This is a genomic window from Peptostreptococcus sp., from assembly GCF_036639115.1.
Lineage (GTDB): Bacteria > Bacillota > Clostridia > Peptostreptococcales > Peptostreptococcaceae > Peptostreptococcus.
The window spans coordinates 70,652-128,322 of the sequence record NZ_JAVWJH010000004.1 but is presented as its reverse complement, the minus strand read 5'-3'; the positions used below and the strand labels follow the sequence as shown (position 1 = coordinate 128,322).

Annotated in this window: 48 protein-coding genes and 1 riboswitch (2 of these 49 running past the window's edge); of the genes, 6 read left to right on the top strand and 42 right to left on the bottom strand. The window is 30.6% G+C overall.

Annotation, left to right across the window (positions count from 1 at the left end; translation table 11 throughout):
* The 3 genes in view from RR561_RS06335 to ribD are tightly spaced (at most 52 nt apart) and all read right to left on the bottom strand, a layout consistent with a single transcriptional unit that may run on beyond the window.
* Nucleotides 1–1,149 carry the 5' portion of a bifunctional 3,4-dihydroxy-2-butanone-4-phosphate synthase/GTP cyclohydrolase II gene (locus RR561_RS06335; RefSeq protein WP_332506711.1) on the bottom strand. The gene continues 63 nt to the left of window position 1, outside the view, so only the first 1,149 of its 1,212 coding nucleotides appear in the window; it begins with the start codon at nucleotides 1,147–1,149; its stop codon lies off the left edge, out of view.
* Between the two features lie 52 nt (nucleotides 1,150–1,201).
* Complete coding sequence (gene ribE, locus RR561_RS06330; RefSeq protein WP_332506710.1) at nucleotides 1,202–1,849, bottom strand: riboflavin synthase; 648 nt, start codon at nucleotides 1,847–1,849, stop codon at nucleotides 1,202–1,204.
* Nucleotides 1,850–2,980, bottom strand: coding sequence for a bifunctional diaminohydroxyphosphoribosylaminopyrimidine deaminase/5-amino-6-(5-phosphoribosylamino)uracil reductase RibD (gene ribD / locus RR561_RS06325; protein WP_332506709.1), 1,131 nt, complete (start codon nucleotides 2,978–2,980; stop codon nucleotides 1,850–1,852).
* A 300-nt stretch (nucleotides 2,981–3,280) separates the two neighbouring features.
* Nucleotides 3,281–3,395: riboswitch (FMN riboswitch) on the bottom strand.
* Between the two features lie 564 nt (nucleotides 3,396–3,959).
* Between ribD and tpx the strand changes: the two genes are divergently transcribed.
* Nucleotides 3,960–4,469 carry a thiol peroxidase gene (tpx, locus tag RR561_RS06320; protein ID WP_332506708.1) on the top strand — a complete coding sequence of 170 codons (510 nt, stop codon included), beginning with the start codon at nucleotides 3,960–3,962 and terminating at the stop codon, nucleotides 4,467–4,469.
* 157 nt (nucleotides 4,470–4,626) lie between these two features.
* Here tpx and RR561_RS06315 read toward each other — a convergent pair whose 3' ends face one another.
* The 4 genes from RR561_RS06315 to murJ all read right to left on the bottom strand — a co-directional run bounded on the left by RR561_RS06315 (nucleotide 4,627) and on the right by murJ (nucleotide 10,409).
* A complete protein-coding gene (locus RR561_RS06315) occupies nucleotides 4,627–6,420 on the bottom strand; it encodes a hypothetical protein (RefSeq protein ID WP_332506707.1) in 1,794 nt (597 codons plus the stop codon).
* Between the two features lie 10 nt (nucleotides 6,421–6,430).
* Nucleotides 6,431–7,225, bottom strand: coding sequence for an ABC transporter ATP-binding protein (locus tag RR561_RS06310; RefSeq protein ID WP_332506706.1), 795 nt, complete (start codon nucleotides 7,223–7,225; stop codon nucleotides 6,431–6,433).
* A gap of 169 nt (nucleotides 7,226–7,394) precedes the next feature.
* A complete protein-coding gene (locus RR561_RS06305; RefSeq protein WP_332506705.1) occupies nucleotides 7,395–8,582 on the bottom strand; it encodes a 5-formyltetrahydrofolate cyclo-ligase in 1,188 nt (395 codons plus the stop codon).
* Nucleotides 8,583–8,891: 309 nt separating this feature from the next.
* Nucleotides 8,892–10,409, bottom strand: coding sequence for a murein biosynthesis integral membrane protein MurJ (murJ, locus tag RR561_RS06300; protein WP_332506704.1), 1,518 nt, complete (start codon nucleotides 10,407–10,409; stop codon nucleotides 8,892–8,894).
* A 218-nt stretch (nucleotides 10,410–10,627) separates the two neighbouring features.
* On the opposite strand from murJ, the gene RR561_RS06295 reads away from it, so the two are divergent.
* The 3 genes from RR561_RS06295 (at nucleotide 10,628) to RR561_RS06285 (ending at nucleotide 16,258) form a co-directional block, all read left to right on the top strand.
* Nucleotides 10,628–11,536, top strand: a complete 909-nt coding sequence (locus RR561_RS06295; RefSeq protein WP_332506703.1) for a manganese-dependent inorganic pyrophosphatase — start codon at nucleotides 10,628–10,630, stop codon at nucleotides 11,534–11,536.
* A 256-nt stretch (nucleotides 11,537–11,792) separates the two neighbouring features.
* Entirely contained in the window at nucleotides 11,793–12,317 is a 525-nt protein-coding gene (locus RR561_RS06290) for a peptidylprolyl isomerase (RefSeq protein ID WP_106777350.1), read from the top strand.
* A gap of 380 nt (nucleotides 12,318–12,697) precedes the next feature.
* Nucleotides 12,698–16,258: a cell wall-binding repeat-containing protein gene (locus tag RR561_RS06285; RefSeq protein ID WP_332506702.1), complete on the top strand. Its 3,561-nt coding sequence runs from the start codon at nucleotides 12,698–12,700 to the stop codon at nucleotides 16,256–16,258.
* Between the two features lie 361 nt (nucleotides 16,259–16,619).
* On the opposite strand, the gene RR561_RS06280 is transcribed toward RR561_RS06285, so the two are convergent.
* The 6 genes from RR561_RS06280 to hemC form a co-directional block, all read right to left on the bottom strand.
* Complete coding sequence (locus tag RR561_RS06280) at nucleotides 16,620–18,203, bottom strand: M18 family aminopeptidase (protein WP_332506701.1); 1,584 nt, start codon at nucleotides 18,201–18,203, stop codon at nucleotides 16,620–16,622.
* A 478-nt stretch (nucleotides 18,204–18,681) separates the two neighbouring features.
* Complete coding sequence (locus RR561_RS06275; RefSeq protein ID WP_332506700.1) at nucleotides 18,682–21,045, bottom strand: ATP-dependent helicase; 2,364 nt, start codon at nucleotides 21,043–21,045, stop codon at nucleotides 18,682–18,684.
* 190 nt (nucleotides 21,046–21,235) lie between these two features.
* Nucleotides 21,236–21,925 (bottom strand): precorrin-2 dehydrogenase/sirohydrochlorin ferrochelatase family protein, encoded by a 690-nt coding sequence (locus RR561_RS06270; protein ID WP_332506699.1) that lies wholly within the window; start codon nucleotides 21,923–21,925, stop codon nucleotides 21,236–21,238.
* A 171-nt stretch (nucleotides 21,926–22,096) separates the two neighbouring features.
* The gene (hemB, locus tag RR561_RS06265; protein ID WP_332506698.1) at nucleotides 22,097–23,062 is read right to left on the bottom strand and encodes a porphobilinogen synthase; all 966 of its coding nucleotides are present in this window, start codon (nucleotides 23,060–23,062) and stop codon (nucleotides 22,097–22,099) included.
* Nucleotides 23,063–23,098: 36 nt separating this feature from the next.
* Nucleotides 23,099–24,670 carry a uroporphyrinogen-III C-methyltransferase gene (cobA, locus tag RR561_RS06260; protein WP_332506697.1) on the bottom strand — a complete coding sequence of 524 codons (1,572 nt, stop codon included), beginning with the start codon at nucleotides 24,668–24,670 and terminating at the stop codon, nucleotides 23,099–23,101.
* Nucleotides 24,671–24,757: 87 nt separating this feature from the next.
* Complete coding sequence (gene hemC, locus RR561_RS06255) at nucleotides 24,758–25,786, bottom strand: hydroxymethylbilane synthase (protein ID WP_332506696.1); 1,029 nt, start codon at nucleotides 25,784–25,786, stop codon at nucleotides 24,758–24,760.
* Between the two features lie 883 nt (nucleotides 25,787–26,669).
* Between hemC and RR561_RS06250 the strand changes: the two genes are divergently transcribed.
* Nucleotides 26,670–27,434 carry a formate/nitrite transporter family protein gene (locus RR561_RS06250; protein WP_332506695.1) on the top strand — a complete coding sequence of 255 codons (765 nt, stop codon included), beginning with the start codon at nucleotides 26,670–26,672 and terminating at the stop codon, nucleotides 27,432–27,434.
* Between the two features lie 93 nt (nucleotides 27,435–27,527).
* On the opposite strand, the gene RR561_RS06245 is transcribed toward RR561_RS06250, so the two are convergent.
* From RR561_RS06245 to RR561_RS06140, 22 genes are all read right to left on the bottom strand, one after another.
* A complete protein-coding gene (locus tag RR561_RS06245; protein ID WP_332506694.1) occupies nucleotides 27,528–29,060 on the bottom strand; it encodes a cobalt-factor II C(20)-methyltransferase in 1,533 nt (510 codons plus the stop codon).
* 19 nt (nucleotides 29,061–29,079) lie between these two features.
* The gene (gene cobK / locus RR561_RS06240; protein ID WP_332506693.1) at nucleotides 29,080–29,844 is read right to left on the bottom strand and encodes a precorrin-6A reductase; all 765 of its coding nucleotides are present in this window, start codon (nucleotides 29,842–29,844) and stop codon (nucleotides 29,080–29,082) included.
* Nucleotides 29,841–30,566, bottom strand: a complete 726-nt coding sequence (gene cobJ, locus RR561_RS06235) for a precorrin-3B C(17)-methyltransferase (RefSeq protein ID WP_332506692.1) — start codon at nucleotides 30,564–30,566, stop codon at nucleotides 29,841–29,843. The genes cobK and cobJ overlap by 4 nt, the downstream gene beginning before the upstream one ends.
* The gene (locus RR561_RS06230; RefSeq protein WP_332506691.1) at nucleotides 30,563–31,627 is read right to left on the bottom strand and encodes a cobalt-precorrin 5A hydrolase; all 1,065 of its coding nucleotides are present in this window, start codon (nucleotides 31,625–31,627) and stop codon (nucleotides 30,563–30,565) included. The genes cobJ and RR561_RS06230 overlap by 4 nt, the downstream gene beginning before the upstream one ends.
* 126 nt (nucleotides 31,628–31,753) lie before the next feature.
* The gene (locus RR561_RS06225) at nucleotides 31,754–32,518 is read right to left on the bottom strand and encodes a cobalt-precorrin-4 methyltransferase (protein ID WP_332506690.1); all 765 of its coding nucleotides are present in this window, start codon (nucleotides 32,516–32,518) and stop codon (nucleotides 31,754–31,756) included.
* Between the two features lie 183 nt (nucleotides 32,519–32,701).
* Nucleotides 32,702–33,265, bottom strand: coding sequence for a decarboxylating cobalt-precorrin-6B (C(15))-methyltransferase (locus RR561_RS06220; protein ID WP_332506689.1), 564 nt, complete (start codon nucleotides 33,263–33,265; stop codon nucleotides 32,702–32,704).
* A gap of 452 nt (nucleotides 33,266–33,717) precedes the next feature.
* The gene (gene cbiE, locus RR561_RS06215; protein WP_332506688.1) at nucleotides 33,718–34,329 is read right to left on the bottom strand and encodes a precorrin-6y C5,15-methyltransferase (decarboxylating) subunit CbiE; all 612 of its coding nucleotides are present in this window, start codon (nucleotides 34,327–34,329) and stop codon (nucleotides 33,718–33,720) included.
* A gap of 183 nt (nucleotides 34,330–34,512) precedes the next feature.
* A complete protein-coding gene (gene cbiD / locus RR561_RS06210) occupies nucleotides 34,513–35,703 on the bottom strand; it encodes a cobalt-precorrin-5B (C(1))-methyltransferase CbiD (protein WP_332506687.1) in 1,191 nt (396 codons plus the stop codon).
* Between the two features lie 90 nt (nucleotides 35,704–35,793).
* Nucleotides 35,794–36,354: a DJ-1 family glyoxalase III gene (locus RR561_RS06205; RefSeq protein ID WP_332506686.1), complete on the bottom strand. Its 561-nt coding sequence runs from the start codon at nucleotides 36,352–36,354 to the stop codon at nucleotides 35,794–35,796.
* Between the two features lie 133 nt (nucleotides 36,355–36,487).
* Nucleotides 36,488–37,126 carry a cobalt-precorrin-8 methylmutase gene (locus RR561_RS06200; protein WP_332506685.1) on the bottom strand — a complete coding sequence of 213 codons (639 nt, stop codon included), beginning with the start codon at nucleotides 37,124–37,126 and terminating at the stop codon, nucleotides 36,488–36,490.
* Complete coding sequence (locus RR561_RS06195) at nucleotides 37,127–38,047, bottom strand: GHMP family kinase ATP-binding protein (protein ID WP_332506684.1); 921 nt, start codon at nucleotides 38,045–38,047, stop codon at nucleotides 37,127–37,129.
* A gap of 311 nt (nucleotides 38,048–38,358) precedes the next feature.
* Nucleotides 38,359–39,459, bottom strand: coding sequence for a pyridoxal phosphate-dependent aminotransferase (locus tag RR561_RS06190; protein ID WP_332506683.1), 1,101 nt, complete (start codon nucleotides 39,457–39,459; stop codon nucleotides 38,359–38,361).
* 411 nt (nucleotides 39,460–39,870) lie between these two features.
* On the bottom strand, nucleotides 39,871–40,827 hold the full coding sequence (cbiB, locus tag RR561_RS06185) for an adenosylcobinamide-phosphate synthase CbiB (protein WP_332506682.1): 957 nt from the start codon (nucleotides 40,825–40,827) through the stop codon (nucleotides 39,871–39,873).
* 156 nt (nucleotides 40,828–40,983) lie between these two features.
* A complete protein-coding gene (locus tag RR561_RS06180; RefSeq protein WP_332506681.1) occupies nucleotides 40,984–42,363 on the bottom strand; it encodes a cobyrinate a,c-diamide synthase in 1,380 nt (459 codons plus the stop codon).
* Nucleotides 42,364–42,589: 226 nt separating this feature from the next.
* Nucleotides 42,590–44,212, bottom strand: coding sequence for a cobyric acid synthase (locus RR561_RS06175; RefSeq protein ID WP_332506680.1), 1,623 nt, complete (start codon nucleotides 44,210–44,212; stop codon nucleotides 42,590–42,592).
* 1 nt (nucleotide 44,213) lies between these two features.
* The gene (locus RR561_RS06170) at nucleotides 44,214–44,876 is read right to left on the bottom strand and encodes a histidine phosphatase family protein (RefSeq protein WP_332506856.1); all 663 of its coding nucleotides are present in this window, start codon (nucleotides 44,874–44,876) and stop codon (nucleotides 44,214–44,216) included.
* Nucleotides 44,877–44,960: 84 nt separating this feature from the next.
* Nucleotides 44,961–45,734 (bottom strand): adenosylcobinamide-GDP ribazoletransferase, encoded by a 774-nt coding sequence (gene cobS / locus RR561_RS06165; RefSeq protein WP_332506679.1) that lies wholly within the window; start codon nucleotides 45,732–45,734, stop codon nucleotides 44,961–44,963.
* Nucleotides 45,735–46,165: 431 nt separating this feature from the next.
* A complete protein-coding gene (locus tag RR561_RS06160) occupies nucleotides 46,166–46,723 on the bottom strand; it encodes a bifunctional adenosylcobinamide kinase/adenosylcobinamide-phosphate guanylyltransferase (RefSeq protein WP_332506678.1) in 558 nt (185 codons plus the stop codon).
* 15 nt (nucleotides 46,724–46,738) lie between these two features.
* Entirely contained in the window at nucleotides 46,739–47,818 is a 1,080-nt protein-coding gene (cobT, locus tag RR561_RS06155) for a nicotinate-nucleotide--dimethylbenzimidazole phosphoribosyltransferase (RefSeq protein WP_332506677.1), read from the bottom strand.
* A gap of 134 nt (nucleotides 47,819–47,952) precedes the next feature.
* Nucleotides 47,953–49,101, bottom strand: a complete 1,149-nt coding sequence (locus RR561_RS06150; protein ID WP_332506676.1) for a S41 family peptidase — start codon at nucleotides 49,099–49,101, stop codon at nucleotides 47,953–47,955.
* Nucleotides 49,102–49,336: 235 nt separating this feature from the next.
* Nucleotides 49,337–50,281: a transketolase family protein gene (locus RR561_RS06145; RefSeq protein ID WP_332506675.1), complete on the bottom strand. Its 945-nt coding sequence runs from the start codon at nucleotides 50,279–50,281 to the stop codon at nucleotides 49,337–49,339.
* Nucleotides 50,282–50,290: 9 nt separating this feature from the next.
* Nucleotides 50,291–51,103 carry a transketolase gene (locus RR561_RS06140; protein ID WP_332506674.1) on the bottom strand — a complete coding sequence of 271 codons (813 nt, stop codon included), beginning with the start codon at nucleotides 51,101–51,103 and terminating at the stop codon, nucleotides 50,291–50,293.
* A gap of 712 nt (nucleotides 51,104–51,815) precedes the next feature.
* Between RR561_RS06140 and acpS the strand changes: the two genes are divergently transcribed.
* Nucleotides 51,816–52,187 (top strand): holo-ACP synthase, encoded by a 372-nt coding sequence (gene acpS / locus RR561_RS06135; RefSeq protein ID WP_332506673.1) that lies wholly within the window; start codon nucleotides 51,816–51,818, stop codon nucleotides 52,185–52,187.
* Nucleotides 52,188–52,301: 114 nt separating this feature from the next.
* Here the strand turns inward: acpS and RR561_RS06130 are convergent, their stop codons facing one another.
* The 7 genes in view from RR561_RS06130 to atpE are tightly spaced (at most 44 nt apart) and all read right to left on the bottom strand, a layout consistent with a single transcriptional unit that may run on beyond the window.
* A complete protein-coding gene (locus RR561_RS06130) occupies nucleotides 52,302–52,571 on the bottom strand; it encodes a FoF1 ATP synthase subunit delta/epsilon (RefSeq protein WP_332506672.1) in 270 nt (89 codons plus the stop codon).
* On the bottom strand, nucleotides 52,571–53,971 hold the full coding sequence (gene atpD / locus RR561_RS06125) for a F0F1 ATP synthase subunit beta (RefSeq protein ID WP_332506671.1): 1,401 nt from the start codon (nucleotides 53,969–53,971) through the stop codon (nucleotides 52,571–52,573). Before atpD ends, RR561_RS06130 begins: the two co-directional genes overlap by 1 nt.
* Before the next feature lie 10 nt (nucleotides 53,972–53,981).
* The gene (gene atpG, locus RR561_RS06120) at nucleotides 53,982–54,980 is read right to left on the bottom strand and encodes an ATP synthase F1 subunit gamma (RefSeq protein WP_332506670.1); all 999 of its coding nucleotides are present in this window, start codon (nucleotides 54,978–54,980) and stop codon (nucleotides 53,982–53,984) included.
* Between the two features lie 22 nt (nucleotides 54,981–55,002).
* On the bottom strand, nucleotides 55,003–56,505 hold the full coding sequence (gene atpA / locus RR561_RS06115) for a F0F1 ATP synthase subunit alpha (RefSeq protein WP_332506669.1): 1,503 nt from the start codon (nucleotides 56,503–56,505) through the stop codon (nucleotides 55,003–55,005).
* A gap of 16 nt (nucleotides 56,506–56,521) precedes the next feature.
* Entirely contained in the window at nucleotides 56,522–57,064 is a 543-nt protein-coding gene (locus RR561_RS06110; RefSeq protein ID WP_332506668.1) for a F0F1 ATP synthase subunit delta, read from the bottom strand.
* Nucleotides 57,064–57,564, bottom strand: coding sequence for a F0F1 ATP synthase subunit B (gene atpF, locus RR561_RS06105; RefSeq protein WP_332506667.1), 501 nt, complete (start codon nucleotides 57,562–57,564; stop codon nucleotides 57,064–57,066). The genes RR561_RS06110 and atpF overlap by 1 nt, the downstream gene beginning before the upstream one ends.
* 44 nt (nucleotides 57,565–57,608) lie before the next feature.
* Nucleotides 57,609–57,671, bottom strand: partial view of an ATP synthase F0 subunit C gene (gene atpE, locus RR561_RS06100; protein ID WP_332506666.1) — the final stretch only. The gene runs 198 nt beyond the window's last position; 63 of the gene's 261 nt are visible here — the last part of the coding sequence; its start codon lies off the right edge, out of view — the gene reads right to left on this strand; it ends in the stop codon at nucleotides 57,609–57,611.

The window sequence follows — 57,671 nt, the reverse complement described above, 5'->3', positions numbered from 1 at the left end:
TTCATCATATTCATTTACATTAATTTCTATCGGAAGTCTTTCAACTATTTTCATTCCATAATCTTCAAGCTGATAAACCTTGTCTGGATTATTTGTAAGAAGCTTTATTGTTTTAATTCCAAGATCTTGAAGTATTTGTGCTCCTATGTAATACTCCCTCATATCTGCTTCAAATCCCAATGCCAGATTTGCCTCCATCGTATCCATTCCTTCCTCTTGAAGCACATAAGTTTTCAATTTATTTATTAGGCCAATTCCGCGACCTTCTTGTCTCATATAAAGAATTACTCCTCTTCCCTCTTCATCTATTTGCTTCATAGCACTATGTAACTGATCTCCACAATCACACCTTAAAGACCCAAATACATCCCCAGTAAGACACTCTGAATGTACCCTACAAAGTATATCTTCACCACTTTCTATGTCTCCCTTTACCAAAGCTATATGATGTTCACCATTTAATATATTTGTGTATCCATATGCCTTAAATACTCCAAATTTCGTAGGTATATTAGCCATAACTTCTTTATTGACCAATTTTTCTGTCTTTTTTCTATAATTTTGAAGTTGTTTTATTGTAGTAAATTTTATATCCCATTTTTGAGCTAACTCTATAAGTTCAGTCTTTCTCATCATGCTACCGTCTTCTTTCATTATCTCACAGCAAAGTCCAACTTCCTTTAATCCTGCTATTTTCAAAAGATCTACTGTTGCCTCGGTATGACCATTTCTTTCTAGTACTCCATTATCCTTTGACTTTAGTGGAAACATATGACCTGGTCTTCTAAAATCTTCTGCTCTAACACCATCTTTTATACATTCTCTAGCAGTAATTCCTCTTTCTACTGCTGATATGCCAGTCGTTGTATCTATGTGATCTATTGATACTGTAAATGCTGTTTCATGGTTGTCAGTATTTTGTGTTACCATCTGATCTAATTTTAAGTCCTTACAATATTTTTTGCTCATAGGCATACATATTAAGCCCTTACCATGTACTGCCATGAAGTTTACATTTTCTGTTGTTGCAAACTCTGCTGCACAAATGAAATCACCTTCATTTTCTCTGTCTTCATCATCAGTTACCAAAACTATTTTCCCCTTGCGTAAATCCTCTACTACTTCTTCAATTGTGTTAAACTTAAACATAGTTTTCTCCATCCCCTTTAATTTTATAATTTATTTTTTTATAATTTCTACCTTAAAATCCGTTTTCTAGCAAAAATTCCATTGTAAGGTCTTTTTTAGTATCATCTTCATCTTCAAAATTCATCAATCTTTCAACATATTTTCCTATACAATCGTTTTCAAGGTTGACTATATCTCCTATTTTTTTCATTTTTAAAATCGTCTCTTTTTGAGTATGTGGTATTATTGAAACATCAAAACTGCTTTCTGATAGCCTTGCTACTGTTAAGCTTATACCGTCAATTGCAATTGATCCCTTTTCAATTATGTACTTTATTATTCTTTTTTCTGTAGATATTGCATACCAGATGGCATTGTCATCTTTTTTTATATCAATAATTTCTCCAGTTCCATCTATATGACCTGACACTATATGACCACCAAATCTACCATTAAGCAACATAGCTCTTTCAAGATTCACTTTTGAACCATTCTTTAGGCTAGCCAAAGATGACTTTTTTAGAGTTTCATGCATTACATCTACAGTAAACTCTCCACTTGAAAAGTTTGTGACTGTAAGGCATACCCCATTAACAGCTATGCTATCTCCTATACTTACATCTTCTAATACCTTTTTTGCAGCGATAGTTAAAACTGCTGAATTTTTACCATTTTGTATATTTTTTATGCTGGCTATTTCTTCTACTATACCTGTAAACAATTACTCGACCTCACCTTCTATAAGCACATCTTCTCCCAAAAATTTCACAGTTTTCTTTCTCATTCTGAATGCCTGACTAGGGCTATCTATACCAAGCCCTGAAATTGGTGACTTTGCATTTTCTCCTCCGAATAGTTTTGGAGCAATATAAACCTGCACTTTATTTACTATATTACTTTCTAGAGCAGACCAATTAAGTGTAGACCCCCCCTCCAAAAAAACACTATCAATTTTTAATTCTCCTAATTTTTTCATTAAGTCTTTTAAATCAATTCTTTCATCCATTTTTTTTACTTTTACTATTTTACATTTTTTTTCTATGTATCTTTCTAACTTTTTATTATCTTCTTCACAAGTCGCAATTATAGTTTCATTATCTTTTGCGGTATTTATAATTCTTGAATTCAATGGTGTTCTAAGTTTACTGTCACAAATAATTCTTACGGGGTTTTTTAATTGATGTTTTAAATCATCGATATCTATATGATTTTCTATCTCTTCAATTCTACAATTTAACATTGGATCGTCTTTTATTACAGTATTAACACCAACCATTATAGCTGAGTATTTATGTCTATCTAGATGAACATTTGCTCTTGATTCACTACCACTAATCCACTTAGATTTGCCTGTCCTACTAGCTATCTTTCCATCTATAGTCATAGCATACTTCATTACAAGATATGGGGTCTTTGTCTTTATATAATGAAAAAACACCTCATTCACTTTGTCACACTCTTCTTTCAATACTCCTTCTACAACCTCTATGCCTTCTTTTCTCAATATCTCAATTCCTTTTCCAGAAGCTAGAGGATTCGGATCTGAGGAGGCTATTACTAACCTTTTTATTTTGCTATTTATTATTGCTTCCGTACATGGAGCCGTCTTTCCATAGTGACAGCATGGTTCTAAACTTACATACATAGTTGCCCCTTCTGGATCTTGAGTACAGCTTGCTAGTGCCTCTCTCTCAGCATGTGGGTATCCATATTTTTTGTGATAACCTCTTCCTATTATTTTCTTGTCTTTTACTATTACAGCACCTACCATTGGATTTGGATTGACCCATCCAAGCCCTTTTTTTGCCAATTTTATTGCTTCTTTCATATACAAACAATCTGTTTCTCCCACAATCTTCACCTTCTCCCTATATTTTTAGGACTTTTTACAAAATAAAAAGCCCTAAAGAAATCTCTTCAAGGCTTAATTGTTTTTGGCATATTATTAATCTTTTAAAAATTTATTATTTATTGTAATTATCATGCCTTTAATATTAGTACAGACTAATATTAAGCTAATAAGTGTCACCAAGAAATTAATCTTAAAAGTAAAAACTTATTTAGCTCTAAAAATAAACGAAATAATATAAAAATCCTGAAACGAAAAAATCATTTCAGGATAAATGTACAATAAATAATGCATAGACTTATGCACGTTCTTCTTTCATCCAGACTATACTGTCGGCCCTGGAATCTCACCAGATCTGCAATTGCTGCTCGCGGGCTTTACCGCCGGTGGGGATTTACACCCCGCCCTGAAGATATATCTTATTTAATTACTTCGAGTTTAGCATATTGTTCAAAGCTTGTCAATATTTTCCACAAATTAGATCTACTATTTATAATATTACATAAAAAGCAGTTACTATATTCAACAAATCGCATTCAAGTTCGTAATTTTTTTACTTCTATCACTATAATAAAAAAAATTATTTTTATAATTACTAACACTTTTATTTTTTATAAAATCGAGGTCTTTATTTTCATCTATATTTTTAATATTTTTTTATAAAAAAGCACAAACTCTTCCTATAATTATCTCTTTTTTTAAAGTTTTTAAAATCTCATAATATTATTTATGGTCTTTTTATTAAAATTAATAAATCATATTTTGATTTTGCTTTCTTTTTATTTGAATTTCTTCAATTTTCTAACTATATCAACGAAGTTTTATTTTCGTGAATATTTATTCATTCCATGGGTATTATAACAATATAAGGCAAGAAACATAAACAGATTTAGAAATCATGCGACTTTCTTGTTAAAGTTTTTAAATATAGTATAACTTTAAGACGAATTATATATTTAGTTAAAATTAGGAGGAAATAAATATGGAAAAGAGATCAGTAACAACTTTTGGAGGAAATCCTGTAACATTATTAGGTAAGGAAATTAAGGTTGGAGATAAGGCTCCAGACTTTACATGCGTAAAGGGTGACTTAAGTCCATTTAATCTTAAGGATGTTGATGGAAAAGTTAAACTAATAAGTGTAGTCCCTTCAATTGATACACCAGTTTGTGAACTTCAGACTGTAAGGTTTAATCAAGAAGCTGGTAAGTTTGATAATGCAGCCGTTATCACTATAAGCTGTGACCTTCCATTCGCTCAAGCTAGATTCTGTGGAGCAAAAGGCATAGACAATGCAATAGTGGTATCAGACTATAATGGTCATTCATTTGGTCTTGGATATGGGTTCTTGATGGACGAATTTAAACTTCTTAACAGAGGTATAGTTGTAATCGATAAGGATAATATTGTTAGATATGTAGAGTATGTATCTGAAAATACTAACCATCCTGATTATGATAAGGCTTTGGCAGCAGCTAAGGAACTTCTATAATAATAGAGCTTACTTAAAATTTTTATATAGAGAGGATATTGTGTAGTTATACCTTCTTTCGCAATATCCTCTTTTTATGTCCAAATATATATTTTTATTATCTTAAAATCTATAAAGTAACTATTGAAATTCAATAGTTACTTTATTTTCATTATTTTTATAGCTTGCTCAAATAATTTTTCGTTCTCAAAAAACAGATAATTGATAATATTAATATAAAAGCAACCATTATTCCACTCGCTATATTTTCCAATCCAAAAGCACCTATTCCCATAAAAACTGCCACTCCAAATATAACTAGCATCATGCTTAAGAAAAATATCAACATCATCCATCCTCTACTTATTCTAGAATAAAGTTCTGATACATTTTGCCACCCGGTCATTATATGTTTATGATCAAATATCATCCACTGAGACCCTATGGCGAAAGATAAAAGTAACATGGATAGTATCCCTATAATTGAAGCTAATATACCCACTTTAAAAAATATAAAGCCCACTATTAATAGCAATGTTGGAAAAATTGCTGTTATTCCAACTGAAAACACTAGCTTAAGTAGAAAATATTTTCTTTCACTAATCGGCAAACTTTTTATGTAATTATAATTTTCTCCATCTAGAGAAATCATTATTGCAGGTAATCCTGTACTGTATACACTACTTAGTATCCCTATCGCTATTGATATTGCAATAGAAAAAAGCAATTTATTTGAATAAATGAAATCAGAACCTCCATACTTTAATATATTCACCATATTTGGAACTAGTACAAGTACTGGCATCATTACAGTTAATAATATAGATTGAGAAATTACCGTCGAATCATTTATCAAAGATAAATTATACTTAAACATTGTTTTTATAAAACTATTTTTTTCTACTTTCTCACCCTTAGATAGAGTAATATCACCTATAGAGCTTATTGTTTCAACATTATTCACAGATTTATCAACATCTTTAGAATTTTTTATACGATTTTGATGCATATCAATTTCTGAAAATTCATTTCTGTCCACAAGTGCTGCTTTATTATCCCCATTATCTGAATATACTTCACTTTGTATATTTCTAATTTTATTTTTTTCAGATTTTGGTCTATTCGTCTGAAGCTTTCTAACATATGAATAAAAATTCTTCTTCATATTGGATACAGATAATTTATATAAAATTGCTACTATAATAAAAGTTATTATGATCAGTAATATATGCATAGTATATCCTGACATCATTTTTGTAAGAGGTCCATAGACTATTTCTTTGTCAAACACCGTCTTTTCTGCCAGTCTATTTGAAAATTGTTGTATTATAAGTATAAAGCCTACATTCAAAATCATTGTTACCACAGTAATAGCAGTGATTATTCTAGTTTTAAATTTCGTTAAAACAGCAGTTTTAGATAATCCATTCATTACCAAAGTATTTAATACTATAATTATTCCCCACAAAAGTAAAAAATCCACTAAAGCAAACAATATTGCTAATATAATAGGATATCCAATTCTTATTAGGTACAATGTTATTATTGAAACCATCGGTATAGCAAGCTGCATAGTTGCAAGTGATACCACTGCCATTTTAGCATTAAAAACTGTACTTTGATCTATAGGAAGTACCATGTATCCTTCTATATCTTTGCTCTCGTAAAATACATTAAAAAAGTATGTAAATGTTTGAAAGATATTCATGACTATAAATAACAATATACTGTAATCGACTATGTATGGAAACATGCTATAATCTATTGGCATAAATATTAAACTATAAATCAAAAGCATCATTACACTTCCAAAAACATAGGATTTGATACCCAGATCCCTATATATTTTGTCTGGATCTAGCCTATATTTATCTTTTTTCCACATCTTTGATGTGACAGTAGGATTGGCATATAGTAGATTTATTTTAAATATCTCTTTAAACATATCATCCAACTTAAATGTTTTTTTCATATTATATCACCTACTTATTTAAATTATTTTTCATAATATTTTCTTCAATATCGATATCTTCCAAGCCACTATAGCTTATGTTTGAGTTTTCTGGACTAACCAGGCTAAGATATATTTTTTCCAAACTCTCACCTGGGTGCATATCCTTAAGATCTTGCATTGTTCCCACAAATAATAGTTTTCCCTTGCTTAAAATTGCAATTCTATCACAAATTTGTTCTGCTACTTCAAGAACATGAGTTGAGAATAAAACTGTATTTCCATCCTCCGCATGTTTTTTCATCAATTCTTTTAAGTTATATGCAGATTGTGGATCAAGCCCAGTCATAGGTTCATCTAGTATCCATATTTTGGGATTGGATAAAAGTGCTGCTATTATGAATGCCTTTTGTCTCATTCCGTGTGAAAATTCTTCTATTGTTTTGTTATAATTATCCTCCATTGCAAATACTGAACAAAGATAATCAAGTCTTTTTTCTCTAATACTAGCTTCTATTCCATATGCATCTGCTACAAATTTCCAGAAATTAATAGCTGGTAGCTTTAAAAACATATCTGGTGAATCAGATACATATCCTATTTTCTTCTTTATTTCTAATCTTTCTTCTTCTAAGTTCATTCCATCTACAAATATATTCCCACTTGTAGGTTCAATTATACTTACTAAAGATTTAATCGTAGTCGATTTACCCGCTCCATTATGTCCAATAAGACCAAATATTTCTCCATCTCTTATTTCAAGATTAAGGTTATCAAGAGCTTTTTTATCACCATATTCCTTTGTCAGATTTTCTATTTTAATCATATATACTCCTTTTGATATTTTTTCCAAGTTCAATAATATTTTAAATCAAGTTTATTTTTACCTATAACGTGTTTTTTATAATGTCTTTTTATAATGTCTTTTTATAATGTCTTTTTATAATGTCTTTTTATAATGTCTCTTATCTTCAAACTTTATTTTTATCACTTATTTATTTATAAAACTTTTCTTCTGTAATAATTTTCTTTATTTTAATATCATGCTCTCCGACAAATACTTTCTCTGCTATTTGTTTTTCTCTGATCAAAAGCAATTTTTCTGCCTTCGTGGATTCTAGAAATCTATCATAATACCCCTTTCCAAATCCAAGTCTATTTCCTTCTCGATCAACTGTACAACATGGAACAACTATCAAGTCAAAGTCATGCTTACTAATTTCTTTTGAGTTACTTGAATCTGGCTCCAAAATATCATATTTTCCAGGTCTTAAATCGTCAAGAGATTCTATTTTATACGCCTTCATAAGTTTTTCATCCACACAATAGGGAACTGCCAGTATTTTTCCATCAAGCAAGGCTTTTTCTATAAATATTGATGTATTTATTTCTGATCCTCTTCCCACATAACAAAAGATTTTTTCAGATTTTTTATATTCTTGACTTTCTAAAAGTTTTTCTACAATTTTTTCATCTGAAGAAAGCATATAGTCTTCCTCTAGTTCTTTTGATAGTTCTAACATTTTTTTTCTTAGATTTTGTTTTTCATTTCTTAGATTTCTTTCTTCGCTTTCCCTTTGAGAGAATTCACATCCACAATAATCCTGTCTATACATTCCATATTTTTTAGTTATTTCACATGATCTTTTATAGCCATTATTTTTCTTGAAATCTGATGGCAAATGTGGTATTTCATATTCTTCAGCAATTTTTTCTCCTATTTTATTTAATACTTGAGAATTTTTATGAGGGCTGATAGATAATGTAGTAGTAAAGTAGTCAAATCCATTTTCTTTTCCTGTCTTAGCAGCTTCCCTAAGTCTCATATCATAGCATTTATAGCATCTTTTACCACCTTCTGGCATATCTTCTAATCCTTTCACCATTTCATAAAATCTTTCTACATCGTATTTTCCTTCAATCATATGAATGGGATTTTTTGATTTTGTTAAATCAATAATTCTTTTTTGTTCCTCTACTCTATAGAAATATTCTTCTGATGGATATATGTTTGGATTATAATAAAATATAGTTACCTCAAAATACTCAGACAAATACTCTAAACAATAACTGCTACAAGGTCCACAGCAACTATGAAGAAGTAGAGTTGGGGTTTTATTCTCATCTATATTTTTTATTAATTTTTCTAGTTCTTTTTGATAATTTATTTTAATATTATTCACTAAAATACTCACCTCATTTATATATTTTTATATCTTTTATTATTACAGCTATTGCTATACTTAGCTTACTAGGAATACACTAATCGCTCTAATTCTTTCCATAAAAAATATACCATAGCTTTTGTTTTTTTACTATGGTATATTCTTATTATTTTTATATTAAATTAATTATCTTTCTTTTTTAACTTGTTTTTATCTAGATAGCCCTGTTCTAACTAAGCAGTAATTACACTTTGTACTTACAAGAAATACATTTTATATTCAACCACCTTATTAGTTTAAGTTTATATTCTTTTTATAGCTTTGTCTTTAAGCTTTCTTTTTCACCCTAGAAAGTGCACTTTTAATTACCCCTCTAGAATCTGAAATATCGAAAAATGTTATCATAGAGAAATAAATTATCACTCCAAAAGTAGCTGAAATTGCAAGACTCTTGAAAACACTCAAATATATGTTCAATTCATTATATAAAAGCCTAGATAAAACTATCATAAGAATAGATATAGCCATTATTTTGGCAAAATTTTTGATGAATTCTTTTGTATTTAGCCTTCCAATCTTTTTTCTTAATTGATATGTCAATGTAAGACAACCTATTATTGATGCTGTTGATGTTCCCAAAGCAATACCTTTTAGACCAATCTTTTGAGAGAATGCTATACTCAAAACAGCATTTAAAACAACCATTACCATTCCATTTTTTACAGGTGTTTTCGAATCTCCTATACAATAGAAGGTTCTAGATACGATTTCTCTCAATGAAGCTCCAAATATCGTCAAACTATAAAGCATTAAACACTGACTTACGGCAATAGTATCCGCATGGGAGAATTTTCCTCCTTCATAGATTACATGTACTATTGGCTCTGCAAATACAATGAAAGCTGCTATTACAGGAACACAAAAAACATAATTTATTTGAGCATACTTAAATACATTTTTTTTAAGCCCATCCATATCGCCACTTATGGCACACTTGCTGATTACAGGATATGCGACTGTTACTATAGAAGTCAAAACAATATATACCAAAGCATTTATTCTATCGGCATAATTGAGAACTGCTACTCCACCTTCGATTGCTCTTGAAGCCAAAGTTTTATCAACAAATATATTTATTTGATCAACTGCTACTCCCAGCATCAAGGGAATAGCTAATATAAGAATATATCTTATATTAGGATCTTTTAAATCAATTTTCCATTTATGTTTATAGCCCGTCTTTTTCAAGGCTGGTATCAAGACAAGATTTTGAAATATTGTCGCTACCAGTATTCCGACTGCAATCATATATTCATTCGTATATACACTGATAACAGTAAATATTATCAATATAATATTTTGGAGAGCCAATCTTGCTGATGGAAGTATATAGCTATCATGAATATTCAAATAACCCGTAAATATTGCAGCAATAGAGTTAAAGGCTGATCCTAAAAGCACTATTCTAACAAATTTAATTGCCATTATTTGCTTTTCTCCAGTAAATCCTGAAGCCATTGCAAACACTAATGGCCTTGCAAATATAATTCCTATAATACACAATAGAACACTGAATATCATAACTACATTTGCAACGTTTGCGGTAAAGTCATTGGCAGCTCTTTCACCTTTATCCTCAACTACTCTATTATAACTTGGAATAAAACTAGTGTTTAAACTGTTAAATAGAAATGCGAATAGAACTGTTGGAACTGCAAGAGCAATAACTACTACTTCTGCAACTGCCGAAGTACCATAATAGTTAGACATCAACATTTCTCTGATAAATCCAAATATCCTAGAAATTATTGATACCAACATCAAAATAATCGCTGTAGATTTCATATATATATTAATCTAGTACCAAAGGTACTTTCCTTCCTGAAAATTTGTATAGCAAAATCCATTCTTACTATATTATAATTTAGAGCTTAATTCAGTCTTAATCTATAATTTTTCTCATTGTTTTCAAATTAAACTTTAAAGACGGTTTTTTTTTGGTATAATATTAATGTAAGGAATTAAGAAAATTATTTTTATATATATTGAAAGGGGTAATAAATATGAGTTTATTAGTATTCGGTCATAAGAGTCCTGATACAGATTCAATCTGTTCATGTATTGCTATGACAAATTTAAAGAAATCTTTAGGAGTGGATGCAACTGCATGCTGTCTAGGAGAACTAAGAAAGGAAGCTGAGTTTGTATTAGACTATTTCAAGGTTGAAGCACCAAAGAGAATAAATTCTGTAAAAGAAGGTGATCAGTGTTGCCTTGTTGACCATAATGAATTTGGTCAAAGTGTAGATGGATTAGAAAATGCTACAATAGTAGAAATAGTAGATCATCATAAGCTAGGTGGTATTACTACTTCTTCACCACTTAGTATGACTCTAAGACCTGTAGGTTGTACAAATACAATTCTTTATTCAATGTATAAAGAAAATAACATCGAAATACCAAAGAAGATTGCTGGTTTAATGCTTTCTGCAATTTTATCTGACACATTGATATTTAGATCACCTACAACTACAGATGAAGATATCGCTGCTGGAAAGGCTCTTGCTGAAATAGCTGGCGTTGATTATGAAAAATATGGAATGGAAATGTTTAAGGCTGGTACATCTTTAGACGGATATTCTGTTGAAGATATTGTAAAGATGGACTTCAAGTCATTTGATATGGGTGGCAAGAAAGTTGGTATCGGACAGGTAATGACTCTAGATATTGATGCTGTTATGGACAAAAAAGATGAATTCCTAAACTATATTAACTCTACTGAATTTGATATGCTTTATTTAGCAGTAACTGACATTATAAAGGAAGGTTCTTATTTAATTTATAAGTCACCAGATGAGATAATTTCAAAAGCCTTTGATGTCGATGCTAATCAAGGTGTATTTGTAGAAGGTCTAGTTTCAAGAAAGAAACAAATCGTACCAAATCTTACACCAGAAGTAGAAAAATTCTAATCCGTTCTAAGTATTAGATAGCTTCTTTACAAAGGAATATTTTTCAAATAAAAGCTATATTTAAATTTTGTTTTGTATAAACGCCTCTTTTATAACTAATAAAAGCTTGATTTTATACTTAAAAACATACATTTATTAATTCGGTTTTTATACATTTATTATGAGAAATAATTCAAAAATAAATATTCTTATTTTGCTGCTTTTGACTTGTTTTCAAGCACTAAAATTTTAATATAGTAAACTTTAGGAGGAAAAAATGGAAATTAATAACCCAATAGTAACAATAGAAATGGAAAATGGCGATATAATGAAGGCTGAGCTTTACCCTCATATTGCACCAAATACAGTAAGAAACTTTATTGATTTAATTAATCATAATTTTTATGATGGATTAATCTTTCATAGAGTTATAAAAGGATTTATGATTCAAGGTGGTTGCCCTGATGGAACAGGTATGGGCGGACCTGGATATACTATAGCTGGTGAATTTAGCGGTAATGGATTTACAAACAATCTAAAGCATGACAGAGGGGTATTATCAATGGCTAGAGCTATGAGCCCAAACTCTGCTGGATCACAATTTTTCATTATGCATAAGAACTCTCCACATCTAGATGCACAGTATGCTAGCTTTGGTAGAATAATAGAAGGATTAGAGGTTGTAGATGCCATTGCAGAATCAAAAACTGGATTTGGTGATAAGCCTAAAAAGGAACAAAAAATCAAATCTATGACAGTAGATACTCAGGGTATTAATTACGAAGAACCTGAAAAAATGTAATCTTTTTAAAATTAAATATGTTTAACATATTTAATAAAAAAACGAGAAAATTCTCGTTTTTTTTTATGATTTTTTTTAAAAAAGACCTTTAAATTCATACATCTATTTACAGAAATTACAGAATTGTTCTTTTCTTTTTTTTGCTTTATTGTTATAATATAATTATTATTATATTTAAAGTTATTTTAAATTATTCTTACATTAATTATATAATTTATGCTATTTTTTTATATTTATTTTAATATAATAAATTTTATTTAAATTAAATCCAAAGGGGGATAATATTATGTTTAATTACAAAAAAATGATTTGTTGTGTACTGTCAGCTACAACAGTAGTGGGAGTGGCTCCTGTCGCTTCAAATGCAGCAGACAACAGCGTTGACTTACAAGGGGGTAACCGTTTTCGAAACGGCTAATAAAATTGCTCTAAATTACTTCAAGAAAGCAGATAATGTAATCTTAGTTAATAGTGATGCAATTCCTGATGCACTATCTGTTGCACCATATGCTAAAAAACTAAATGCACCTGTACTTTTAACTAAGTCAGATTCATTAGATAAAAAAACAAAGGAAACTTTAGAGCAGCTAAACTCTAAAAAAATCATTTTAATAGGTGGCGAAAAGTCACTTTCAAAAAATCTAGAAAATAACCTAAAAAAAGATTATACTGTTGAAAGAATAAGCGGTAGTGATAGAATCAACACTTCACTTCAAATCGCTAATAAAATGGGACAGCCTATCAAAAATGCCTTTGTTGTAAATGGATATACAGGTCTTGCAGATGCAGCAGGTACAGGTGGTATAGCTGCTAAGTTAAATGTACCACTAGTATTCACAGATAAAAATATTGATAGATATAAAAACTCTTTAAATGATCTGAATATAAATAACGTATTTTTAATTGGAGGTACTTATAATCTACCAGAAGGATTTAATAATGTCGTAAATAGCGAACGTATTGCTGGTTCTAATAGACGTGATACAAATGCAAAATTAATAGAAAAGTTCTTTGGCAAGGACTACAATAGTGCCTTTATTGCAAAGGACGGTTCAAATAATGAAAGTGAATTAATAGACTCTGTTACAATCGGTGGTGTTGCAGGGCTTAAAAACATGCCTATTTTCTTAGGAAGTAAGACTGCTGGATTAACTAACGAACAACTAGAACAGTTAAAAGCATCTGCTCCTAAACACATTGTCGGTGTCGGCGGAGGAAATAAAACTGCTGGAAATCAAATAGAAAAACAACTTCCTAATGCACAAATTGATATATCAGAAATAACTTCAAAACCTTCAGAAGATGAAGAAGTACCATCTAGCGGTGGTGGCGGCGGTGGAGGTTCTTCTACCAACACTGAACAAGACAAGAAAAATTTACTAATTAAAGCTGCTAATGAACATTTAGATGGTGTTGTTAAAGGTGTTAATAATAATAGTGCAATAAAGAAAGTTTTAAATATGCAATTTGATCAAATTGATCAAAAATCAAACAAAACTACTATAACAGTAATAAGTGATGAAATTCCTGAAGATTTGGATGAAATAACTAATACAGGATTTATTGATGGAATATTAAATACTCCGAATCTTGAATCATATAGAGTTGTAGATGGTGAAAATGGATTAGTAAAATTAAAAACTGATGGTAAGGATTTAACAGCTCAAGAATTGAAAGAAAAAATTCTACAAGACGTTATGAAAGCTATATCTAAGCAGCTAACAACTTCTGATGATACTACTGCTGCTGAAGAAACTTCAAATACTGACGCAAGTACTGATTCTACAAATGATGAAACTGTTTTAGAAAATGAAAAGACTAACAATACTAAATCAGCATATGATATAGTTAAAGAAAATATTGGGAAAATAGACGGGAAATCTGTAATTGTGAATGCAAACTATAATGATGGAAAAACTAAAGCCAGCGTGGAGTATGAATTCATATTTAAGGTTGACAAAAATCAAATTATTTTGTCTAAGGCTAATACACACCTAAAGGCTCTTGTAGGAAATGTAGCTAAAAATGAAACTATAAATGAATATGCAACTATATCTTTTGATCCTGATTCTATGGTAACTGATGTAGTTTCTAAAGAAATAACTAAGCTTCCTAACGCTGAAGATTTAAAAGCTATCTCTGGCACTGGATTTATAACAGGATTGAAGAAAACTCCTAATCTTGTTTCTTACTCTATTGGTGATAATAAAACTGATATTAATGTCGATGGTAATGAAAGTACATTAAAGGAATCTATAATAAATAATGTTTTGGCTCAATTTGAAGGTACAGACATTCCTGAAAAAAAGACTATTACTGTTACTGCTAATTATGACGATGGCGATGTAAAGTTATCTCAAGACTATAAGTTTAATTTCGATTTTTCAAATATGAAAAAGGCTATAGAAAAAGAAGAAAACTTAAATAATAAAAAGAAAGAGATTTTAAGTAACTCTAATAAGCACCTTGCTTCTCTTGTCAATACAGTTGCTGATAACGATGCTGTAAGTAAATATGCAACTATATCTTTTGATCCTGATTCTATGGTAACTGATGTAGTTTCTAAAGAAATAACTAAGCTTCCTAACGCTGAAGATTTAAAAGCTATCTCTGGCACTGGATTTATAACAGGATTGAAGAAAACTCCTAATCTTGTTTCTTACTCTATTGGTGATAATAAAACTGATATTAATGTCGATGGTAATGAAAGTACATTAAAGGAATCTATAATAAATGATGTTTTGGCTCAATTTGAAGGTACAGACTTAAATAATATTCCTGAAAAAAAGACTATTACTGTTACTGCTAACTTTGAAGATGGCGATGTAAAGTTATCTCAAGACTATAAGTTTAATTTCGATTTTTCAAAAATAAAAGAAGCTATAAATAAAAAAGAAATACGAGAAAATACAGAAAAAGAAGCTACTTCAAAAATAAATACAGCTAATGATAATGTTTCTATAAAGACTGATTCTGAAAAAAAAAAAATAAAGCTAGAGATTAAAAATTTATCTTTTTTCGAATCAAATAGTAATGAACTGCTAGAAAAGATTACAAGCACAGATCGAATTAAAGCTATAAAACTAAATGGTAAAGAGATAAATATAAGTGATTTGAATGGTGAGACTTTACATAAGGAACTTCTTGAAGCAATCGATTATAACAATATTGATGACTATAGAGAGTTTTTCAAATCAAGTCAAAATCCTGAAATATCAAATAAAGTAAATAATCCTAGCCCTGAAAATATCAAAATGATAAATAATTTTATAAAATCTTCTAGTAATAGTGACGGAAAAACAGTCCCTATCTACTTCTTACTAAAAGATGAAACTGGAGAATTTTTATCCAGTGAGTATAAAATGGACTTTACTTTTGATGATAGTTTGAAAAGCACAGTTGATGAGACTATAAAAAAGAGCATAGCAGAACAAGATAAAGTTATTCTGGATACTAGAAAATTCTTTTTACAACAATCAAAAGTCAAATATCCTGGTAAGAAATTCTTAGGAGTTACTATTTTTAAACCAAGAGATATAGCTAATGATTTAATCTTTTATAATTCTTATCCTGACAATTTAGTTGAAATTGCAATAAATGAGGAAAAGAACAATACTAAACTTGGTTTAGAAGAAATAGCAGGTACTGGCCTAAAAACAACAGAAGATGTTTTATCTGATATGAATTATCTCAACTCATTAAGCATAAATGAAAATATTGATAAATACGGAAAGTCAGATATTTTTAAAATTAAAGATGCTATTAATAAGGAGTTTGGAATAAAAGATACTAGCCTGAAAAATTATATTAATAAAAGCTTCAATTTAAATTTATATTCAAGTAACAATAAAATTAAATTTAAAAGAACGTTTAAAGTTTCAATTACAAATAATTTTGAAAAGTTAAAGAGTGAATTAGAAAAAGTCAATTTTGGAAAATAAATACAGAGTTTTAGTAAAAAGCCCCTTAAGGGGCTTTTTATTATTGTAATTTAATATTGAATCCATACTTAGATTCATATTAACTATTGTCTCTATCATAATTTCAAAACTAAAAACACTTGAATTCATACATTTATTATTTATGTTTTTCCAACTTTTCTTTTCATATTTTATTTATTCTATTTATCATCACAATATTATTTTTTATTTGCCTATTTTATTTATAAAAATATCTTATTATTGAGCAATAAAAGTAACGATAACAAATGACTTAGAAAAGATAAAGTCAGAACTTAAAAAAGAAAATCTATAAAAATCTAATTTAAAGAAATAAAAGTCACTCTAATTAGAGGGACTTTTACTATTTCAGATTATAAAATCCTAACATACTCTTATAGTAATCTGTGTAATCGCCAACATGGGCAAGCTCTCTTATAGAGTGCATTGCAAGTATTGGTATACCTACATCTACTATAGGCATTGGAAGATGGCTCGCCATTATTGAGCCTATTGTACTTCCGCTTCTCATATCACTTCTATTTACAAAAGTTTGACACTTAATCTTATTTTTTCTACATATTTCTTTAAAAACTGCTGCAGAATATCCATCACTTGCATATGCCCTGCCTGCATGTGATTTGATAGCTGGTCCATTTCCAAATATAGCTTTATTTGTTGGATCTGCCTTTTCTGTCTTATTGGGATGAACTGCATGGGCAAGATCTGCTGAAATCATAAATGAATTTTCTAGACCTATAAACATCTCTTCTCTAGATATATTCATAGACATACATATTCTTTCTATTATATTTCCTAATAACTCAGAATCTGCACCTTCTTTTGACATACTTCCTACCTCTTCATTGTTGAAAGCTGCCAGCATATTTATACCACAGAATCCATTAATTTCTCTGAGTAAGGTATTTCCTACACTTGAATCATATATACCATAATCTCTAGATATGCTAGACTCAGGTCTACCTATATCAGCTATTGCCTTTCTTAGCTCATCAGAAGCCTTCTTACCGTATTCTTTTGTATTTGAGCTATCAATCAGTGCCTTTATACTAGCGTGCATACTAGCCAGGTTATCTAGCCTTCCTGCTGATATAAATTCACTATTTTCACCAACTAAACTACTCTTTTCATATTCATATAGATATAGTTCATAATCTAGTATATCATCCGCCACTAGTGCTCTTTCACTTTCAGCTTTTATCCTTTCTCTAACTGAAAGAACATTTGCATATTCAAGATGTATTGAATCAGCATCTTCATTTGCTATGTTATTGTTATTATCATTACTCTCAGAAACTCCATTATCTTTATCAAGCTCTCTTATCAAGATCTGCTTTAAATAATCTTCTGTTTCTAGACTTTCTCCTGTTTCCAATATTAGGGGCATTAAATCATCTTGCTTGTTGTATTCATAGCCTGAATTTATTTCTCTATTCATATGAATTGCAAGATTAGGTATTATACATATTGGCTTGTCAATTTTTATTATCTTTTCTATTGGTTTTAGTGGATTTTTCCAGTTTCTTAATAGAACTCTACCAGCTATTGAAAGAGGTCTATCAAGCCAAGTGCTCACTATCATACCACCATAAGGTTCTACATTTAATTTTATTTGATTATTTATTTTAACTTCTGGATTGGCTTTTATCTTAAATGTTGGCGAATCAGTATGACTCCCTATTATACGAAATCCATCTTCTACTATATTATCTCCATTTATAACAAAAGCTATTAAGCCTGAAGCATTTACCTTTATATAGTATCTACCAGCTTTTTCCAAAGTCCATTTTTTCTTTAAGTTTAATTCTATAAAACCATTTTCTCTAAGGTTTTTTTCGGCATAAGATACCGCATTATACATAGTAGGACTATTATTTATAAAGTCTAATAGTTCATTAGCTACGTTTTTTGCAGTTGACTCTGACATAATTTCTCCTTCCGCTTTTAAAAGGAGCCAAAACTGACTCCTCTAATTTATCTTTTTTTATTTTAATAATATATTTACTACTTACTACTTACTACTTACTACTTACTACTTACTACTTACTACTTACTACTTACTCTATATTATCAACTTTTTAGTTTTTTTACAATTATATTATTATTTTTATATGAAAATATTTATCCATTAAATATAGCTTATTCAAGTCCTTTTTTCGTTTTTTCTTGGGGCTTATTGTTGATATTAGCTATATATTTATATCTTTTAATAACTATAGCTACTTCTATATATTATTATACTTTTAATGATCATAAGCATCTTCATATTTATCTTTTTAAAATATTATAATATCTACTCTATTATTTTATACTTTTCATTTATTATCATTAACTTCATTATTTTTATATTTTTAGTTTATTATAAGCACTTTATTATTTTTATATTTTTAGTTTATTATAATACTTTAATATTCCATAACTTCTATAGTAGTATATTCTAGGTTTATTTTTTTTACGCCTTTTTGATTAAATGCTACTGTTATTTCTGCTCCAATTTTAGATATTACTGTACCCTCTCCAAATTTCGGATGTGATATCTTAGATCCTTTTTTCACTTTAGGAATACTGTCTGGATTATATGAATCATATCCTGCTCCTTCTCCTTTGCTAACAAGGTTTGCATTTGAGCCTCCCTTATTTGAAGAGTTCGATGCTGGAAAATCTTCTTTTTTATTTATAATCTTTGCACCCATATCTTTAGCTTTTTTGACATTCATCTGATTTTTGTACTTATCTGCATATTTTTTAAGTAAACTATAATCTGCATCTTTGTATCCAGGATCTTTAGCCTGCGAATCTAGTATCTCTACACACTCTTCTGGCAGCTCTCCCAAGAATCTAGATTTCATATTTACATTTGTTTTTCCATATAAAGTTCTTCTTGCCGTATGAGTAAGATACAACTCTCTCATGGCTCTTGTTATTCCAACATAGCAAAGTCTTCTTTCTTCCTCTATATCCATATCATTTAGGCTAGATATTGCTCTTGCTATAGGGAATATCTTTTCTTCCATACCTATAATAAATACAACAGGGAATTCAAGCCCTTTTGATGAGTGCATAGTCATAAGTGATACTTTTTCTATTCCTTCTTCATCTTCATTATTTATATCGCTTGATAGAGATATGTTTGCCAAAAAGTTGCTCAAATTTTTCTCTTCATCAGCAAATAACTCTGAGTTTTCATATTCCAAAGCAATAGAAATAAACTCTTTAAGATTGTCTATTCTGTCCTGTGCTTCTTCAGATTTTCCATTTTGTAGTTTTTCGTTTTTCTTTATAACTTCTTCTAAATCACTTATATATCCTGTTAAATCTAGTATTTTTTCTACCATCTTACTAGGAGAGTATGTTTCAGAAATACTTCTAAATAGTCCTATCAAGTCAACAAAGTCATTTATTCCCTTTTTTGCCTTTGTAGATATATCCGAGTTATTATCTACATCCAAAATAACTGAATATAAACTTTCCTTCATTATATTTGCTCTATCTTCTAATTTTTCTATCGTTCTAAGCCCCACACCACGTCTAGGTACATTGATTACCCTCTTCACTGATATATCATCTTGTGGATTTACTATAACTCTTAAATAGCCTAGTAGATCCTTTATTTCTTTTCTCTCATAAAACTTTGTACCGCCATATATATTGTATGGTATCTGGAATCTATTTAGGGCATCTTCTATAGTTCTCGCTTGAGCATTTGCCCTATAAAGTACAGCATAATCACTGTATGGTCTACCTGATTTCATAGCATTTTCATAGATTTCATTTACTACATAATTTGCCTCATCTACTTCATTTGCCAAGACTTTGACCTTTACAAGATTTCCTTCTTTTCTATCGCTCCACAATCTCTTCTTTTTTCTTTCCACATTATTTGCTATTAGGTAGTTTGCAGTATCCAAAATAACCTGAGTAGATCTATAATTTTGCTCCAATTTTACTACAAATACATCGTCATAATCTCTTTCAAATTCCAATATATTTCTAATATCTGCACCTCTCCAACCATATATACTCTGGTCATCATCTCCAACTACACATATGTTTTGGTGCCCCATAGCCAATAGCTTGATCAATTGGTACTGAGCTCTTGATGTATCCTGATACTCATCTACCATTATGTATCTGAACTTTCCCCTATAAAAGTTTAAAACATCTTCATTTGTTTGCAAAAGTTCAACTGTCTTGACTATCAAATCGTCAAAATCCAGTGCACTATTTCTCTTCAATCTATCTTGATATATTGCATATACCTTGGCAATTGACTCTAGCCAAAGATCCCCAGCTGCAGTCCTTGCAAACTCTTTTGGTCCCATCAATTTATCTTTTGCAGATGATATTTGAGATATAATAGATCTTGGTTCAAACTTCTTATCACTCAGGTCAAGCTCTTTCATACAATCTTTTATCAAAGTCATCTGGTCAGTAGAATCGTATATTACAAAACTTCTATTATAGCCAATCTTATTTATATCTTTTCTCAATATTCTTACGCAACATGAGTGGAATGTAGATATCCACATATCCCTAGAGTCTTCCCCAATGATATTTTCTACTCTTTCTCGCATTTCATTTGCTGCTTTATTTGTAAATGTAATCGCCAAAATATTTCCTGGGTTTACATTCTTATCTTCCACTAGATATGATATTCTAGTTGTCAAAACTTTTGTTTTTCCAGAACCCGCTCCAGCTAGTATCAAAACTGGACCTTCAGTTCTTTCTACTGCTTGCTTTTGAGCAGGATTTAAATCATCTATATTCATCTATATTCCTCCAAACTAGCATTTATATATACTTTTCATTTTGCTCTTATAAAATATACGAATTTTATATATTTTATATTTATTTTCTAATATTTACAAATCTACTTCTTATTACTTTCAAATCCATTTCTTGTTACTTTTAAATCCGTTTCTTATTACTTTCAAATCCATTTCTCGTTACTTTATATACCTATCGATCTTCAAAGTACTGCTTCATCTCATTCTTTATTTTTTTTGTATTTTTTGGATTTTTTCCCATTGAAGATATGGATATAATTATATCTTCCCCATCAATTTTTTCTTCAAAAAACCCTGTATTTATAAATGAGGATTGTTCATGATTATCCACGGAATTTACAAGAATATTGTGGTTTATACAGTAATGAGCTATTTCTTTATTTAAATTTGTATTATCAGTTGCAAGATAGACCATATCTGCATCATAAAGATCATTAATATCAAATTTTCTCTCTATCAAATACAAGTCACCTATTATTTTTTTTGTTTGATTTTCTTTAGCATCTCTTATTATATCACTTGATATGTCCTTAGGGTTCATAACTTCATTAATTTTATTTAAATTTTCATCGTACAATTTTTCCCTATCCAAGATATCTTCATCTTTATATTCAAACTTATCTTGAAAGGCAGAATCTAAGGATTTTTTTTCAATATTCTCTCTAATATCAATACTTTGTTCTTTTTTATCACATTCTAACTGTTCTTTTAAATCTAAGATTTCATCACACATATTCATTGCCACAACTCTTAGACTTGCACCATATTTTACAAGAGATTTTGCTTTTTTACTGGCAATAGGTCCTCCACCAACTATTAATATATTCAATTTCTCTACATCTATCATTACTGGATAAAACATCAAAATCCTCCTTTAACAGAATAGGAGCCCAGCAATAGGCAGTTTGTCTATTGTTGAGCTCTTATTTTACCACTTATTTCATAAATTATTCCAACATCAAAGAAAAAATACAAAATAATTTTTATGCTTTTGCTTTGTGCCACAATAAATTCGTCATCCTATTATATTTAATTAATATCGTCCTATATATTTTGCTAAATCCTTTGCAAAATATGTAATTATTATACTTGCACCTGCACGTTTAATAGACATTACCGCTTCATATATAGCCTCTTCATTTAATAACCCCTGAGAAACTGCAAGCTTTAACATAGAGTATTCTCCACTTACATTATAAGCTGCCACTGGAACTTCAAACCTTTGACTAGCTCCCTTAATTACATCAAGATATGATAAAGCTGGCTTTACCATTATAATATCCGCACCTTCTTCTATATCGTACTGACACTCTAACATAGCTTCATTTACATTGGATGGATCCATTTGATAGGTCTTTCTATCCCCAAATGCAGGTGCAGAGTCTGCTGCATCTCTAAATGGTCCATAAAAATTAGAAGCATACTTAGCACTGTAAGCCATAATTCCAACATTTACAAATCCATTATTATCTAGTACTTCTCTAATAGCCTTTACTCTAAAGTCCATCATATCAGATGGTGCCACCATATCTGCTCCTGCTTTTGCATGACTAAGGGCTATTTTTGATAGAAATTCTAGTGATTTATCATTATCTACATATCCATCTTCATTTATAATTCCACAATGACCATGATCAGTATATTCGCACATACAAACATCCGTTATTATATTCATATCTGGACAAACTCTTTTTATTTCTCTTACGGCTTGTTGAACTATTCCATTATCATCAAAGCCTGAGCTTGCACACCAATCTTTATGTTCAGTTACTCCGAATATCATTATATTTTGAATTCCATGCTCTATAATATCTTTTATTTCTTCTTCTAATTTATCTACCGAGAAATGGTATACCCCTGGCATACTCTTAATTTCATTTTTAATATTATTTCCTTCTATTACAAAGATTGGATACACTAGCTCTTTCATATCTAGTCTTGTTTCTCTCACTAGTTCTCTTGTAACTTTATTTACTCTCAATCTTCTTGGTCTTCTCATGTTTATCACTCCTCAATAGTTTTATTATACTTAATCTTATTTTAAATCTTTCAATATTACCTCTATAATAGAGTCTATTGTTGCTATTTCTGACTGTAACTCCACTTCTAATCCACTTTTCTTTATACTATCAGATGTTATATCACCAATAGATACTTTCTTTATATTTTGAAGTAAATACATGTTTTCTTTTCCCAGTAACTTCAAAGTATTATTAAAAGTAGATGAACTGGTAAAAGTAATATAGTCTATATTTTCATTTTTAAATGTCTCTAACAATTCATCTTTTATAGATTCATTGACATTATTCGTATATATTTCTACTCTGTCAACATCAATATTACAATTTTCCAGTGTATCTTCAAATACCCTAGTGGCTATTTCTGAACAAGGAAATAATACTCTATCTATAATTATTTTATCTTCAGATTTTCTTTCTGATAAAGAATCTATCTTATAAGATACTATCTCCTGAGCCAACCCCTTGCCACTAAATTCTTTTGCCTCTATATCTGGATATATCCCAAACTTTTCCATTGACTCTGTTGTTGCCGAACCTATACTAACAATTACTATATTTTTAAGAAATCTTGTATCAATTTTTTCAGATCTCATAGCCTCAAAAAAATACTCTACCGAATTATGACTCGTAAAGGCTATACAATCATATTTTTTTGCTTTTATCTTTTCTGTAAGTATTTCTTTATAATCATGCTTTTTTTCTATCAAAATTGTAGGAACTTCTATCACTCTAGCTCCATTTCTTTCTAGTTTTTCTCTAAGCTTACTATTTTTATTCCTAGTTCTTGTAACTGCAATAGTTTTTCCAAACATTGCCTTTCTCTCAAAGAACCCTAGCTTTCCTGTTAAGCTAACTACTCCGCCAACAACAAATAAAGCTGGTGCACTAATTTTATTTTTTTCTATACACTCTTTTGCATATTCTAGAGTAGTTGTGACAGTCTTTTGCTCGTATCTAGTTGCCCATGATACAAAGGCCACTGGGGTATTTGGACGTCTTCCATTTGATATTAACATTTCAGTAATATGTTCTATATTACCAATTCCCATAAGAAATATAACTGTACCTTTTTCTTCTGCAAGTGCCTTCCAATTTATATCCAGACTATCATCTTCCTTGGCATGTCCAGTTACGACATGAAATGATGATGCAAAATCTCTGTGTGTTACAGGTATTCCAGCATAGCATAGACCTCCAATTGCAGAACTGACCCCTGGAACTACCTCAAAATCTATATTTTCATCATATAGTATTTCTGCTTCTTCTCCACCTCGACCAAATACATAGGGATCTCCTCCCTTTAATCTCACAACCACTTTTCCTTCTTTTGCTTTTTGGGCTATCACAGTATTTATTTTTTCTTGTGGCATTATATGATTGCTTGATTTTTTGCCAACATATATGATCTCGCAGTCTTCTTTTTTATAATCCAACAATTCTTTGTTTATCAACCTGTCGTATATTATTACGTCAGCTTCTTTGATACAATCTAAGCCCTTCAATGTTATAAGTCCAAGATCTCCAGGCCCAGCTCCCACTAAATATACTTTTCCAAGATCTAAAGAATTTTCTTCTTTAAAATTCACGATATCCTGCCTTTCTATTTATATAAGTATCCATGCTTATATATATAAATTAAATAATCTATATTTATGCTTTATTAATTCGTAATTTTATCTGCTATTTACTTTTATTTCTTTTTTATTAAATTCATAAATTATTTCTTCAGCTAAACTGCTTCCTAGAGAAGATAAAGCCTTTAATACACTTGATTTTGATACATCTGACTCTAAATTTTCTATAAAATGGCATTTTAACTCTTTTTCAGAACATGAACATATAGAAGATAAGTCTAATTTTTTATCTTTAACAACTATATTTGTATAGTCTTCATTGCCAAATATTCCTCGAATTACGAATAAATCATTTTCTATAAATGATATTGATCCAACAGGGATATGACAGCCTCCATTTATCTTTTTTAAAAAAGATCTTTCTGCTGCAACTTCTAGTTCAGTTTTTCTATCTGATATTGATTCAAATATTTTTTCTAGCTCCGTATTATTTTTCTTAATTTCTATTGCCAAGGCACCCTGACCTGATGCAGGTATCATTTGATCATAATCAAAATAATATACATTTATATTTTTTATATCCAATCTTTCTATACCTGCTGCTGCTAGAACTATAGCATCCATATCCTCGCTTTCTAGCTTTGATATTCTAGTCGCTATATTTCCTCTAAGTGGTATAGGATTTATGCTTTTATTTATCATCAATAGCTGTGCAATTCTCCTTTTACTACCAGTACCCACTCTTAATCCATTCGAACTTTTCAACCATTTCATGGCATCTTTTGAATCTATATTATGCTTTGGATTTACTATCAAGACATCTCTTGCATCTGCCCTCATAGGCGTATTTACAAGCTTCAATCTAGCATCTATCTCAGATGGCATATCCTTTAGACTATGTACTGCAAAGTCAATTTTGCCATCTATTAATTGTCTTTCTATTTCCTTTACAAATATTCCTTTATCCCCTATTTTATCTAGAGCTTTATCAAGAATTTTATCTCCCTTAGTCTTTATGATTTTCTTTTCTATCTCAAGTCCAGGAAAGGCCGCTATAAGAGATTTACATACCAACTCAGTCTGAGTAATAGCAAGTTCACTCCCTCTTGTCCCCGCAACTAACTTCATAATTCCTCCGATTTTAACTAGCTTATTTTTCTTTTTTTATTATTTTTCATCTATTTTACTTTTTTAACTTTAACTTTATTTAATTTTTTTAACTTTATCTCTTTTAAACTTGCCTCTTTTTTAATTATACTTCTTTTAACTCTTCTTTCATTACATCTTTTTTAACTCTTTTGCTCTTATTTACTTATATTTTTTAGTACGATTAATTTTTATTGTAACAAAACTCACTTTAAAACTATAAATTTTATACAATCATGCAAATTTTTTATGATTTCTACTTAGACACTTCTAAGTTTTCTAGCCTTAAATTTTATACAGTAAACATTTATATCTACACTGAACTTTCATCAGCTACATAGAAGTGTACACCGTATAATTTCATAATTTTTCATCTTAAATGAATAAAAAACATCAAAATTTACAGCTCAAACAAACACTTTAAAGCTGTAAAACTACAAAATACAACAACTTAAAGTATATATTTTAGTCGAAAAAAAGTCAAATTTTAAATTTATATAGATGCTTTTAATATATGATAAATATTCTTCGATATATATATAGAAGAATATAGTAAATTTTAAATTTTTCATGAAATCACTTTTGATTTAAGTTTTTTTCGATTTTCCTTAACAAAACTTTCTAAATTACCAAGGAGGTATTTATGAAAATATATATTTATAAATATCTCATTACTTTATTAATAATTTTTTCTAGTTATCTTTTTAGATATTTTAAATCATCTTTAATAAAAAATCGCAATATGATATAATTACTTTGTAAATCGTTCGTTTTTAATTTTGTTTTAGTCAGTTTTTTTCGATAAATATATTATATTTAACTAATATATTTATATCTGTTGTATTTTTATATAAGGAGAACATTAATGTACAACGAAACAATCGAAAAATTTTCTGATATAGCAGTCGCAAAGTCGACTAACTGCAAGAAAAGCAAGAAGGCTTATTTAATATCAGCAACATTTGCTGGTACTTTTATAGGACTAGGAGTCTTGCTATCATCTACAATTGGTGGCTTATTGTCTGAAAGTAATAGCCCATTTACTAGAATAATTATGGGACTTTCTTTTTCAATAGCACTTATAGCTGTAGTATTTTCTGGAACAGAACTCTTCACTGGAAATAACCTTGTGATGACAATTGGCAAACTAAACAAAAAAGTCAAGAGCTCTGATTTAATATCAGTATGGACTTTTAGCTGGATTGGCAATCTATTAGGAGCCATTTTGCTCAGTTTGGTATTTGTTCTTACAGGCTTGGTTGATGAAGGTCCTGTGATGGAATTTTTCTCAAAAACAGCACTTGTTAAGGCTAATTTAGCACCACTAGCTTTATTTACAAGAGCTATGATTTGTAACTTTCTAGTGTGCCTAGCAATATTACTTACCAGTAGAACTGAAAACGATGCCGCTAAGATACTTCTTATCGTCTTGTGCTTGTTCGCATTTGTAACTACTGGCTTTGAACATAGCATTGCAAATATGACTTCTTTCTCTGTTGCTCTATTTGCAAAAAACATCCATAGTATCACTCTTCTTCAAGCAATTAGTGCTTTACTAATTGCCACTGTGGGCAATATAGTTGGTGGAGGATTAGTTATGGGCTTGGGCATATTTGCTATGAAAGAGTAAACAGATCTTTGAAATTCTAGACAACAAAAGGTAGCCTAGCCAGGCTACCTTTTTTATTATATCTTACTCTATATTCAATTAATTTATAGTTACTTATAAATTCTTCCATTTCTTATTTAACAAAATAGTTGTAAAATAAGGTACTTTATCTAGATTTTTTATTTCTTTTATATCTCTATAGACAAGCTCACTGTCCATAGATGAATTTGAAACCATTATAAAATAATTTTCTAGATTTTTATTTTCTATCATTTCAATGATTTCTCTAAAGTTTTTATATACTTTCATCAAAACTACGGAATCAAACTTATCAATCACTTCTGATATAGATTCATAATTATCTGTACAAGATACGACTGCCAAGGATTCTCTATCCATTGCTAAAGGAAAATTATTAGATGAGGATATATTTATAAAGGAATTTATTCCAGCTATAGTTTCTATCTCTATTTTTCCTATTAACCTCTCTAACAAATAAACATATGTTGAATATACCATCGGATCTCCCAAAGTTATAAAGCCAACATTTATTCCAGACTCGACGTCATTTTTGATTTCAGACGATATACTATCCCAGGCTAAATTCTTTTCTTCTATGTTATAATTCATAGGAAAATGTCTTTCTTTTATTTTTAGAGAAGGCTTCAAGTATTCTTGTGCTATGTTTTGAGCTGTACTTTTCTTGCCATCTTTTGCCTGTGGTACATATAAAACATCTATTTTCTCCAGTGTTTTTACAGCTTTTATCGTCAAAAGTTCACTGTCCCCTGGTCCTACACCAATCCCATAAAATTTTGCTTTTTTTACAATATCATTTTTGACTTCTTTTGACTCTTCTGACATAGCTTCTTCTAAGTTTTTCAGAAATTTATTCTGTATATATTCAAACTCACCTATACCCTCAAGATGTAGCTCAACATCAAAGCCTTCTCTTTCCAAGATACTTTTCCATGAGTCTTTATCATCACTAGCCATATCATTCTTTGCATGATCTCCAGCTACCAACAAAAATGGTCTTAGGTGTATTTTTTCTATCTTATCTCTTTTTAAAAAATAAATAATATCTTCAAGAGATGGATGACCTTCCACAGTAGCTATATAGGCAGCTACTTCTTCCCTCTTTGCCCTGTAATCAAGTGCAGCATAAGATGAGTGGGCGTTGTGTTCTGTTCCATGTCCCATCCAAACAGTAGCTTCATTTGATTTTTTATTTTTGATATCATCTTTACTTACATTTTTAATAAACTCTGCTATGTCATCATAGTCTTTTAAGTTTGATAGAAGAGGTCTACCAAGTATGACTCTATCAAATTTATTTCTATATTTTTCGATAATATCTAAAAGCTTATGATACTCTTCACCACAAATCAGATGTAGTGATTGAATATATATATTTTTATATCCGTCTAAATATAATTTCTCTAATAATTCATCTGGATACATTATCTCTTCATTATCTCTTTTTTTGAGCTTTTTTATTATCATTCTAGAAGTCCATGCTCTATAAAAATCCATTCCTGGAAATTTTTTTCTGATTGTGTTTTCACATGCCTCTATAGTCTTTTTTCTCGTGTCCATGTGAGATGTTCCAAAACTTATTACTACTAATGCATCTTTATTATTCATACACACCTCTTTTCATTTTTTATCCAAATATTAAACTTTCTTCTATTTCATCTATTTCATGAACTACCCTTTGATAGTCTATTGTTTTTCTCTTTATTATAATAATTGGTATGCCAACCTCTGCACAAGCTTCTATTTTATCCAAAAAACCACCTGCAAAGCCACTTTCCTTCGTTATAACAACATCTACTTTGGCATGTTTTAATATCGCAACATTTATTTCCTTGCTAAATGGACCTTTTATGGCTAATATATTATCCGCATTTAATCCCATTGCTTCACAATTTCTAAGAACATCACTAGTTGGAAGAACTCTAGCTGTAAGTGTTTTTGATTTTAATAGCTTTACATATGTTCCTAAGTTTTTACTACCAGTTGCAATAAATACATTTTCCCACTCTTCATGATTCATAATCATGTTACAAGCTTCTTCTGTAGTATCCACCACAAACTCGCCCTGATATTTTATTTCTTCCAATAAGGATTTTCTTTCAAATCTTATGTATTTAATATCAGCTTCCTCACAAGCATCCATTGCATTTCTTGATACTTCTACCGCATATGGATGAGTTGCATCTATTACCTGTCTTATCTCATGTTCTACTATGAATTTTACCATTTCTTCTTTATCCATCTTACCATTTACTATTTCTTTTGCATGTGATTCAGCTAGTTCTCTACCAAATTCGGTTGCAACTGATAGTACAAAATCGTTTATTCCTATCTCAGACAAGCGATCACAAATCTTTAAGCTATCTGATGTTCCTCCTAGAACTAGTATCATATATTATACCCCCTCGGTGTCACTATTTTCCCATTATCTATATAAGACTCTTTATTACCGACTATTACCATTGTAGACATATCACATATTTCATAATTCATATCCTTGAGATTCATTATATATACTTCTTGATTGTCCCTACCTGCATTTTTTACTATTCCTACAGGTGTATCTGCTGACTTGTATTCAGCCATTATTTCAAATGCTCTCTCCAGATGCTCGCTTCTTCCCTTACTTCTCGGATTGTATATACATATTACAAAGTCAGCATCAGAAGCCAGCTTTATTCTTTTCTCTATAATGCTCCAAGGAGTCATTAGATCACTCAAACTTATCTGACAAAAGTCATGCATAAGTGGAGCACCAAGTACTGAAGCTGCAGATATGCTTGATGTCACACCTTGAACTATCTTAACTTCCTCTTTTATAGTTCTTTTAGAGTTAAGTTCTAAGATTAGTCCAGCCATTCCATACACTCCAGAATCTCCACCACTTATTAGGGCGACTTTTTTGCCCTTACTAGATAGGTCTAGCGCTTCTAGACATCTTTCTTTTTCTTGACGCATTCCATTTTCTATTACTATTTTATCAACTAATAGATGTCTTATTAGTTTGATGTAAGTCTTGTATCCCACTATAGTATCACACTCTTTGATAGCTTCTAAAGCTTCTTGTGTCATATATTTTTCACTTCCGGGTCCTGTACCTACTACATAAATCATTTTTTCCTCCCAATTGAAACTGTAATTCCATTTGACTTATATTTTTCCGCTATTATATTTCCATCAGATACTATATGGCATGCTGGCTCCGATACACAATATACTCCAACTGTTTTTTTTACAAAGTTGGAACTTTCATATAGGCTATCATACAATGATAAATCTTCTGGACTAAAAAATATCTTTTCTATATTATATTTATGTGCAAAATCTATAATGCACTTTTCATTTTTTTTTACATCTATGCTAGCGATGGTTTTTATTGATTTAATAGAAATATTATTACTCGACAAATATTTTATAATGTTTTTTTCAAAAATATCTGATGCTATATTTCTTCTACAACCAACTCCAAGCATGTTTTTTCTCGGAATAATTTTTATAACTTCCTCATCAAACATTGAGAGAACTCTCTCTTCATCACTTATTATAACAAAGCTTTCTTGATTAGCTACTAATCCTCTGTTTATATATTCTTTCTCAAAACTTTTTATACTTTTGAAAATGTTAAACCCATTCAACATGTTTTCCAGCAAATATACATAGTCGCTTTGAATATATATATTTACAGCATTTCCTTTTACTAAAGAGCTATTCACGTTCAGACACGCTTTTCTTAAGCTATCTAAATCTGCATCTAATTTCTTGGCTATTAAATCAAGCGATCCCTTGTTATTTATATCTGTAGCTGTTGTTATTACAGGATTTGCTCTTAGTTTTTCTGCTAATATCTTTGTCAGGTGATTGGCTCCAGCTACATGACCACCAATTAAGCTGATTACGTTTAAGCCAAACTCATCTATTACGACAACTCCGGGATCTCTCAGCTTGTCATCTAATAAATCTGCTATTGTTCTTACCACTATTCCCGTTGCCATGATAAAAACCAAAAAATCAGCATTATCAAATATATTTTTTTTATTTGATTTAAATTCTTTATAGGAAATAAGCTCTCCAATGATATCTTCTTCTTCAAACTTGACATCTTTCATAGAAATATTATTTAACCTTTTTGCCAGATCCTCCGAATTTTTTGTTATATAAATATACTTGATAACCATACTATCACCTCTTTTTTAGAAAATACTCTTGGTTTTCTAATCTATATATAAGCACCCATGTATCATATTATTTTAAAGTATATTTTATATACTTCAAAACACAGAAATTTATTATAGCATAATTTTTTAATCAATTGTAGATTTTCTATAATCATGAGAAAAATTTTTATCGTACAGTTTAGAATAGTTATATTCATCCCCTAAAAAATCTCCAACTAGTATTAAAGCCGTTTTTTTAATAGCTTCTTTTTTTACTTTATCTGCAATATCTGATAGAGTTCCAAAGACTATTTTTTCATCATCCCAAGTTGCCTTGTACACTACTGCCACCGGTGTATTTTCATCATACTCACCTTCTAGCAATTTTTCCACAACTTTATTAATGCCTTGAACTGATAAAAATATTGCCATCGATGTCTTATGTTTTGCAAAAAGTTCTAGCTTTTCAAGCTCTGGTACAGGAGTTCTTCCTTCCATTCTTGTTATAATTAGACTTTGAGATATCTCTGGTACTGTATATTCTATCCCTAAAGATGCTGCAGCTCCCAAAAAAGAACTTACCCCTGCTATACTCTCATACTCTATATTCAATTTTTTAAGTTCTTCAGCCTGTTCTCTTATAGACCCATATATCGATATATCACCAGTCTGAAGTCTTACCACTATTTTATCTTGACTGGCTCCCAAGCTCATTACTTCTATTATTTCATCTAAGGTCATAGTTGCACTGTCGTATATATGGCAATCTTTTTTGCAGTATTCTAAAAGCTCTGGATTAACCAAAGAACCTGCATAGATTACTATATCTGCTTTTGAAAGAAGCTTATAACCTTTAAGTGTGATTAACTCTTTATCTCCCGGCCCTGCCCCTACAAAATATATTTTCTCCATATTATCACCTTTTTTCTCATTTATCTATTTTTATATCAAGTTTTGATACTATTTTCAATACTAATACTATTTTCAGTTACTATTGTCTTTTTAGAAATATGTTTTTCAATTTTTCAATTTTTCAATTTTTAAATCCTTTTATTTCTTTATCATAAAACTATAAATATTTTATTTTAACTGCTATTACTTACTTGCCGAAACTATAAATATTGGATTTTGTGGTTTAAAATAATTTCCTCTTCCCAATTTTTCCATATTTGAAACAGAAATCTGACTCACTTCAATATTATTATACCCACAGCCTTTTAGTATAGATTTACATTCAAAAAAGCTCTCCAAAAGAATAAAGTTTGCCACTATTTTTCCACCATTTCTTAAAATTGAGTGAGACCAAATTAGTATTTCTTTTAAATTATTCTTACTACCACCTATAAATATAGCATCTATTTCTTTAAAATCAATTTCATTTTTATTTAATGGTGCCATAGCTTTAATTTGCTTAACGTTTTTAAGATCAAATTTTTCTATATTTTTTCTAGTTAATTCATAAGCAGATTCGTTTGCCTCTACAGCTATTACCTCAAGATTTGAATATTTGATGGCAGCTTCTACAGTTATACTTCCTGTACCTGATCCAATATCTATAAGCTTCTTTGCTTTAAGTAGTTCCAATTTAGAAATAGACACTGCCCTTATCTCTTCTTTCGTGATGGGAACTTCTCCTATTATAAACTCACTATTTTTCATTTTTATCTCCATAAATAATTTTTCTATAACAAAAGCTATAAAAATTATATTCTTTTTTATTTTTTTACTATCAACTTTATTACACAACCTTATATTAATACCCTTTTATTTTTTCTTTAGCTAGAAAATTGTTATATTTTTAGATGTTCATGCTATATTGTTTTTATAAATTTAAGATTTTTAATTAGTGTTTTGATTTCACTTTGCTCTTTTTAATTGATACTTATTTTACTACTTTCACTTCTCTTTGCAATTTTTCTTTAATACCAATTTTTCTTTAATGCCTATTTTACTTTTCCTTATATTTTTACTTAGTACTCAATTTACTAATTTCATTTCACTTTGCAATTTTTCTTTAATGCCTATTTAAACTTTTCCTTATATTTTTACTTAGTGCTTACTTTACTGCTTTTATTTTTACTTTATGCTTATCTATTTATTTTTCACTTTGCTTAGTCTTTAATTTTCATTAAAATTATAACTGCCATATCATAGTCTTTTCTATTTATTTCATTTGAATTAGTGATGGTTAATATTTCATTAGAATAGGATAAATTTTCGCCTATATATATATTATAGTTTAAATTTCTTTTTCTAATCTCTTGAGATATTTCATAAGGCCCTATATTTTTATCTGTTACCATAGCTATTTTATCATGCATAAATATAAAATTATAATTTGGGTTTCTTCCATGTGAACTGCTTATATAAACATCGTTCATATCTAGTTTAAAAGCAGAGAATGCATATTGAATGGAGCTAATACCTGATATAACTTCTATATCCAGTATATTCCCCAGCTCTCTTTTAATATAAGACGCTATACCGTATATAGACGGATCACCCGATGCCAATATTACAATATCTTTTTGCTTATTATCGATAATATAGTTTTTCATTTCCTTTAAATCCGCTGAAAGATAAAATTTTTCTTTATTATTTTCACTCAGTGACTCCATGTTTCTTTTTCCAGCAATTACTATTTCAGACCTATCAATTACATCTTTTGCAATTTCTGTCATGTACTTTCTATTTCCTGGTCCTATACCTACAATATACAACATTTATTTCTCCTAATTTTCATCTTTTTTATGAAATTTATATAGAAGTCAGCACTTAATTATAAATAAAATCATAAAAAATAATTATATATAATAACACGAATATACTTTCACTAAGATTTCTTGATTTATATATTTTTATTAACTCATATATTACTTTTATTAAGCAGATGCCATCTGACATATTTACTTATTTTGATTAATCAATATATCAAAATTTGTTTTTCCTATACCCAAAAGTTCACCATCCATAGAAAACATAAAAACCTCTAACTTTATATTTTCTTTTCCTTCTCTTAGATAGTTCCATGCTCTATCAGATGCCTTTTGAGATAAAGCATGAAAGACTTCTTCCATATTATTTTCTTTTATTATTTTTATCATAGCATCTGTTGTAAGACAATTTTCTACTTCTTTTAGCAGCTCTACACCTGCTCCCATTAATGCCAAATTTGCTATCATTATTTCTTTTCTTGCGTCCGCTACCCTGCTATGGGTGTTTGTAATACCTGCAGACAACTTAATTAACTTCCCTATATGACCTGCTATTGTTATCTTTTTAAATCCTAGTCTCTTACATTCCATCAACATATAGCCCACAAAGTTACTCATTTTGACTATATTTTGGGGATCTTGCCCATAGTCTTTGGTCATTTTTTCATAGCCAATATTTCCTGGCACCAAGACTATTTCCTTTAACCCCTCTTCTTTTTTGATTGATAATTCAGCTGAAAGAGCCTTCTTCCAACCTTCTTCACTCATTGGTTCTACTATTCCGCTCGTTCCTATTATAGATATACCTCCAACTATCCCAAGATTTGAATTAAAAGTATCCAATGCTATTTTTTCACCCATCGGTGCAGATATTGTCACCAAAATTTTCTTGTTTTCTAGCCATTTCTTAATATCTATGCAGTTCTCTTCTATAATATTTTGAACTTCTTTAGATATCATTTTTAAAGGTACAGGGTTAATAGCAGGTCTTCCTACTTCTGTACTTAGTCCCTTTTTTGTAACGATACCTATTCCAAAACCTGAACTTATTTCTAAATAATCAAGAATCTTCACAGCACAAATAGTGGGAATATCCTCTGTATTAATTATTTCCACTTTAGAATAAATTTCCATATTATTCGTCGCATCAATATCATCTCCTGCATCTTTTCTGACACAACATTGAGCCGACTCTTTTCCAATTTTCTGATTAAATATATCAATAGAAAGATTTATTCCTTTTGGTGTAGAAATCTCTACATTGTCTATTTTGACACCTGTAATCATCATTGTGAGGGCTGCCTTAGTAGCAGCCGCTGCACATGATCCAGTTGTATATCCTCTTTTATATTTTTTTCCATCTACATATACGTATTTTTCCATTTTATTTCCCTAAAATATGATAATACACTCAAAATATATACAACTTATATATTTAGTATTTAAATATCCTCAATTATCAAATAATACTTTTTAATTTATTATATAATTTGCTAGAGTATCTTCCTTTATTTTTTCAGCCATTTCCTTGCCCGCAATATATTCAATAATAGAATATGCAAATAATGTTGCTGTAGCTGGTCCTCTAGATGTAATTACATTATTGTATACAACCACTGCTTCTTCTCTAAATTTTTTAAAATTCATCTGTTCTTCTAATCCTGGAAATATTGTTCCTTCAATATGTTCGGCCACTCTTGCAGCCTTTAAAACCAAAGGACTTGCACAAATTGATGCTACCAATTTTTTTTCATCAAAGAACATTTTCACAACCTCTAATACATTTGAATCTTCTTTTAGCATCATAGTGCCTGGATACCCTCCTGGAGTAACCACACCGTCATAATCACCTAGGTTGACATCTTCTAACAGTTTGTCTGCCTTTATAATTATATCGTGATCCCCTTTAGTTTCCAGATTATCAGTGATCGATACCATGTCGACTTCTATCTCTGCTCTTCTACAAAAGTCCACTACTGTTAATGCTTCAATTTCTTCATATCCATTTGGAAGTAATACCATTATTTTACTCATTTACGAACACCTCTTTCTAAAATATACAAATTTAACTGTGGTCTTATACAAATTTCTAATATATATAATATATTTACAACACTTCTTAAGCATTGTTTTCATACCTCAATTATTTCTATACCTAAGACAGCTTCTATCTAAAGTAATAGTACAGTATCGCATTTATTATTGCAGCGGCTAAATTACTTCCGCCCTTTCTTCCTTGAGAAACTATACACTCTATGTCTGAGTTTATCAATTCTTCCTTTGAATCTTCTGCGCCTACAAATCCTACTGGCACACCTATAATTGCACTTGCATTTAGCCTAGATTGCTTATGTTTTTCTATCGCTCTATAGACTGCTGTTGGAGCATTTCCAAATATAAATATCTTTGAACTCTCATCTTTTGCAGCAATATCTACCGCGGCCATAGATCTAGTAATCTGCTTTTCTTTAGCAAGATTTACAGTTTTTTCATCTGATATTAAACAAGAATACTTACACCCTATACGATCTAATATCCTTTTATTTATACCACTTAAGGCCATATTTGTATCTGTATATATTGATGCCTTATTATTTAGAGCATCTACAATATTTTCAACTGCTTTATCAGAAATCTTTAATATATCCAAATACTCAAAATCAGCTGTAGTATGTATGGCTCTTTTTATGATCATCTCTTCTATCTCATTTTTAAACTTATATTCAGGTCTTGTTTCTTCTATTATACCTTGAATAATTTCAAAGCTTCTTTCTTCTATTTTTCCAGGATTTTTAATATATTCCATCTACTTTAATTTCCCCTTTCTCAATCCACCTTTTACAATATTTCTTATATATTGTTTCTTGTAGACACTAGAAATTTCCGAGTTTTTGATTTCGTGGATCAACCTTTCTGTATCGGTCCTTTCATCTATGGAAATTCCTACCACGGTTCCAGTGTGTGAGATATTCAAAAAACCAGATTGACATTCCCTAGATAATTTTATCAATTCACGCAAATATGGTGTTTTTTTGATACTTTCATTTGCTAGAGCACTATTTTCACAAGCCCTTTTAAGTAGTTCTTTATCCTGATTCTTTATACCGTAACTGAGCATTTCAAAGGACTTTTGAGTGATTGATTTATTCTCTCTTAAAATTTTATAATATTCCTTATGTCCTCTTATTTTCATAGTATTTATTCTATTTTCTGGTTCAAGTATCAAAATTTTCTTATATGGAATATAACCTAAGGAATCTCTTCTTTCACCGTTTATTGGGTCAAATATACATACCTCTGGATAAAATATAGAATCCGTCGGCTCAATTTTTGCAACAAGCCTTGATATTTCATCAGGACTCATATCTTTATCCAAATAATCCAGAGTAGCCATTATACAAGCACCTATATCAGCCGTTGAACTCGCCATTCCTTTTCCTATTGGTATATTCGACCTTATGCTAATATGTATATTTTCCACTTGATTTTTATCCATACCAAAATGTTCAAACACAAGGGCTGAGGCTTCTATGGATTTGCTTTTTCTAGGTCGAGAGAATTTTTTATTTGATTTCTTTTCAGAAACGATTGCCCTCGAATACAGATCTACACAGTATGAACTTATATATTCATTTTTACCAATATATCCTTGCACTAGTTCTCCACAAGTACCTGGACAAGATCCATATCCTATTTTCATCCACAGCGAAATAATCATCACATTCATGTAAATATATATAACATCATATTACATATAAAATATTTATTTTGATATGAGATTATTTCTCCCCCTCTCGCTTTAAAATTATTTTTAGAGTCACATTTCCATATATTTTTAACTTCATTACTTTATTTTTATTTATTTGCCTTATTTTCACTTCATTACTTTATTTTTATTTATTTGCCTTATTTTCACTTCATTGCCTTATTTTTTAACTTTATTCCTTTTCCTATTTTATTTCATTATTTTTTATTTTATTTTATGACTATTGATTTATATCTTATTTATTATTATCTGTTTTGCTATAAAATACATCACTATTTATTAAAAACATCATTTAATGCTTCAATCAATATTCTATTGTCATTATGTCTCTTAACCGCAACTCTAAAGAAATTAGAGTTTAATCCTAGAAAATTGCTGGCATCTCTTATCACTATTCCATGTTCAAATACCAATTTTTCTTTTAATTCTCTGGCATCATACTTACAGTCCTCATTTATTTTAGACAATATAAAGGCAGAATCTGTTTCATATACCTTTATAGATTTTATTTTTTCTAACTCTTCTACTAAATATTTTCTTTCTTCTCTGTAGAAGTTTCTAGATGATTCTCTGAACTTATCATCTTTTAAAAGTTCTACCCCTAAATTTGCTGCAATAGAGTTGATTGTCCAAGGTTCTTTTATTCTCAACAACTCTTCAATATGAGAACTATTTCTGCTAATCATATATCCCAATCTAATACCTGGCAATCCATAAAATTTAGTAATTGCTCTTAAAACATATATATCTGTGTAATTGTAATTTAATACTGTATAGTTTTCATAGTCATCACAAAACTCTATAAAAGTTTCATCTACAACTAGTTTAATAGAATTTTCCTTACAAAATTCTACTATTTTTTCTAGGTTTCTTATTTTCCCATCTGGATTATTAGGATTACATAAAAAAAGTGCATCCAAATCTTTATACTCATCCATCTTTGGACTTGAGAAATCCGGATACTCAAAGCTATTTCCTACTTCAAGCATCTGGATTTCTACGTGATCTTTCCCCAATACACTAGCAGCTCTTCTGTACTCACTAAAAGTAGGGCATATTATACCGATCTTGCCCTCAATAGACCTCATAAACAAGTATATTAGCTCTGTTGCACCATTCCCTACACATATATTATTTAAATTAAATACAAAGTCACATTTTCTGTTATCTCTTACTACATGTTCAGCTACAGCATTTCTTAGCTTTACATAATCTATGTCTGGATATTTTCTTATGTCTTCTATGTCATCTATGATATGTATTACAGTATCTTCTGGTGTGAATGGATTTATATTGGAACTAAAATCGACCAATTCACCTTTTATATGGTACTTTCTTTTGATTTTTTCCAAATCCGCTCCGTGCTTAAACATATACTCCACCTCTCTATGCCAATAGACAATAGTTGCTTATTATATACTACCAGTGTCTTCCCCTTTGCATACCTGTATTTTATATTAATAGTCTTAATCTACTCTTTTTTTCTTAAATAAAATCTTAAAATTTATATAATTCGACTTATATACCTATTATACATCATATAATGACTTTTTTTATATTTTTTTCAATATAAGAAATGCTTTAATCTTTTTTTAAACTTTTTCTATCCATTTACAGTTTTAAGTTAACATTACCATCCGTATTTTATAATATAAATAGCTATTACAAAATAATTGTTCTATATACCACAATTTATTTTGTAATAGCTATTTTTACTATAATTATTTATTTTTATATAATCATCTTTCGCAATAACTTTCTAATCTTTATTACTTGATAACTTGTTAAAACAAAACTTTCTTTAAAGAAAAGCTAACAACCAAAAACAACAGCAATGATATAAAAGTAGACATATATAAAAGTTTATTTGTTCTCAATATATCTTCTTTTACTATTTCTCTTTTTTTGTCACCTATGGTTGGCTTATATACTTTTTGACCAAAGTATATATTTGTCCCACCTAGCTCAATTCCCAAGGCTCCTGCTACTGCTGCTTCTGAATAAGCACAGTTTGGGCTCTTATGATTTTTCCTGTCTCTTATGGCTATTTTTATACAAGATTTATAATCATACCTAAGTATAAAACTCGCTATTGTAAAACTTATAACTGATATTCTAGCTGGTATATAATTAAATACATCATCTAATCTGGCAGCTACCATACCAAAATCAATATATCTTTCATTTTTATAACCTATCATTGAGTCCATTGTATTAACAGCTTTATATACCATCGATAGTACTGGACCACCTATAAAAGCGTAAAACATTGGCGAAATTGTACCATCAACTGTATTCTCAGCAATTGTTTCTACTGTTGCCCTAATAATTTCTGATTCATCTAGAGAAGATGTATCCCTTCCAACTATATATGAAAGTTGTTTTCTCGAAATTTCTATGTCTTTTTTTTCGAACGTATCATATATTTTTCTACCCTCATCTGCAAGGCATTTCGTAGACATACAGGTACACACTATAAATGATGAAATAAATATCTTAAAATATACATTTATACTTGCAAGCTTACACACAATATAAGTTATCAAAGCCACAGATGATATAAGTATCAAACAAAGTAATGCACCCGCCAATTTTAGATTTATATTAAGTTTTCTTAAACTTTTTTCAAGCTTAGAGATTAACTTTCCAATATAAATCACTGGATGTGGAAAACCATATGGATCACCAACTATTAAGTCTATAAAGTAGGCAATTGTACTCACTAACGCAAATATCTCCATACTACCCCCATCAACTTATTTTTTTAAATATCCTGTCTTAATTATTAATTTTAAATTTATTACTAACACTGGCATAAATACACCTATAATATATATTATTTTCAAATAAATTTTTTTAGATTTATAATTCTATTTTATATATTTGATATTAGCATTTTATACATTTTTTACATTACTTAATAAGTAACAAACCATACTTAAATTGTTATAAAAATGAATATGTAGATAACTAGCAAGAGTACTATTTACATAATATCCGCCTTCCCATTCCTCTACTACTTCACCTTCTACTATTTTCTTCATATCAAAAGCTGTATCTAAATCCGAATAAAATTCAGAACTATGAAATTCATGTCCACTCATTTCCTGTCCTTTATATGAGATTAAATTATCTTCTTTTGCAACTGCAATACAGTAACCAAATCTTTTAAGGCCCTTCTTCATTTCACTATGACCTGATATTGCACCTACCATCTCATACTTATTTCCATCCATATCTATTAGAAAATCTCCTAAATACATCAATCCACCACACTCCGCATATATTGCAACGCCATCATCGTGTGCTTTTTTCATAGATTTTCTCATACTAATATTCTCTTCTAATTCTTTGGCAAATATTTCAGGGAATCCTCCACCAATATATATCAAGTCTGCTTCTGGAAGTTCTTTATCATTTATTGGTGAAAATGTAATTATATTTGCTCCAATTTCTTTAAACAAATCGATATTATCCGCATAATAGAAATTAAAAGCTTTGTCATATGCTACTGCGACAGTCTTTCCCTCTGCCAAAGCTCTTACTTCTGGATCTTCAGAAAACATATTTAACTCAAAAGATGAACTGATATTTTCACTTTCTGATAATTCTATAATTCTATCAATATCTATATGCTCTTCCATACCTTCAGCGATTATATTTATTTTTTCTTCTAAGCCTTCTATCTCATTGCTAGGAAAAAGACCCAAGTTTCTAGATTCAACCTTCACCTTTTCATTAGGAGGAAGATAGCCCAACACTTCTATTCCACAATACTTTTCTATAGAATCTTTAATAATATTATAGTGCCTCTTTGTTCTGACATTATTTGCTATTATTCCAACTATCTCAACATCTTTATCAAGCTGCTTATATCCAAGAACCATTGCAGCTGCAGACGCACCCATTCCTTTTCCATCAATTACCAATATCACAGGTGACTTCAATATTTTGGACATCTGTGAAGTAGAATGTTTGTTTATTTCAGAACCTATGCCATCATAGAGTCCCATGACTCCTTCTATTACAGATATATCTTTTCCTTCTGATGAATTTTTAAACACGAACTTAATCTGCTCATCGTCTAACATATATGAATCTAGGTTTCTCGACCACTCTCCTGTCACAAATCTATGATACATTGGATCTATATAATCTGGTCCTACCTTGAAAGGTTGAACTTTCTTGCCTCTTTTACTTAACGCTTTCATTAAGCCTAAGCTTATAGTTGTCTTTCCAACTCCGCTATAAGTACCTGCAATTAATATTTTTTTCATACTTAATCTACCCTTTTCCTTATACTATTTTCATTTACAACATCGCATAATCCTAACTTTCCTATGTATTGTTTACTTCTATAAAATACTCATTTAAATTTATTTTTGAATATTTTCACTTTCAAACTCACTTCTATTTCTTTATCTAGGATCTATTTTGATATTTATTTGTATTTATATACCTTCTTACACTTCTTTAGGTATATTTCCCCCTTGCACTTATTTTCTATCTATCAAATATAATGCTATACAAGCTATCCATATCAATATTTTTTCTTACTACATTCGCCAATTTATTGTATTCACTTTCCTTTATATCCTCTAGACTATTAATATCTGTCGCTATACTTTCCAAAGATTTTTCTTTTCTTATGTTATTTATCAATGCTACTGTAAATCCTATATTATCAAATAATCCATGACAATATGTTCCTAGGATATGGCCATCTACTATATCATATGCAAAATCTGCCCTTGATAAACTGACCCCTGTGTTTTCTTCTTTATCTTCTATCAACCTTTGCACATGATTATCATTGATTTTTATGTTATTCATGTCTTTCTGTTCTAGGTCTATTACTTTTTCTTTGCTATTATTTTTGTCTATCTTCTTTCCCATATGAAGTTCATATCCTTTAATAGTAAATCCTTCCAAATTTCTAAATAAGCCTTCTTCTTCTCCAAATATACCCTCTACTTGATTTGTTATCTTATGCTTAGAAAATACAGTGCTCATCTTGATATAGCCAAATCCATCTATCTCACCAAGCTTACCGTCACTCCCCATATAATCTTCTATGGTATTTCCCAGCATCTGATACCCACCACATATAGCAATTAATAGTCCTTTTTTGGATACATAGTTATCTATCTCAGTATATAGGCCTGATTCTTTCAAGTATTTCATATCTGAAATAGTCTGCTTACTTCCTGGTATTATTAGCATATCTGGCATATGACAAAGCCCTTCATCATCAAAATAACCTATCTTCTCACCTTTATCAACATATCTAACATTTATTTTTTCTATATGTTCAAATACTTCAAAATCAGTAGAATTTGACATATGTGGAAGTTTGATAATTTCAATATTTACAAAGTCTGCCTTACTTTGAAACACTTTCCTATTAAATTTACTGCTTACTCCATCTTCTTCTTCTATTTTGATATCATAATAAGGTACTACTCCTAAAACCGGAATTTTTATTATATTTTCTAACATTTTTATTCCATCTTTAAAGTACTCTTTATTTCCTCTAAATTTATTTATAATAACGCCTTTTACCTTTTTTCTGTCCTCATTTTTTAAAAGTGCTAAAGTTCCTACAACAGATGCAAACACTCCTCCTCTATCGATATCTGCTATCAAAATTACAGGTGAGTTTGCTATTTCAGCCATCTTCATATTGGAAATATCTACACTGTTAATATTTATTTCAGCAGGGCTGCCAGCCCCTTCTATCACTACCAAATCATTTTCTTTTTCCAAAGTATTAAATATATCTTTTAATACAGGAATCAATTCTATTTTAAAAGTTTGATATTCTTTTGAATGCATATTTCCTATCGATTTACCATTTACTATTATTTGGGATATATGATTTCCACACGGTTTTAAAAGTATCGGATTCATGTATGCTCGAGGAATCTTGTTACATGCCTCTGCCTGAAAAACCTGTGCTCTGCCCATCTCAAGCCCATCTTTATCTATAAAAGAATTTAAGGACATATTTTGAGATTTAAATGGAACTACACTATATCCATCCTGAGTTAAAATTCTACATACAGCTGCAGCTATTACACTCTTTCCAACGTTTGATGCCGTCCCTTGAAACATTATACTCGACATATTAATTGTCCTTTACTATTTTTTTACCTATATGAGGTCTCAATAGTTCCATGTCATAAGGAACGTATCCCAACATTTTTACTACAGGGAAACTTCCCATAAACTCTATAATTGTAACTGTTGCATTTTCTATTCTTATATTCCAATGAAGTCTAAAGCTATCTACAAGTAAGTATGATATTATATTTCTCAATGTTCCCATATGAGCACATATCATCACTGTGTCTACATCTTCACAATCTTTAACTATCTTTTTGAAGGCATTTATGTTTCTATCATAAAACTCTTGTACATCTTCACCTTCTGGGAATCTGAAATCTATCTTTCCTCTCATGAAGTTTTGATAATCATCTGGATAAGTTTCTTTGATTTCATTTAAAGACAACCCATCAAAAATCCCAAAGTTCATTTCATTTAGACCTTCAAGCTTTTCAATTTCTATATTCTGAGAGTTTGCATATTCACCTATAGTTTTACCTGTTCTCTTTAAGATTGAAGTATATATTTTGTCGACCTCAATATTTTTTTTCAAAAACTCGTTTAACTCTTCAGCCTGAATCTTTCCTGTGTCGCTAAGATCTGTATCACTATATCCAGAATATTTTTCTAGCTCATTGTCCTTGGTATGCGCATGTCTTATCAAATATAATTTTTTCATAAACATCTCGGGCAAGTTTCGCCCTCCTCCTTTTATTTTTATTTACACATTCATACTAAACATATATATGCCTATAAAATATATTTCACACTAACTCATTACTAGTAGCGTAAATATAATAAATACTATTTCTCCCATTTCAATTGAACAACCTAGTATATCTCCAGTGAGTCCATCTATCTTTTTATAGGACTCTCTCCTAATAAGTATGCTGACTAAAATGCTCACTGCTACTCCCAAAACTGCTTTACTAGAAGTTAGCAAATCATTTGAGATTACAAAGCAAGATACAAATACAGTAACAACTGTTATAGCTATAGCCCCTAGCAGATTTGCTAGATTGCATTTGCCTATAAAGAGTTCTCCCATTCCTTTTGGCCTTGCAGATACCGATTTATAAGACATAATCAGTGCAGACAGTCTTCCTACTACTGGCATTGAAAATATCGCCCAAATGATATCAGTATTGATTGCTAGATAGACCCCTGATAGCTTTATTATAATTAAAAATGTAATTGCTAAGATTCCATTTGTGCCCATTGTTGGATCCTTCATAATTTCTAGTATCCTATCTTTTGGTCTATAGCTAAACAGACCATCAAATGTATCACCAAAACCATCTATATGAAGTCCTCCTGTAAGCATGACTTCCACAAGTACTATCAATATAGCAATCAATATGGACAATTCATCTGTAGAAAAAAAATAGTTTGACACTTCATAGATTGCAATCAATACAATCCCTATAACTATACCAACTACAGGGAAGTATATCATTGAACTTCCCATATTTTCATCATACTTTAAGTTCTTTTTCACTCTTATCCTTGTAAGAAATTGTAAAAGATTCAAAAATTTGTTCATTAATTATTTACTCCCATACATATAGTGTTTGTATACAGTTTATCATATTTAATTAAATCAAAGCTTAATTCAAGCTAAACTAAAAACCTATATACATAATATATTAATATGAGATTTTTATCAAATATATATTTATTTTCAATTAAGCAAAACTCAATTATATTTTTTGATTTTTAACTTATTCAAAAGCTTTAATAATAGTATTCTATATTGTTAATTTCAATATTTAGCTTTCAAATGTTTTCCCAACTTTTATTACATTGCTAGCTTTCACCAAAACAATGATTCCCATATGAATTTTTTATTGTTAAACTTATGAATTTTATAATATTTTTTGTATTTATACCACTAATGTCTATTTCTATTTAGCAATTATAATATAATTGGTTTTTTCTATAACGGAGTCTCTTTATTTCATTAATTATTTTTCTTTATTTCATTTTTATGGCTATTCCAGATGCTACAAAATAAGCTTCTTTACTTTGTCTTGCTATTTTTTGATTTACTTTTCCACATATATCTGCAAAATATCTAGTTAAACTATTTTCTGATATTCCTCCCAAACCTATTTCATTACTCACAATTATAAAATCACAGTCTGATACTGAGATAGACATCAACAAGTTATCTATTTCTACTTCTATTTTTTTAGATATTTTCTCTCGATCTTTTTTATTATTTATATCAAATGCACTATCTTCAAATATTAAATTTGAAATCAACATTGTAATACAATCTAAAAGAGCAAGTTCATATATAAATTCATTCGAATCTATAATTTTTGATATTTCAGTGTGCTTTTCTATGGTGTCCCAATCTTTATTTTTTCTTCTTGCAACATGCTTTTTTCTTTTTTCTATCATTTCACTATCAAATGGTATCGCAGTAGCTATGTATACAGTTTTTTTATTTTTTTCGGAGCATATTTCTTCCGCAAAAGAACTTTTTCCCGAGCTGATTCCACCTGATATATATATTATCTTTCCCATAATTTATCGTCCTCTTTAGCTCTCTAACTCCATATTTGGCCCCATATATTCTCCTATTGGTTCATCACTAAAACACGCCATATTATTATAGGCAAATATTGCAGAATCTATAATATTCATAGCAAGTGCAGCTCCAGTGCCTTCTCCCAATCTCATATCCAAATCTAATATAGGATCTAAGCCTAACATAGACAGAGCTTCATTTGATCCTATCTCACTAGACAAATGTGATGGTATTATATATTCTATACTCTTTGGATTAATTCTATACGCTATTAATGCAGCTGCATAAGAAATATATCCATCTATTACTACTGGTACTCTATTGGCTGCACACCCAAGTATAACACCTGCAATGCCACCTATTTCAAATCCTCCTACCTTAGATAAAACTTCTATACCATCTGTCGGATTAGGATTATTTATTTCTATGGACTTTCTAATTGTATCTGCCTTGTGTCTTATTTTATCTTCACAAAGACCTGCACCACAATCTGTTACTTCTATAGGATCTTTTCCTGACATTACAGATAATATAGCTGTTGCTGGAGTTGTATTTGATATTCCCATTTCTCCAACACCTATTATTTTATAACCATCTACTATACATCTTTCAGCTACCTCTATTCCTATTTCTATGGACTTTACAGCTTCGTCTACTGTCATTGCAGGTCCAATCGCCATATTGCTAGTACCTTCTCTTATTTTATAGTCCAATACTCCATATATGGATTCTTTTCCTTTCATTCCAATATCTACAGGAACAATATCTGTATTATTAAACTTTGCAAGAGCACCTACTGCACATTTTCCGTTAGTAAAGTTTTGAAACTGTAACCTTGTTATTTCCTGTACTTGAGGAGAAACTCCTTCTTCATATACTCCATGATCCGCTGCAAATGCGATTATACACTTTTTTGGTCTATCTTCTAAGTTTATATTCCCATACACACCCGATAGCATCACTGTTATATCTTCTAGTTTACCTAGTGTATCTTTTGGATGTATTAGTTCATCCCATTTATGTTTTGCCTTTTTCATACTTATATCATCTAATGAATAAATATTTCTCGATATGCTCACCAAAAGATTCATTTATTCCTCCTTAAAACTTCGCTTTATATTTTTGTTATTTTTATTTTAAAATTACCTATTACTCTATTATAATCTTTTTTTCCATATTTAAATATAACCTTCCAGAATTTTTTCCAGAAGGTTATATTTAAATATTACTTTATCTTTTCTTTCATATATTCCACTGCTTTTGGAAGCTGCTTGTCTGTATCTTTGACTTCTATGTTTGGCTTGATTCCCTTTTTATTTATATAGTCACCATTTGGAGTAAAATATTGAGCTGTTGTTAGCTTATATCCACTTCCATCTTTTAATTGAACTACACTTTGAACCAATCCCTTACCATAAGTAGTCTTACCTATAGATATACCTGCTTTATTATCAACTATGGCACCTGTAAGTATTTCTGATGCAGATGCTGAATACTCATTAGTTAGTATTGCTATTGGTATATCAACCTTTTCTTTATTATCGCTTCTTAGATAATCCTTCTTACCCTTGTTGTCCTTAGTGTAGACTATTACGCCTTCGCCTAAAAGTCTGTCAGATATGTTTTTGACTACATCCAAATATCCGCCACCATTATTTCTAACATCAAGTATAAGTCCCTTTACATTTTTCTTTTCTAGGGAATCTAAAGCTTTTTCAAAATCTTTATCTGTATCTTCATCAAAACTGGTTATTTGTATATAACCTATGTTATCATCTATTACTTTACTAGATACTGAGTCTAGTTTGATCTCTTTTCTCTGAATCTTTTTTTCTAATGTTTTTCCTTCTCTAAGGAAGGTAACATTCGTATATGTTCCAGCCTCGCCACGCATGTTTTTAACCGCTATATCCATTTCTTGATAGGTATAAGACTTATCTTCTACCTTTATTATCAAGTCTCCCTTTTTTACTCCTGCAGCTTCTGCTGGACCTCCAGGTACAGTTCTTTCTACCTTTATTGCTCCTGTTTCTTTATCAGCTGATACTATTAAACCAATGCCTACGTATTTTCCTGAAGAAACCTCCATTATCTGCTTCATTTCCTCTTTGTTATAATAAGAAGAATATTCATCATCTAATCCATAGAATAGGCCCTTGCACATTCCCTCTTCTAGCTTTTTGTCATCTGGTTTTTTGTAGAAACTATCTTCTACTTCCTCGCCTAGAGCTACTACCTTCATATATTTTTGGTATTCGTCTTTTGGTAAGAATCCTACAAATCCAAAAGTAGTAAGCACAAAGCTTGTGATCATCACTGTAGCAACAACCAGGGCTATAGCACCGAGAATTATTTTTTTCTTATTTTTTTTCATTCTTTATGAGCCATACACTGTTTCTATCATCAGTCCACAGCATCCTCCTCTCACATACGCTTTTCTTCTAAAACCGCGTACAGATATTTATAAATATCTTTTTGAGTTGTTCAATTTATCATTTTATATAATATCTTTTGCAAATTCTAGTTCTCTATATTATATATTTAAAACATTAATTTTTCTATAACTTCTTTCAATGTGTAAATATATTGTTTCTATTAAAGCTCACTGATTACTCAGCTGGCTCCATCTCCATCATCTGCATAGCATTATCATATATATTATCTGCTGTAAGACCATACTGTTCATATAATTCCTCAGTTTTTCCTGACATACCAAATACATCTCTTACGCCTATTTTGTATACCTTTGTAGGTATCGTTTCTGAGACTATCTCAGATACAGCTGAACCTAGACCACCTATTACACTATGATCTTCCACAGTAATTATTCCCCTAGTATTTTGAGCACAGTCTACTATCGTGTCTATATCTATTGGTTTTATTGTAGACATATTTACTACTCTAGCATCTATACCTTCGTCTTTTAATCTATCTGCTGCTTCTATAGCCAAGCTCAACATAGGTCCACATGCAATTATAGACAGATCTTCCCCATCTCTTAATACACTGGCACGCCCTACCTCAAATTTATATTCATCTGTATATATGTTTTTCACATCATCTCTTCCCATTCGAATATATACTGGACCATCTATCTTTGCTGCCAATCTTACAATTTGCTTGGTCTCTTGAGCATCTGCTGGTACAAATACTTTCATATTAGGTAGCACTCTCATTATTGCCAAATCTTCTATTGATTGGTGAGTAGCTCCATCTGGACCTGTCATCAATCCTGCATGAGTCGCACAAAGCTTTACATTTAAATTCGCCATACAAGTCATGTTCCTAATTACTTCATATGCTCTACCTGTCTCAAATACTGCAAAAGAACTAGCAAATACTTTCTTGCCAGTAGACGCTATACCCGATGAGACACCTATTAAATTTTGTTCTGCTATTCCTACGTCCACAAATCTTTCAGAAAATACCTTTTTAAATATATCTGTCTTAGTAGAAGTTGATAAATCTGCATCAACTACAACAATTTCTTGATCTTCTTCTCCCAATTCAACTAGTGTATTCCCAAAAGCTTCCCTCATTGATTCTTTACTCATACACATCACCTATCTTAATTCTTCCATGGCTTTTTTATAATCATCATCTGTAATTTTTTGACTATGCCATTTACATTCATCTTCCATGAAAGATACACCTTTACCTTTTATTGTGTTCGCTATTACCAATACTGGTTTCGAATTTACTTTATCAAAAATATTAAATGCTCCAAATATCTGATCAAAATCATGACCATCTATTTCTATTACATACCATCCAAAAGAAGTAAACTTCTGTGTTATTGATCCTAAGCTCATGACCTCATCTGTTGATCCATCTATTTGAAGTCCATTCATATCTACAATCGCCATAAGATTGTCCAGTTGATACTGCTTGGCAAACATAGCTGCTTCCCAGACCATTCCTTCTTGAAGTTCTCCATCTCCCAAAAGTACATAAACATTATAATTCAATTCATCCATTTTAGAAGCCAAAGCCATTCCACAACCTGCTGACAGTCCCTGACCTAATGATCCTGTAGACATATCTATACCGCTTACTCTCAACATATCAGGACTTCCTTGTAGAGACGAATTTATCTTTCTAAAACCTTCAATTTCCTCTTCCATAAGATATCCTCTTTCGTGTAAGGCTGCATATATTGCTGGAGATGAATGCCCCTTAGACATCACAAATCTATCCCTGTCTATTTTTTTTACTTCTTCAGGATCTATATTCATTCTTCCAAAGTATAGAGCAGTAATAATGTCTACACAAGATAAAGATCCACCTGGATGCCCTGACCCTGCGCTATAGATCATTTTGATCACGTTACGTCTAATATTTTTTGCCTTTTCAGACAGACTATTATAATCAATCATTTTAAAGTCTTCCTTTCATTTTTTTGGGGCAAAACCTATATAGTAAAATCTATTTTTGCATATAGTTTTGATATAAAGTATAAAAAATATTCTTCTATTCTTAATTAAATAGAAATATTTTAAATCAATTTATCTGTAAGGATATATAACCTTTTAAAAACAATTATCATATTACCCTTCAGGGACATGACTTTATATTTTTAAATACATAGATATTTACTGCTTTATATAATCATATATAGATTTCCACTCTTAGCTCTAATTTTTAAGCTACGTTTTTATTATACTATATATCAGAAGTATATACAATAATGTTCATTTTTGAACAATTACATATACTTTCCTTATCTTTTATAGAATTTTTCAAATTATCTATAAATTATAATATTATTTATTATAGATAACCTGAATAGATTTATTTTATTACTAATCACCTTACTTTACTTAACAAAACTATATTGAAATATCATTCATATTTTTGCATTTGATCTCTAATAGAATCATATTGCTTTATACAGATAAATAACCATATCAATATTATGAGCATATAAATAAAATCTATCCTAATTAATTTTTTAATTTTCATTTTTTTTAACATCTGTTCCCGTCTGTAAATATGTTATAATCATAATATATTCAATAAAAACCAGTAATTTATTAATATAATTACTTAAATACATAATATAAACCTAAATTTGAACAGGAGAGAAGAATGATATATGGAATCGGAACAGATATAATAGAAATTGAAAGAATTCATAAAGCACTCAATAGAAATTTAAAATTATTAGATAAGTTGTTTTCAGAAGATGAACTCTTAGTTCTAAAAGAAAAAAATTATAGAGCTGAATCAGTTGCGGGTAATTTTTGTGCCAAAGAAGCTATCGTTAAATCCCTAGGTACTGGACTTAGAGGATTTCCACTAGTAGATGTTCAGATCTTAAGGGACAAACTAAATAAACCTATAGTTGTTCCTAAGGGAAAGTTCAAAGAGTTTTGCGACGAAATGAAAATTTCAGATATTATGGTTTCTATTTCTCATTCTAAAAATTACGCAACTGCAACTGCAATTGCTATAAAGTAAAATTTATCGAAATAAAAAATAATATTAAAAAGCATAATTAAATCATATTGAACATATTTTTTAAACTTTATAATTTTCACAAAAAAACGTGAGGAGAATTCTCCTCACGTTTTTCTATTCTGAATATGGTTCGTCCCAAGCTGCCTTTTCTGTTACAAGTACTGTATTTGTATCATTATCCACTGTTACAAAACCCTTACCTATTTGTGCATCATGAAATTTACCATCAATTTTTACCTTTAATTTCCCTGCTTTAATGCCTGCCACTATAGGTACATGCCCCTTTAATATGGCCCTATCACCTATTGTGGTTTTAAATATAACCATTTCAGCATCCTTGTCATAGAAAATCTTGTTAGGAGTAACTACCTTAAGCTTAAACATTAGTTAGCACTTCCTTTCGCCTTTCTTACTGCATCTTCTATTGTTCCTACAAATAGGAACGCAGATTCTGGAAGACTATCGTGTTTACCATCCAATATTTCCTTAAATCCTCTTATAGATTCTTTTACTGGAACATACACGCCTGGAATACCTGTAAACTGTTCACCTACTGTGAAAGGCTGAGATAAGAATCTCTGTATCTTTCTAGCACGTGAAACGATTATTTTATCTTCATCAGATAATTCATCCATACCAAGAATTGCTATTATATCCTGTAATTCTTTGTATCTCTGAAGTATAGACTGTACTTCTCTAGCTACAGCATAATGTTCTTCCCCGACTATATTAGGATCTAATACTCTTGAAGTTGATTCAAGTGGATCAACAGCTGGATATATACCAAGTGATGATATCTGTCTTGAAAGAACTGTCTTTGCATCCAAGTGTGAGAATGTGGTAGCTGGTGCTGGGTCAGTCAAGTCATCCGCTGGTACGTATACAGCCTGTACAGATGTGATTGATCCCTTCTTAGTAGATGTTATTCTCTCCTGAAGAGCACCCATTTCTGTCGCTAGCGTTGGCTGGTAACCAACTGCTGATGGCATACGTCCTAATAGTGCAGAAACTTCTGAACCTGCCTGAGTAAATCTAAATATATTATCTATAAATAGAAGAACGTCCTGTCCTTCTTGATCTCTAAAGTGCTCAGCCATTGTAAGCCCTGTTAGAGCAACTCTCATTCTTGCTCCTGGTGGTTCGTTCATCTGACCAAATACCATTGCAGTCTTTTTGATAACTCCTGATTCAGTCATTTCACCATAAAGGTCATTACCTTCTCTAGTTCTTTCTCCAACACCAGAGAAAACTGATATACCACCGTGCTGTTTTGCTATATTGTTGATAAGCTCCTGTATAAGAACTGTCTTACCAACACCTGCTCCACCAAATAGACCGATCTTACCACCCTTTAGGTATGGTGCAAGTAAATCAACTACCTTTATTCCTGTTTCAAGTATTTCAGCAGTAGTTTCCAACTCATCATATTCTGGTGCTTCCTTATGAATTGGAGAATACTCTACACCCTCTGGAACTGGCATTAGGTCTATTGGTTCACCCAATACATTGAATACTCTTCCCAAAGTTTCTTTTCCTACTGGAACAGAAATTGGAGCCTTTGTATCCACTGCATCTATACCTCTCACAAGTCCATCTGTTGCACTCATAGCGATACATCTTACTGTATCATTACCTATATGCTGAGCAACTTCGGCTACGATAGTCTTATTATCTTTTGTCTTTATCTCTAAAGCGTTTAACAAGTTAGGCAGATTTTCTTCTGAATCAAACCTAACATCTAGTACAGCTCCTACAATCTGTACAATCTTTCCTACATTTGACATTTTATCCTCCTTACTTTAGAGCTTCAACTCCGGCACTTATTTCAGTAATTTCCTGAGTAACTGCACTCTGTCTTGCTCTATTGTAGCTAAGCTCTAAGCTTTGAATCATTTCATTTGCATTGTCAGTAGCAGATTCCATAGCTGTTCTTCTGGAACCCTGCTCTGAAGCATAAGACTCTACAATACCACCGTTGATTGTACCTGAAATATATGTAGGTATCAAGAATTCCAACACACTTTGAGGTGAAGGAAGGTATTGCACTTTCGCTTTTCCTGTACTTACCTTTGACTTCATCTTCTTAGCATATTCTTCAGCTTCTTGTTTTTCTCTTTGTCTTATTTCTTCTCTTTCGCGAAGTAGATCCTCACTGATAAATACATCTGGATCATCTTCTTGCATATTTTCATTGTATCTTTCTCCTCCGTACTCTAGAGGCTCATCAAATACCAAAGGCAATATTTTGATGGTTCTCGCTTCCTGAGAAAGCGCTGAGAAGAATTGAGTATATGTAAATAAAACTTCATCAATGTCGCCATCAACAAACATTTTCATTAATTTTTCAGTAATTCTACTTACATCTTCATATTCATACTTCTCTACTGATTCTATTTTATCTATTATTTCCACATCCATCTTAGAAAAATGGTCATATGCCTTTTTACCTACTGTTATCACACAATCGTCTACTAGACCCATGTATTTCTCAGCTTCCTTAAATGCATTACCATTGTATCCTCCTGCAAGACCTCTATCCCCTGCAACGATAATGTGGCATCTTTTCTTTAATTCTCTACTCTTTAAAAACTCGCTATTAACGCCCTTTGTATTCATTGAAATCTCAACTATTGTTTCATACAATGTATTAAAATATGAGCTGGATTCATCTGCAGCTAATTTTGCCTTTCTAAGTTTCGAAGAAGCAACTAGATGCATGGCATTAGTAATTTGCTTTGTACTGTTTATACTGGCAATACGAGTTTTTATTGCCTTCATTCCGGCTCCTGCCATTTACATACCTCCTCTGATTGGATTATGCTTCGGCTTTGAACTTAACTTTAAATTCTTCTATAGCATGAGTTAATTCTTCGTTAAAATCTTCAGCCTTAAGTATTTTTTGAAGCAATTCAGGATGTACACTATCTATGTAGTCATATAGTCCATCTTCAAATTCCTTTACCTGATCCAAATCTATATCAGCTAGCAAGTTGTTGATAACAGCAAATATTATTACAACCTGATTTTCAACTTTTACTGGCTTATGTTCACCCTGCTTTAGTACTTCAACGATTCTTTGACCCTGAGCCAATCTTCTCTTTGTATCTTCATCTAGGTCAGAACCAAACTGTGCAAAGGCAGCAAGTTCTCTATACTGTGAGTATGCAAGCTTCAATGTACCTGCAATCTTTTTCATTGATTTAATCTGAGCGGATCCACCAACTCTTGATACTGATATACCAGGGTCTACTGCTGGTCTAATACCTGAGTAGAATAGTTCTGGCTGTAGATATATCTGACCATCTGTAATTGATATTACATTTGTTGGTATATATGCAGATACGTCTCCTGCCTGTGTTTCTATTACTGGTAGAGCAGTCATTGATCCACCACCTAGTTCATCAGATAACTTGGCAGCTCTTTCCAACAATCTTGAATGTAGATAGAATACATCACCTGGATAAGCTTCACGACCTGGCGGTCTTCTAAGTAGTAGGGACATTTCTCTGTATGCAACCGCCTGTTTACTTAAATCATCATAAACTATTAGTACATGTTTCCCATTGTACATAAATTCTTCACCCATTGCAGCACCTGAATATGGAGCAAGGTACTGAAGTGGAGCTGATTCAGATGCAGTAGCTGATACTACTATTGTGTAGTCCATCGCACCATGATCTTCAAGTGTAGATACTAGCTGAGCAACAGTTGATCTTTTCTGCCCTATAGCTACGTATATACATATTACATCTTTGTCTCTCTGATTGATAATAGTATCTACAAGTATTGATGTCTTACCTGTCTGTCTATCACCTATTACCAACTCTCTTTGACCTCTACCAATAGGTATCATTGAGTCAATTGACTTGATACCTGTCTGTAGTGGTTCAAATACTGATTTTCTATCCATTATTCCTGGAGCAGGAGACTCAACTTGTCTAGTTTTTTCAGACTTTATATCTCCCTTTCCGTCAATAGGCTGACCTAGAGCATTTACAACTCTACCTATAAGAGCATCTCCAACTGGAACCTCAACTACTCTTCCAGTTCTCTTTACTACGTCGCCTTCTTTTATGTTTATATCATCACCTAGTATTACGACACCGACAACTTCTTCCTCAAGATTTAGCGCCATACCGTATATACCACCAGGGAATTCAAGTAACTCACCAGACATTGCGTTTTCTAATCCATATACGCTGGCAATACCATCCCCAACGCTAAGTACGCTACCAGTGTCAGTAAGTTTAATTTTATTCTCATAATTTTTGATTTGACTCTTAATTATGGAACTAATTTCTTCTGGTTTTAAATTCATGGGTTCACCACCATTTCTATGATATTACTTGAGATAAGATTTCGCTTAGATCTCCAAGTCTTGACTTGACAGTTCCATCTATCTCTTCGTTTCCTATTTTTACAAGAACACCACCAAGTATGTCCTTGTCTATCTTGTTAGTAAGTCTTACATCCTTATTATATTTAGCAGAAAGTTTTTCTTCCAATTCTGAAATCTGTTCTGGACTTAGAGCTATTGCTGTAAGTACCTGGCCTTCTGCGATATTAAATTTATTATTCAGCATTTGTTTGTATGCTTGAACAATTGATGATAGTTCAGTAGTTCTATCACTATCTATCAGTACCATTAAGAAGTTCTTTGAGTCTTTTGAGACTTCCTTTGCAAATAAATCATATGCAACACCTCTTTTTTCACCTTTTGGTATAAATGGTGATCTTAGTACATCATAAAGATTTTCATTTGAACTTATTACATCATTTAAATCAACTATTTCAGAGTATATTTCGGAAGCCTGATTCTGCTCGTCCGCCAATTCGAACAATGCTCGAGCATATCTATTTGCTACCTGACTAATCATTATTTAGCATCTCCTACGTCTTTAATAAATTCATCTATCAGCTCTTCATGCTTTGACTTATCAATATCTTTTTCAATAACCTTAGATGCTGCTAAAAGTGCAATACTTGATATTTCACCCTTAACGTCATTGTAAGCCTGCTTTCTTTCTTTTTCTATGTCTGCAGAAGCTTTAGTCTTGATATTTTCAGCATCGTGTCTTGCCTGAGAAAGTATCTCAGAAGATTTTTCTTCTGCCCTTCTTTTGGCCATCTCAACTATTTGCTGACCTTCACTTCTAGCAGTACCTACCTTAGTTTCATATTCTGACTTGAACTTTAGGCCTTCTTCTTTTGCCTTCTTACCATGCTCAATATCATTTTTAACGTCTTCTTCTCTTTCGTCCATAATTTTCATAACGGGCTTAAAAAGTAGTTTCTTTAATATCAAAAATAATACTAATGTATTGGCTAGAGTAATAAAAAGCTCCGGTGTCAAGCCAACTAACGGCTTAAATTCCATAGTTCTTCCCCCTTTCTAGTATTTTCAAACCTCATTTGATTTGATTACTTAATCCAAGGGTTAACGAATATAAGTAATATAGCTATTACTAGACCGTATATTGCTGA

Coding starts and splice junctions, on each gene's coding strand:
- tpx (WP_332506708.1), top strand. CDS start 3,960: ATGGAAAAGAGATCAGTAACAACTTTTGGAGGAAATCCTGTAACATTA.
- RR561_RS06315 (WP_332506707.1), bottom strand. CDS start 6,420: ATGAAAAAAACATTTAAGTTGGATGATATGTTTAAAGAGATATTTAAA.
- RR561_RS06310 (WP_332506706.1), bottom strand. CDS start 7,225: ATGATTAAAATAGAAAATCTGACAAAGGAATATGGTGATAAAAAAGCT.
- murJ (WP_332506704.1), bottom strand. CDS start 10,409: ATGAAATCTACAGCGATTATTTTGATGTTGGTATCAATAATTTCTAGG.
- RR561_RS06295 (WP_332506703.1), top strand. CDS start 10,628: ATGAGTTTATTAGTATTCGGTCATAAGAGTCCTGATACAGATTCAATC.
- RR561_RS06290 (WP_106777350.1), top strand. CDS start 11,793: ATGGAAATTAATAACCCAATAGTAACAATAGAAATGGAAAATGGCGAT.
- RR561_RS06280 (WP_332506701.1), bottom strand. CDS start 18,203: ATGTCAGAGTCAACTGCAAAAAACGTAGCTAATGAACTATTAGACTTT.
- RR561_RS06275 (WP_332506700.1), bottom strand. CDS start 21,045: ATGAATATAGATGATTTAAATCCTGCTCAAAAGCAAGCAGTAGAAAGA.
- RR561_RS06270 (WP_332506699.1), bottom strand. CDS start 21,925: ATGTTTTATCCAGTAATGATAGATGTAGAGAAATTGAATATATTAATA.
- hemB (WP_332506698.1), bottom strand. CDS start 23,062: ATGAGAAGACCAAGAAGATTGAGAGTAAATAAAGTTACAAGAGAACTA.
- hemC (WP_332506696.1), bottom strand. CDS start 25,786: ATGAAGTTAGTTGCGGGGACAAGAGGGAGTGAACTTGCTATTACTCAG.
- RR561_RS06250 (WP_332506695.1), top strand. CDS start 26,670: ATGTACAACGAAACAATCGAAAAATTTTCTGATATAGCAGTCGCAAAG.
- RR561_RS06245 (WP_332506694.1), bottom strand. CDS start 29,060: ATGAATAATAAAGATGCATTAGTAGTAATAAGTTTTGGAACATCTCAC.
- cobK (WP_332506693.1), bottom strand. CDS start 29,844: ATGATACTAGTTCTAGGAGGAACATCAGATAGCTTAAAGATTTGTGAT.
- cobJ (WP_332506692.1), bottom strand. CDS start 30,566: ATGATTTATGTAGTAGGTACAGGACCCGGAAGTGAAAAATATATGACA.
- RR561_RS06230 (WP_332506691.1), bottom strand. CDS start 31,627: ATGGTTATCAAGTATATTTATATAACAAAAAATTCGGAGGATCTGGCA.
- RR561_RS06225 (WP_332506690.1), bottom strand. CDS start 32,518: ATGGAGAAAATATATTTTGTAGGGGCAGGGCCGGGAGATAAAGAGTTA.
- RR561_RS06220 (WP_332506689.1), bottom strand. CDS start 33,265: ATGAAAAATAGTGAGTTTATAATAGGAGAAGTTCCCATCACGAAAGAA.
- cbiE (WP_332506688.1), bottom strand. CDS start 34,329: ATGTTGTATATTGTAGGTATAGGACCAGGAAATAGAAAGTACATGACA.
- cbiD (WP_332506687.1), bottom strand. CDS start 35,703: ATGGAAAAATACGTATATGTAGATGGAAAAAAATATAAAAGAGGATAT.
- RR561_RS06205 (WP_332506686.1), bottom strand. CDS start 36,354: ATGAGTAAAATAATGGTATTACTTCCAAATGGATATGAAGAAATTGAA.
- RR561_RS06200 (WP_332506685.1), bottom strand. CDS start 37,126: ATGGAATATATTAAAAATCCTGGAAAAATAGAAGAAAGAAGCTTTGAA.
- RR561_RS06195 (WP_332506684.1), bottom strand. CDS start 38,047: ATGAATGTGATGATTATTTCGCTGTGGATGAAAATAGGATATGGATCT.
- RR561_RS06190 (WP_332506683.1), bottom strand. CDS start 39,459: ATGTTTAAGCACGGAGCGGATTTGGAAAAAATCAAAAGAAAGTACCAT.
- cbiB (WP_332506682.1), bottom strand. CDS start 40,827: ATGGAGATATTTGCGTTAGTGAGTACAATTGCCTACTTTATAGACTTA.
- RR561_RS06180 (WP_332506681.1), bottom strand. CDS start 42,363: ATGAAAAAAATATTAATTGCAGGTACTTATAGCGGAGTTGGAAAGACA.
- RR561_RS06175 (WP_332506680.1), bottom strand. CDS start 44,212: ATGTCGAGTATAATGTTTCAAGGGACGGCATCAAACGTTGGAAAGAGT.
- RR561_RS06170 (WP_332506856.1), bottom strand. CDS start 44,876: ATGTTTATGAAAAAATTATATTTGATAAGACATGCGCATACCAAGGAC.
- cobS (WP_332506679.1), bottom strand. CDS start 45,734: ATGAACAAATTTTTGAATCTTTTACAATTTCTTACAAGGATAAGAGTG.
- RR561_RS06160 (WP_332506678.1), bottom strand. CDS start 46,723: ATGGGAAAGATAATATATATATCAGGTGGAATCAGCTCGGGAAAAAGT.
- cobT (WP_332506677.1), bottom strand. CDS start 47,818: ATGAATCTTTTGGTGAGCATATCGAGAAATATTTATTCATTAGATGAT.
- RR561_RS06150 (WP_332506676.1), bottom strand. CDS start 49,101: ATGAAAAAAAATAAGAAAAAAATAATTCTCGGTGCTATAGCCCTGGTT.
- RR561_RS06145 (WP_332506675.1), bottom strand. CDS start 50,281: ATGAGTAAAGAATCAATGAGGGAAGCTTTTGGGAATACACTAGTTGAA.
- RR561_RS06140 (WP_332506674.1), bottom strand. CDS start 51,103: ATGATTGATTATAATAGTCTGTCTGAAAAGGCAAAAAATATTAGACGT.
- acpS (WP_332506673.1), top strand. CDS start 51,816: ATGATATATGGAATCGGAACAGATATAATAGAAATTGAAAGAATTCAT.
- RR561_RS06130 (WP_332506672.1), bottom strand. CDS start 52,571: ATGTTTAAGCTTAAGGTAGTTACTCCTAACAAGATTTTCTATGACAAG.
- atpD (WP_332506671.1), bottom strand. CDS start 53,971: ATGTCAAATGTAGGAAAGATTGTACAGATTGTAGGAGCTGTACTAGAT.
- atpG (WP_332506670.1), bottom strand. CDS start 54,980: ATGGCAGGAGCCGGAATGAAGGCAATAAAAACTCGTATTGCCAGTATA.
- atpA (WP_332506669.1), bottom strand. CDS start 56,505: ATGAATTTAAAACCAGAAGAAATTAGTTCCATAATTAAGAGTCAAATC.
- RR561_RS06110 (WP_332506668.1), bottom strand. CDS start 57,064: ATGATTAGTCAGGTAGCAAATAGATATGCTCGAGCATTGTTCGAATTG.
- atpF (WP_332506667.1), bottom strand. CDS start 57,564: ATGGAATTTAAGCCGTTAGTTGGCTTGACACCGGAGCTTTTTATTACT.